Below are 57,671 nucleotides of genomic sequence, written 5' to 3'. Positions count from 1 at the left end.
CTTCATCCACGAGATCTACAGTACTCCTCAGCGTCGCCTGTGATGTTAACCTCGCTTCACTGATTTCCACTAGATACAGGGTCCCAGTATCCACAACAAATTGGACTTCCTGTACCTCTCTCGTGTGAGACTCCAAATAACCGCAAGCGTCCTGCAAAAGACCATACAGTTCAGACTCTTCACTCCGCAGTTGATCCAGTCCTTCATTCGAAGGCCGAGAAGCAGCAATTGAAACGTAATCCCCTGTCATACCTCGTTCCCCTGTACCTGGATGACGAGAATATACCGTTCCGAACCCGCTGCGGTCACCACGCTCGCCATTGACCATCACCTGTATAAGAACAGCTGCTCCTTGAGTTTCATCGGAGAAAAGAGAAGGATTACGAAGAAGTTCTTGTTGGGAGTTGGACCGTATAACATGCTGTGAATCAGAAACTGCACGCATCACTTCTTTTAGCTGTAACTGAACATCTTGAGGGAAAGGATGACGTCCTTTCTCTTCTATTAAGCGTTTATATTCCGCGATGGCGAATGCTAACTTCGCTTCATCGAGTATAGAGATGTCTCCCCATTTTTCTTCAAATAGGGCATACGGAATGTCGTGCACCAGTTGACCATATTCCTGCAATAAAATTCGATAACAATTAAGGGCATACGGACGATCATTCGTTTGCCTTGCGAAACCCTCCACGGTCACATCATTCAGTCCTACATGAAGCAAAGCATGGGATGCTGTACCACGGGGACACGTTTCACTTGACCGGACGGCAAGCAGCAGCGGTGCTGAGGAATCACCGAAGATTTTGCCAGAATGCTTCTCAAGATGCTGAATTGCGCTGCCAATCTCTTGGGCTCCTTCAGCTGAAAGATGTGCAAGACGGGTACAGAACGTGCGACAGCCTTCCTTTGTTACAATGAATCCGGCCGGAACGGGCCAACCTGCCTGGAGCAACGCCGCAAGTCCAGCCCCTTTACTACCCATCAGCCCTTTCATCTCTGCCGTACCTTCTTCCAATAGAACTACCCGTTTTGTCATTACAGCGCTCCCATCTGCCATTACATGGCTGTGCTTAAAAGGCAATTCAGTCACTCGAATTGTCCTTTATCTAATGGTATGTGGCAATACGGCAGTCAAGGACATTTGCTTCCTCTTTTTGTGCTTGAATTGAAGTTGTATGTTGGGCGCTCGTATATGGTAATATAAAGCTTGACTCAATCTAAAAAAGCTACATTCAAACGCATACCTGCTTCAACGATGATCAACTACGTATATAAGGAGTGTAAATCAATGTTTACTCAAGTCGGGCAAATTATGTTGTATGTAAATGATCAGGATAAGGCTCTTCAATTTTGGACGGAAAAAGCAGGTTTCCATATCGTTAACGAAGTTAATGGGAATGGCATGCGTTGGATCGAGATTGCTCCTGTGAAAGATGCTCAAACTACCATTATCCTGCACGACAAAGAATTCGTGGCCAAAATGTCCCCAGAATTAAACCTTGGCACACCATCTCTTATGCTTTTCACAGATAACCTGGATCAACTTTACACTCACTTATCCAATAAACAAGTTACGGTTGGCGAGATTGTAACGATGCCTGGCGGAAGAGTATTCAACTTTGCAGATGACGAAAACAATTACTTTGCTGTTATGGAGAAAAATTAAATCTCCTGGATCACCTGAGTAATACCACATCAAAAAGCCCGTTCAGTAGTGAACAGGCTTTTTTTCTATATATTTTGCTCATATGCAAACCTGCCTGCATACGTTGCTGTTTTCCTATGTTGTTGTGCATAAACTCCACGTGATTTATTGCATATTTAATTTTAATTGGTTATGCAACTCCACATATTACCCGTTTCTAACGTTAAAGATTTGAGTTAAATTACATACTATAGCGTTTTAAAGGAGGCTTCGATATGTGCGGAAGATTCACGATTACAGATCCAATCGAAGAAATTATGGACAGGTACTATGCTTCTATTGCTGAAGGATATGAGTACAAACCTAATTACAACGCTGCACCTATGCAATTCATCCCGACAATTATCGGTAGCAAAGACGGTAATCGATTGGGGGCGCTCCGATGGGGTTTAGTTCCTAATTGGGCCAAGGATGAAAAAATAGGAAATAAAATGATTAACGCCCGTGCAGAGACCCTCACAGAGAAACCTGCCTTTAAGCGCCTGATCAGTTCCAAGCGTTGTATTATCCCATGCTCGGGATTTTATGAATGGAAAAAGGATGGATCCGTAAAGCAACCCATGCGGATTTTAATGAAAGATGACTCCATCTTCTCGCTTGCTGGCCTATACGATACTTGGATTGATCCAGAAGGTAACAAGCTTTCAACTTGCACTATCATTACTACGGAACCTAACAGTCTTATGGCGGACATCCACGATCGTATGCCAGTCATTCTCCGGCCGCAAGATGAAGCGGATTGGCTAAACAAGGAATCGGACAAGGAAAGCGTTCTGAGGCTTCTCAGCCCGCATGAGGCCGATGAAATGATAGCTTACAAGGTGGATTCTGCAGTAGGTAATGTGCGAAATAATAACGAGGAATTGATCAGAGAGGTCAGTTAAGAATAAAAAGGAGCAGCGAGGTTATCCCCTCTGCTCCTTTATGTAATGAATTAATAGAGATATATCATTAAGCTCTAATGATTCCATATTCTCAGCCATGTCAACGATTGTATCCGATTATTCAAGTATAATTCAATTGTGAGATTTAGCAGAGAATGTGATTTTCCTCGTGATTTTTTAAATTAATTTAGTCCTCCCGTGTTGCCTAATTCATCCCAAATACTGCAGTATATCGTCGATTTTCTTTCCGTGGGAGATGACACCATAATTCATCCAGGTCATAAAATCCACCTCATATACGTGACCGCTTTTCACTGCAGGCAGCCGTTTCCACTCATCTCTTTCCAGGAGCTTCCGCTCCTCTCCGGGATAGGCAGAATCCATATTGTCAAATGTAATAAAGAGATGATCTGCCTCAAGCTGACATAGCTGCTCAAGCCCAATACCAACTCTTCTACTTTGACTCGCCCATTGCTGAACACGAACATGCGGGGTTAATCCGAGATCCTGATACAGCACAGGCCCTACGTAACCGTACTGATCCCCATAGAGTGTGATTTCCGATGCAGAAATACGCAAAAAAGCGACGGTTTGGCCACGCATATGACGTGTCAATTGTTCCTTGGCCTCAACGGCTTTATCCTCATAGGCACCTATTACATCCTGAACTCGATTCACCTTCCCTAATACATCTGCTGTCGATTTCAAAATGGAACGCCAGTCCTCACCCTCGTGCTCCATATAAAATGTCGGGGCTACTTGCTCAAAGCGATCCAGATTCCAGCGTTTATACCCGTCGTTCAACATAATAAATTCAGGCACATTCGTTTCATTAAAACCTGCATCCATCCGAGTAACATCAAATTCAGGAACATCTTCCAACCCTAAATATTGCTGTCTTCCCCAAGAACGATGGGAAGTTTGCAGTATCGGTTTTATTCCAAGGGCAAGAACAAAGTCCTCCAGATACGGTGCAAACACACGCACCTCTTGACGGTGATGTCGCCGATACAATCCTGGTGAAACACCTGTATATTGCTTGAATCGGCGACCAAAATAATATTCGTTATTAAATCCCACATTCTGTGCAATATCATGCAAGCGATCATCGGTCATCTGTAACAGCAGTTTGGAATGCTCCAATCGTACAGCATTTACATAATCAAGCGGAAGCTTGCCTGTGATCTCCTTGAATTGTCGGGTATAACTGGATCTGGTAAGCCGGATCTCTGCTGCCAGATCGTCAACCGTTATGGGCTGATCATAGTGTTCCCGAATATAACGAATCGAGCTTTGAAGCCGGGCACGGTCATCCGGCGATTCAATCTCGGGATCATTTTGCCGAAGCAGCACTCGGAACCACTCCTGGAAACGAAGTTGTATCTCCCATTGGTCCAACCAATCATGAGCAGTCAGCCCACGCGATATCTGTTCTAACGATTTCAGACAGGAACTCCATGGACTATAATTCAGCTCAATAAGAGGCAACCGATCTGGATCTGAAATCAAGACTGGAAGCCCTTTTTGCACCGTTTCGTCTCTTATATTCAACCTACTGGCCTTGTCTTCTTTTACTTCAGCTACCATCAGTTCAAGTCTGTAATATTGCAACTCACTGGAGCCTTCAATCACAATGGTACGTCCAGCTGGAACAAACATAATCATCCCTTTTTCCAGACGAGTGTCCATATTGTCCAAAGTGTCTATAGAGCCATGCCCATCCGTCACTACGAAAAGAGTGTGTGATGATGTCATGTTATATGTCTGCCTGTTGGTGTTATCGACTTGGCTATAATCCGTGTATTTCATATGTTGAAGCAAGCATAACCAGGGCTTAGGAATTAGTTGTACAATCGTGGGACACATATTCATCTTCCTTAATTGAGAATTGTTATCATTTACAATAGTGTAAACGAAAAAAGAAAGCTCTTCAACCCTGAGGGAAGAACTTTCTTATGGAAAAGGGCTTATGGCGTCATTTTTTGCAAGAGATCATCAATCTTCATTGTGTTTGCGGTAATCGCACCTGATTGCCAATACGATCTTTCCATCATGTACACATGGTTGTTTTTGACTGCCGGAAGAGATTTCCACAACTTGCTATCGAGCACCTTCAAAGCTTCCTTGTTCTCTGGAGATGACCACTCTCCATTGGATGGAAATACAATAATATGATCCGCATCAAGCTCTGGAAAAGCCTCTTCGGACAGAATTTCCTGATATTCTTCCATGTTGGCGACCAGTGGATGAGGTGTTAGACCAAGCTCCGAATAAAGAAATCCCGTAAATCGATTTTTCACACCGAACAATGCCAATGTATTGTTGCTGATATTCAATCGGACAACCGCTACGGTTTCATCCCCAACGGCTTCCTGAAGTTTCGCCTTAGCATCTGCAATCTTAGCCTCAAATGTCGCAACAACTTCTTTACCCTTGTCCGGTTTACCGACAACATCTGCAATAGTCGTCAAGATTTGATTGGAATCCTGCAAAATATCTTCAGGCAGACGATACGTCGGTGCCACCTTTGAATACATCTCATATTTCTCCATGTCCGCTCCGCCATCCACAATGATGAGATCCGGATCATACTCCAACAAAGCCTCAATGCTACCTGTAGTATCGAATTGAGGCACATCCAGATCCAGATATTCCTGCACACCCCACATCGGATTATACCACTGTACTACAGGTGTGATATCGAGAGCCTTGAGATAATCTTCCACATAGATACCAGCAATCCGCTGCGGATGCACCGGAATCGTCACATCACCAAATTCATCCTGAACGACACGTGTCTCTGCTTCTTTTTCTGTTGTTTCAGATGTACTGCCATCCGATACCGTGGACTCAGATGCAGGAGCCTCTTCTGCTTTTGACTCAGAATTTGCACTACAGCCCGATATAACTACAACCATGAGTAGCAGTATGATCGTCCGCCCTTTGAAGCCTTTACTGAACCTTACCATGATACCCTTCACCCCTATGTAATCTGTTGTTGTATCGGTGAGAATATGTTCCATGAATAATGATTATCATTCTCACTCAATGCTTAGATGAATTGTACCTTATGCTGTGCAAAACTCACAATACACATTCGAAGCTATTTTTTTATACAAACGAAAAGAATATACAACCGTCACCCCCGCTTAACGCAGGGGCAATGTACCTTGTTGATAACGTTCAAGTAAATGTATAACAAATAAATCCTTCATTTCGTCCTGTAATAGAGCAGCACCAATCAACCCAATATCATCACTGACATATCCCGCCAGTTCAGGATCGCCCGCAAGAGCAATCGTTCGTTTGAAAGCCAGTTCCCTGCATGCACGAAGCACCTCTTCTTCCACGACGTCAGACTGAGCAAACCGTTCAAATGCCTGCATCCACTCATCGGCAAATTCGGAAGCATCCCGTTGATCCAGATAGGCTTCCACATCCAGTCCTTCGAATGTCTGCTGACTAAGAATCCGCCCTTCATTCATATCAGCCAGCAATTTATCCGCATCCACTCTACTCATCTGGCTTCCCTCCTCCGATCGGTGCTGTTAAATACATCTCGGGAATCACAAAACGCTTCATCTCACGTTCCCTATCCGCAGTAAAATGTTCCAATGCAAGATCCTGATATTCGTTCAGGACATGTTCAAATATACGAGCAATCACACCACAATCGGCCAAGGCATTGTGCCTGTGAATTCCGTCTGTATTCAGGTCATAATACTGGATCAGGAAATCGGTAGAGATGACCTCGGAGATTTCAGGATGAATATATGTAAACATCGCTTTTGTATCCAACACCGGATTGGTAAACATCGGTAGCCCATTCATATCACAATGTCGTTTCAAAATGGGTAAATCATACTCATACCCCGCTTGCGTGACTAATACCTTATCCCCGATGAATGCCAGGAAAGCGTGGTATGCTTCTGCGAACGAAGGAGCCTGGATCATATCCTCATTTGAAATGCCCGTTAACTTCGCGACCGCTTCTGGAATCGGTTTAGACGCAAGTACAAGTGAAGTAAACGATGAATCTAATGATTCTCCTTTTTTGTAATACATCGCACCAAATTGAGTCACACTCTCCTCAGCCGGATCGATCCCTGTGCCCTCTAGATCAAATATGCAGTACGTTCGATCGTGCAATTCAGGGACTTTCAGCTCTTCAACAGTGTACGTATTAGGCATAAACGTAATTTTCATTCGACTCTCCCCTTTTTCATCTAATCCAGCCGCGTAATTCGCGTCATTTGCTGTGTTGGTGTGATCCAGGTTCGACATACAAAGTACTGGGGAAGTTGATCTACGAATGACTCTATGAAAGGAACACTCGGCGCATAGAAGAAGGAACCTCCTGGTTTTAGCGCTCTTAACAGCTCCATATATTTCTGAGCGTATGCTTCTGGTTCGCCATCTGCCTTGAGATGATGATGTGTAAAATGGTTGGAAAATGCCAAATGGGATATTATTGTCCCCCACTGTTCTTGTTCAAATGAAGATTCTATCCAGCCCATACGTCGCAAAAACGGCCGATCTTCCGATTCCTCCACCTGTCTGTCCATCCCATAAGCTTCTATCTTTTTTCTACGTAAAAAATGGACCAAATTGGCTTGCGGACCGCAGCCAAGATCAAGCACCGGTGGATGCAGGCGCTTTATATCCAAGCCGAGCCAGGATACCTGCAGAGCTGCCGAATACTCCTCGCAAGGCACCCAGAACAGATGTGGATCCATCGTATATTTTTTAAACAATTCCTCGCCGTTGGTCTGTATTAGAAATGTTCTTAACTGTTGATAATGCTTCTGGAAAAATTGCTGCACTACCTCTTCCCCTGCCTCCTCGTTCTGCAAAAGAGACCAGATCCGCATAAATTGATCCTTATAAAATTCTGCCAATTGCAACTTGTCTTTGCTCGTAAACTGCATAAACTGATTCACCTGGATAAACTGGCGAATTCCTCGCTCTGCTAGTTTAATTGTAAAATGATTCAATAAACGATCTTTAAAAATATGTTCTAATGCTTTTGACACTTGAGCGCGATATTCCAATAGCCAGCACAACGTTCGCGGAGATGGCCCTAATGCAGACTTGCCCCGATTATAAAATAAACTTTTATTGTCATTAAAACGGATTTGTTGCTCCATAAAGGACTCTACCAACTTGAGGTTCAGTATCATCGCCTCCTAGCGTCGTTAGAACGTGTTACCTAGAGAACCTAAACCTGTTCTTCCCACAATCGTGTTACCTGAACCAGCCTACTATCACGATCGAACTCAAGCTTGTAGATGTCCGGCATCGTTGTGTTTGCCCAGAAGTCATAACCATAAGATGGATCATAATAATTGAAAATCAACGTCATGATATCCCCATGAATGCCAATCACTATTTTTTGTCCCGCATGCCTATCCAGAATTCGCTGGATAACAGCAATTGCCCGTGCCCCAGCGACTTCGCCGGATTCACCGCCTGGATAAGCAAATGCAGGATCATCATAGAGCCTTTGTTTGGCTTCCCGAAAATGTTCATGCTTCACTTCAGGACCTGACAGCCCACGCTCACGTAAATCCTCTTCGGTGACCACAATGCCACCTGACACTTCGGCCAACCCCTGAATCGTATCCACGGCCCGTCTATACGGACTGGAATAAAACAACTGGATCTGCTCCCGATGGAGCAAACCCGCAACACTAGCCGCGTCTCTCTTCCCTTGTTCCGTTAGACCTCGCTCGCGTTCCTGCCCTTCGATATATTCAGATTCCGCATGCCTTACAAAATATAAAGCCGTGTTGGCTTCATTCGTCATCTGTCCGCCATTCCTTTCTTCTTTTCAATCACAATCAGGCAGGTGCTGTCTGGCAAAGGTGTAGGTTGACCCTGTTCATCCATAAATAGTATTCGTTCTCCAAGCGCCTCTGTATATCCTTCTTGAAGGAAGTGCCGGAATGTAATAATCTCGGCTTGCTCACCGAGCGCTTCGCGAATACAGTGCTCATATGCCGATGGGGTAAATATGCCGAATTGCTCCTGAATCTCATGAACATATGCTTCTTCGCCCCATGTATAGGTGTACAGAAATTCCATCGCATCGTTGATATCCAGCAGCGCCTCATTCTCGGAGATCCGCTCAAATTCAATGCTGCGTCCCTGGAAATCCTGCGCGTACCGCTCCAGCCATCGCATCCCATCGGGTTCAAGGAAACGAATCCGTCGCTTCTGTGCTTCGGGTTCAGTCATGATACCATCCCTGATCAGAATCCGGCCCCCGGGTGACAACACATTAAACGAACTTCCTAGCGCAGCAACGACTGTATCGCTGTTGAATCTGCGTCCGTCACGTTCAATATACGAATACAGTTCATGCAGAATAGATGAAAAAATAACCGTATCTACAGTACCTGGCTGCACGTATTGATCCAGTTGGAGAGCATCCCCCTTCAATACTTGCCAGCGATGTGCCTCCCGCTGCTTCTTGCGCTCCAACGCCTCAATGACATTCGCTGAAATATCAATGCCGATTGGTTCCATCTCAGGTCGCTCCTGCTCAATCAGATCGAGCAAGATTCCACCACCGGGACCGATATCGAGCACTCGTTTGCCAACCATATAATCCAACAGTACTTTCTTGTAATCACCTGAGCTGTTCATGTCGGCCAGATACGTCTCTTCATTATGGAATCGATCATACGCATCCCGACGCAATCCGAACAGGTCAAATAACAACAGCACAGCCTTCTCGTATAACGGGGACTTTTCTGCCTCAATACAGAATGCAATCAGCTTCTCAGCCGCCAGGGAAAATTCAAATGTCACAAACACCGTATCCCGCAAATCCGGGTGCCGTTCAATCCGATGTGTCAAATGAGGGTAAGTAATCGTCTCACCTGCTTCAATCTGCTCCCACGAATATTGCTCCAAATACTTTTCAATCATTCGTTTCTTGTAAATATTCAGTTTCTTGACACCTTTGTAGTCGTAATACATCGTGTTCATTAATGGTTCGAAGCTGATATGCCTTACCACATCCAATTGTTGCTCCTGCGAAGTCGAATTCAAGCCCACCGCTTCTTCTTCGGTTAATCTGCCTGTGCCTGTGCTGTTCTTCATCAAGTCATCCCCAGATACCACCATAGCTTCACTGCGCAGCGTCAAAAGGAAAATCTTAACCATCTCCTGCAACGAAAAATCGTGCATCGCTGACTCCACATACCATAAGGTCCGATGAGCCAAAGGAGCAAGAATTTTCTCTATCTCAAGCTGGACTTGAAGTTTGGCATATGCTTCATCCATCGCTTCTCCCTGACGGATAGACGAGCTCCGCAAGCGTGACAGCCGCTCCTTCACATTCCAGTCTGTATGATCCGGCTCTGTAATGATCCAACCTACGATACGCTGCACTTCAGCCTGAACTTGATTCCACAACGCTGGATCAACGCCAGCAATGATGCATTCATTTAATGCGATCAGGATGGCCTGCAATTCATCTGCGGTGATCCAGCCTTGCGTTATGAACGAGTGCAGCGGGGCATTTTCGGCAAATGGGATTTCTCCTCTTATGTACTGACCAATAAGTCCGTGTGTGGCAATAAGGGTACGAATGATCTCATACCGAGGTGGGAGTGAACCATAAGCTGTTTGCACAATTTGTGTACTACCGCTTGGATCATCATTTGATAAATCACGCGAGGATTCTGATCGAGATGAATGTTCCTCCTCACGATGGCCTTGCTTGCCATGCAAATTTCCAACACTTCCATACATGTCATATAGCTGTGCTGAACCCACATTGTGCACGAACAGGTTAATCCCCTGTTTCTGCCATTTTCGCCGCTGTTTCGGTGATCCTGCCTTTGCCGTTTCCGACCAGACCAGCACATCCTCCAGAATTTCTCGCATCCAAAAAGAAACTTGAAGCTGCTCCAGCACCTGGAGTGTGCGTTCTACGTAATCCAGTACCGGATTTGTACCTTCCAGCTCAGCTATGGAATGAATGCGTTCCAGGTTAATATTCGGCTGCTCTGCCGCTGCCAGCAGCTGCAACCAAAGAGGCTGCTCTGCCTCCGGGAGATGGCCTGACTTGTAAGATTGTATGACCTTTAATGCGTTCAGCATTGCTTTCTTCACCTCGTTATCCTTGTTAGTTAATCTATATAGGTCATTTCAGCAGACGAATACGATCCTGCACAAGCTTAATTAACTGATCCTCTTCCACTGCAGGTAACCTTTCGTCTAGACGTGCAGCCGCGACAGGCAAAATCCAAGCTTCAAACTCCTGGCGGGATATCCCGGAAATCTGGATGTAATGTTGGATATAGTGATTAAGCATTACATTGCGAGCCAATTCAAATCCTTTATGAACAGCCGGGTCTGTATCCTCCGGCAACGTGCCGCTCATTAATATTACCCAGCTTCGTGCCACATCACCCGCCGGATCACCCGACATGCCTGTCATCCAATCTATAACCCAATATCGATCTTTCGTTTCATTCAACATGACATTATCGGGATGAAAGTCGCCATGACAAATTTGCTTTCGCTCTGGAAGAGCGGACATATAATTGATAACCTGCGTCTTATCCTCTTCCGACAACAGAGAGGTATTTCGAATGGCTCCAGTAAGAATCTGCTTTTGTGTGGGAAGTATTCCTTCATCGTCCTGCTGAACGTGAAGGCTATGATGACAGACTGCCATTTGACGCGATAGTTCTTCGATCAGAGCGGGTTTTTGAATCATGAGGGATAACATCGTATTGCCTTCGATCCGTTCAAATATAATCCCTTTACGCGATACATCATCCTTAAACAATCTTGCCTGTGGCACAGGTAAGCCCTTTTGGAATACTGCCTCGGTAATTCGAAACTCATTCTGGACAGCTTCGGTTGGAAAATCCGCATGGTATAATTTCATAATCTGATTTGATGGGTACTCATAGATCTCAGCCGTTCGTCCTTGCCCAATCCGTCTCATTTTCTTCACTCTCCCTGACATAAGTAGTTTGCCTATTGCTGCAGCTTCCCTGTTGAAATGCTAGCAGTTCAGCGGTGTTTATCGGTCTTGAGGTTCACCCACGGCTGCCATCAATTCATTCATAATCCGCTGTCTACCCAACGGAGTCCAGCTCATCACAAACCAATTGGGAATACGCTTAACTTTTCCATCCTTCACCGCCGGAATCTGGGGCCATACGGGCGTTCTGGTTAACTCATCATACATTTTGTCACTACCTGCTAGAATATGATGATGATGAATTAACAAATGTTCCGTCTCCAATACAGGCATGGCCTCCGGTTGCAGCTCCATACGCCACAGTTCTGCTGGAGCCTGATTACATGGGCGCAGGCCCAGCTCGCCGTATACCAATTCATTGAGCGGATGATTCACCCTGCCCTGAATGCCAATCGTCCTGTGGCTCACTTGCATGATGGTCATCCGTTCCTGGCCCAGTATCCGGCGCAATGTCTGGCCTGTTGTCTCAGTCTGCACATCCAGACGTGTCAGCATCTCCACAGCTTCGCGTTCCCGGTTCACCAACTCGGCAATTTTCTCAAAGTTTCCTTTCCAGTCCCACACAGAGAAATCCAGAAATACAGGCGCAGCGGTTTGTTTAAACTGCTCTCTGAACTCTGTATGATAATGATCGGCAATGATCATATCTGGATTGGACTGCTCCAATTCCAGCAGTTGTCTGTGCAATTGTTCCGCATACTGTTCATTGCTCTGACCTGGATACTGGAATAAATCCACCACACAGACCGGCTCAATTCCAACTGATTTCAGATGGTCGTCGAATCCGAGCGAGGATGCTACAGCCACCTTTAACTTGCCTCGCTTCATATATAATGTAGGAGATACACCCACCATGCGCTGAAACATGCGACTAAAGTAAAATTCACTTCGAAAACCAACCGCAGCTGCGACTTCTTTCACTCGACTATTCTTCGTATTCAGCATCTGCTTGGCCCGGGTCATGCGCACGTTGCTTAGGTACTCGACTGGAGGCAGACCTGTTTCGCTTCGGAACAAACGTGAAAAAGCAACCGGCGGCATGCCACCTGCTGCTTCAGCCAGCTGTTCAATGCTTACTTTGTCCGTATAGTGCTGCTCCATATAAAGGATGCTCCGTTCAACCCGTTCATCCATTACGGTACTCTGCTGTTCCGGTTCATTCTTCATAATATCTTGGATCAATTGCTCTAACTGAATTCTCAACTTCAATGAATCCCGATTTCGTTCCTGCCCACTGTGATGATACAACTGCACGATCTGTTGGAGGATCTGTTGTGGATGATGCACGGGAATATGCCCTGGTGAGAGTGCACCAGATAAGGACAAGGAAGGCAATGCTTCATATCTACCTCTGGTTTTGGTTAACCTAATCGGTTCAAACCATATACCATAATATTCAAACGTACTACCTTGTTCCGGGAATTCCACAATCATGCCGGGTACAAGCAAATATAACTGGAGAGGACGAACCTTCTGGAGCGCACCATCCAGCACAACAACTCCTTCGCCCTCTGTAATAAAGCATAATATGTATACAGGAACCCGAACATGCTTGGCTTGTCGGGTCATGGGAAACTTTCGTTTACGTACTGAAGATAAAAGATAGATTAGATTGGCTTCGTTCACATATGATGGCATGAAAAAATGCACCAGCCTTTCTTGCATTCTGAATCCTTTACTTCATTATATCCCTCTGCGTCGTAACAGCAAATACATCATATATGGAGCCCCGATAATCGCCGTAATTAATCCAGCTGGAATCTCATACGGAGCGAACCATGTACGTCCGGCGAGATCTGCGAGCATGACGATCAGTCCTCCAAGCAACGCCGCAATCGGCAAACGAATCAGACTCCGGCTGCCCGCTAGATGTCTTGCCATGTGAGGAGCCATTAAGCCAACAAAGCCAATCGTTCCTGCCATCGACACCGCAGACCCGGCGAGCCCTACACTCATCAGAAGGAACAACACCCGCATGCTCTCCACCCGCAGACCCAATCCAGCAGCCGACTGGACATCCAGCAGAAACATATCCAGCCATCTGGCCATCCATATTAATAGAAGAAACAGGATGAGCAGCCACGGTAATAAAGGCCAAAAGTGTTCCCACGTTCTTCCGTATAGACTGCCTGCCATCCACACGGAAGCCTGGGAGACCCGGAATATTTTGCCCACCGTCAGTAAATACGTGATTAATGCGCCAGCCATTGCAGATATGCCCACACCAATCAGCAGCATGCGAACTGTGGAACTTGACTCTCCTTTTCTCCATGACAATCCATAGATTACCGTGGCCGCGAGAAAGGCTCCAATGAATGCAATCCACGGCATATGCCGCATTGGAAAAGTAGGAACCAGCACCATGACAGCAACCACCGCCGCAGCCGCACCCGAATTCAGCCCAATTACGCCAGGTGATGCCAGAGGATTCCTCGTAATGACCTGTAGGATTGTACCCGCCAATGCTAGACCGCATCCAACCAGAAAACCGATCAGTACCCGGGGCAGCCTTAACTGATGAATGGTGAAGTGATATTCCTGATCTCCCCTGCCCATCAGGCTGCGCAATACTTCTCCCGGAGGGATGGAGCGATCTCCCAACATCACATTAAGCACAAGCACCCCCACATTCAACAACAAGAGAATCAGAATAATGGTGAGTGCACGTCTCTTTATAATAGAAGAAATCATATCGATCTCTCCTTTCTTTGCGCCAGATAGATAAGGAAAGGAGCACCGAAGAAAGCTGTGACCACCCCAACAGGAATTTCCTGCCCTGGCAACACAAATCTCGCGCCAATATCTGCTGTGAGCAGCAGTAGTGCCCCTAGAACAGCAGCGTACGGCACTACCCAGCGATAGTCACTGCCTGTTATCGATCTTGCAATATGCGGAACGGCTAACCCGATAAATCCGATAGGTCCGGCAAGTGCGACAGCACTGCCAGCCAGCAGCACAATGGCGATAATACAGATGATCCTAATCATCTTCATTCGCTGTCCTAATCCTTGAGCCACTTCATCTCCTAAGCCAAAAATGTTCAATTGACTGCTTAATGCAAACGAACCGACGATGCCAGGGATCAGATAAGGCAGAATTTGAATAAAGAGATCGAGATCTCTGCCTGTCAATGAACCCGCTAACCAGAAGCGCATCGTATCCAGGGACTGCTCATTCAGGATGAGAATGCCTTGTGTCAATGAAGCAAATAACAAATTTAATGTAGCCCCTGCCAGAACTAGTTTGACGGAAGATAAGGGTTGTCTGCCCGTGGAACTAAGAAGGAAAACCAGCACACCTGCAACCGCCGCCCCCAACAGCGCAGACCATGCAAATAATTGCAGAGACGTCGTCCCCAGCCAAAAGGAAGCAAGCACCGCGGTAAGTGCCGCGCCATAATTAATGCCGAACAATTCAGGGCCTGCCAGAGCATTGCGGCTAATCGCCTGCATTAGGCACCCGGCCACAGCCAGTGAGCTGCCAACCACGGCGGCAATAACCGCTCTTGGCAGCCTAACGGTTTGAATGATCAGGTGTTCACGCGATCCGTCAAAGGCATAGAACGCAGCCACAACGGAACGCAATGGAATCTGTACGATGCCATACATGATGCTGAATAGAAATGCAAGAAGTGTCAACACGATGATGGTTGCTAAACCAGTGATTTTAAACCTGGTATTTGTGTTCATTTTTAAGCCTCCGACCTGCATGCTGCTTGATTTATGTACTTTAATAAGTTGTATAAATCATTTTAAAAAAACGGATTGTCAACATTTTTACTTCTATTATATAAGATCAAATATAGAGCACGAATATAACGTGGCACGAGCCTTATGCAGAAACATCAGAAAAATTGGATCGTCACATTCGACGACCCAATTTTACAGTTAAGCTATGACCACTTGGAAGCATAATTGCGAATGATAGTGCTGATTTCCCAATCCCCTATCTCTGGAAAAGGTGCAGCATATTTTGCGTTTAGTTGGCTACATAGGTGTTCAAGTCATCCACAACCTTGTTTACAGCCTGAATGCCCAGACCACTCATCCAGTACTCCCAATCAACCGGATGCACAGCTTGGTTTTGAACTCCTTTCAACGTCGCCCACAATTTACTTTTCTCCAGTTTGGCGAACGCATCCGGCTCACGGTTAAACCAGAAGATTACGTCACCATCGAGATCAGCAATCTGTTCTTCCGTAATATCCTTGGAGAAGCCTGCATCCTGCTGTGCTGCGGGACGAATAATTCCGGCATCTTCCATAATCGTACCTGCAAAGGTTTCTTTCAGATAGACCTGAATTTTGTCTTCACGGGGACGGAACAGCGATACTTCCTTGGCATCTTTGCCTGCAAGCGTGGATTTCAATTCCTCAATGCGCTGCTGATATGTATCCAACAGCTTCTTGCCATCTTCCAGCTTGTTTACAGCATTGGCATGAAGCTGCAGATTTTCTTTCCAGGTAACCCCGAGTGTTTCTACAAACACCGTAGGCGCGATTTGTTTTAACTGATCATGGATAGCATCATGTGTATCTTTATTACCAATGATCAAGTCCGGCTTCAGTGCATCGATAGCCTCCAGGCTTGGTTCATTCACCGATCCGATATTCTCAATGCCTTCTGTGCCTTTCAGATAGGCCGGGTATGGATCGCCTGCTGCGAGGATGGAAGGTGCGCCCACAGGTGTAATGCCTAACTCGAGCAAATTATCCAAGGCCCCAATGTCCAGTACCACAATTCGACTTGCATTGGTTGGAACCTGTACCTCACCATAAGCATCTTTGACGGTACGTGTATCTCCAGTATTGGCTACGGTTTCTTCTTGCTTTGGTTCGGTTGGAGCGGTTTCCGCTGCAGTACCATTAGCGGCACCCGATCCCGAATTTCCACAACCCGCGAGCACCAGCATCAGTACGGCCAACATCGCAAAATGTATCCATGATTTCATTCCAATTCTCTTTCTCTCTACTTGCATTCGATCCAACCCCCTGATCCTATTTAATAACCTAATCAATAATGATTATCATTATTAAAACAATATCCCACAATTCCAGTTTCTGTCCATGCAATATTCTTTTGATCTCATATACTATTTTTTATTCCATCGTCATTCAACCCATATTTATCCATAATCGAGTGCGCCAGTGGATTTGGAACCTGATGAATACGCAATTCATCATCTGGAAACAAACGCCGCTTCGTCAATTGCTCCACTCCAATCTCAGGATCAAACAAGGAATACAATTCGTAACGTTCATGAAATTCAGGAAAACGCTGTTGATAGTCGATAATGATCTTACGAGCTTTGTTCCAGAAGGTCTGCTCTCTGACCTCGTAATGCTCCTGTATGAACAAAGCCAGTTCTCCAAGATTGATAAAGAAAAAGGCATCGTGTATGAAATCCCGAACTTCTGTCGGTTCGTCCGTCTCCAGGAATGAATTGCGGTTCACACGGCGGTGATATTCCGGTACCTCGACAAGCGCTGGACAGAGCTTTGGATCGGCAAGGGCCTCTCTTGTAAATCGTATTCCATCGTGAAAATCCTTCAGCGCAATGCGTGAGGGCCTGCCTTCCCGGTGAATGAGCAGCATATTCTGTGCATGAGACTCCAGCGCAATCCCATGAGCGAACAACCAGTGAATGAGCGGTCGTACCGCAGTCAGCAGCAGCTCGGAAAGCCATTCATCAGAACCCAGCTTTTTCACCCAAGGATCAATTATCGGGCGCCCTGCATAGTCCAGTGTAGCTAATGCATTAAACGGAATCGCTGATTCACCCGGTTCCAGCCGGGAATGTACACTTTCCCTCCAAATGCAAGACATCACACCATACGAGAGGGGCTTCAAAGCATCCGGTGTCTGATGATTATCATATGCAACGCCAGCAATCTCCCCCAGAAGAATGACTCGCAGCTCATCTCTCAAATAGGGATCTTGCATGCTAATCCCCTGCAGCCAGTCGGTAATGAGAGGTGCATTCTCCACCGTATGTGGGGCGATCACCCTGCCTGTTGATGTGTTGATCATACTGAGCGACAGCTTTAGGTACGGTAAATTGGGACGTGATCGGTTAGCTAGCGTGCGGATCGACTGTTGAGCAGTGTACCGATCTTCGCTGCTGCCAAGCGGTACGATGCTTCCGTTACGAATATCTTCGGCAAGAACGGAACTGATCGTTGTTCGCCATTGCCACGGATGGACTGGCATCAGCACATATTCTGCCGGATCAGTACCCATTTCCTGTAGTGACGTGAGGAAGCGTTCCAGCACTTGTTCGCCAAGTTGATCCTGAAGCCATTCCCTTGCAGCCGGTCCATGTTCATTCGTACCATGACTTATCCGTGCGTTTTGTTTATGAATTCCGACCCATATCGGTTTAAAGCATCCGCCGAACTCGGGTCCATATTCAAGCTGATCTTCGATTCGGAAGCCGATACGGGATTTATAACTTGGATGATATGGATGGCCCTCGATAATTCCACTTTCCCAGTCTTCATCGGGAAGAGCATGTAAATCATTCTGCCGCTCAGCCCGTACATATCGCGCCAGCGTGTCATTGATCAGCGTCTGCTCCAGTTCTTTAACAAAATGTAGCAGCTTCCCTTCATCCGCGCCTATCGCTGGTCCGACTTCCAGCAAAAATAGAGAAATCGACTCCGCTTCTTGCCCAACTGCAGCTACAGCCTGAATAGGTTCTCCCTTTTGAATGCTGCTACTTCCCGAAACCCAAGCCGGAATCTCATCCACATAGACACGTCTTGTAATCGGTTCATGGTTCAACCGCAAACGACCAAAGGTCAGATGCCTCGTTCCCCTACATGCGTAGATAACCCGTTCGCCGTTCAAACCAATGCCTTCCATTTCCCAAACGTCGAACCCCTGCTCCTTCCGTGAGCTATATGCAATAACACCTTCGTACATCAAGGATTCAACCAACTGCCTGAATATGCGTCTACGTGCCTCCGTAAAGTGCTGTGAAGACAGCGCTGCGGTGTACAGTTTTCTTTGCTGATCTAGCCAATGCTCCTTCTCCACTCCAAGTCTAGAACTTGCAACACCATTTTCTAACTGGCTGGTGGAGTCCTCTGTGCAAAACGGTTGTCTATCCTGATCCTCATCATGGCTCCGATATTCAGATATTCTCTTACTTTCCATGCGTATGCTCTCCTCCCCTCCTGATTAGTGCTGTCGCACTGGCCTGTAGACATGCAGTGGATTATTTACCCGATGCACACAATCCCCCGGCCCTTCATGAATTCGCCGTCTGGTCAACTGTTCCACTTCGATCTCGGATGCAAAAACATCAAACTGTTCAAATCGCGCCTGTAACTCCGGGAACCGCTCCTGGTAATTCAAAATGACTTCGGCAGCCATGCGCCACCATTGCTTTTCACTCAAACCAAAATGCTTCTCCAGAAAAAATGCCACTTCGGTCAGGTTGATAAAAAGCAACGCGTCCAACATAAAGTCCTTCACCTCGGAAGGATCTTCCTTCTCCACAAACGAATTGCGATTCACCCGCTGATGGTTTGCAGGCGGATATTCAATATCCGGGTATCCAAACGGGTGAGGAATGGATGGGCAGTAACGGATACCGTCATGGAAATCCTTAAGCGCAATCCGGCTGGGCCATCCCTGTTTCAGCACGATGATCATATTTTGCGCATGCGATTCAAGCGCAGCTCCGTGCGCGTACAGCAGATGTATCAGCGGTACCACTGCCACATTCAGCAATTGCCGGGCCCAGCGATCCAGTCCATATTCGTTTATCCATGGTTTAATGACCGGAGTGCCATGCTGATCGAGATGACACAGCGCATTAAATGGCAAAGCCTCTTCTCCTGCCATTAAGTGCGGGTGCAGACTTTCCCGCCAGATAGCCCCGAGTGATCCGTATATTTTTTGCTCCAGCAGATTGGGCAGTTTCTGGTGATGGTACGATACCCCCGCAATCTCCTTCAGCACAATCAGACCAAGCTCATCCTGTAAAAACGTATCCTCTGCCACCACACGACCAAGCCAGTCCGAGATACGGGCTGCATTCATGATCGTGTGCTGTGCGAGAATTCGGCCGGATGACGTATTCACCATATTCAGCGGCAGTTTGACATATGGTTTATCGCGATGACTCACATTCGTCAATGTGCGAATGGATTGTTGAGGACGGTACGTGTCACCTGCTTGACCCAGATATATAATCTCCCCTGTTCTGAGTTGCTCCGCACATGCCACCGATATGATTCGCTCCCACTGCCAGGGATGCACAGGAACGAATACATATTCATCCACACGTACAGCCCCATCCGTACTCACCTTCTCCTCAACATCCGCATCGGCATCTGCATTGTCATTGGCATTGGAACTCAATTTCAAATCCGCACTTGAGATAACTTCCTGCAAAATCAACTTGAATGCCTGTAGTTCCTGCCCCAGCTCGTTATGAATAAACTCAGCATATGTGTCCAGTGAAGACGAAATGGATATTTGGGCCGCATCCTGTTTCATCGCAATCCAGACCAACTTGAATTCCGGCCCGAACTCCGGTCCATAGGCTTCATTGTCAGAAAGCGTAAATCCAACTCTGGATTTGTAACAAGGATGATACGGATGCCCTTCAATCAGGGCAGATTCCCACTCGTCATAATCCGATACCTGAGGTTCGGGCTGACCAGCACGCCATCGCACGGACAGCGTGTCCTTCAGATGGGTTTGTTGAAGTTCATCCATGAATTGCGCCAGCTGAGCTTCGGATGTGGGAATATGCGCAGCTATCTCCAGTAAAAAACGAGGAATGGAATCCGCTTCAGCTCGATCTATCGATGTTATCCGCATAATCGGTTTATCTGACAGCCGAATGCGATCAAAGCTCTCTTTTCGAACAGCCCAAAAGGTGTATTCCACCTGCTCTCCTGTCTCCGCCTCCCCTCGCAGGGTATACTCTGCCTCCGCATGAGGCCCGATCACCGATTCACTCAAGATTTTCTCATACAAAAATGACTCCACTAATTGCCTGAAGATACGTCGTCGCACCATTATCCACTCTTCGGACCTGACCAATGCTGCTGTTAGACCGTTCATATGGCACCTCCCATGATTTCACTGCCTCAAACCGTTCATGTGTTACTGCAAATAAATGTGCTGCGGATGCGGATGACTCAAAAAGTCATGATGCGAGATCGCCCACCCGTAAGCGCCCGCGAAGTGGAACAGCAAAATGTCTCCTGCCCGAACTCTGCCTGATGTAACATCACTCGCCAAAATATCCTTCGGTGTACATAGCTGGCCTGCCACTGTAAAAGCGGCTTCCTTCACCTCGGGTCTATAGTACGGATGCGTCCAGTTCTCCACCTCAATCACCTCGAACGGATGACTGTGCTGCCAAGAAACGGGCAGGCGAAAGTGATGTGTACCGCCACGCACGATGACATATGTTTTGCCGTGGTTGACTTTAACGTCCAGCACCTCGGTTGCATAATACCCACTCGATGCCGTAATGTAACGCCCACATTCGAACAACAAAGTCGTTTCCGAAGGCAGTTCCTTTTGCAATACCGGTGCAATCCCATTCACAAATGTGTTCCAGTCGAACTGTTGCTCCAGATGGGCATAGTTCACACCAATTCCACCCCCGGCATTCAAATACCGAAATGTGAAACCATATTGCCTCGCCCAATCCCGCGCGATGGTGCAGTAATACTCAACCAGTTTCACATGCTGCTCCGCATCCAGGTTGTTCGAAAGGGAGTGAAAATGAAAGCCTTCCACCTGAATATGTGGCAAATGCCGGAACTGGTTCATGACTTGTGGCAGCATGACCTCGTCGATTCCGAACTGGGTCGGACGACCGCCCATCGCCAGTGTCGCCTGCGGCAGTGGACCTTTCAGGTTAATCCGCAGCAAAACGGATACCCGGACGTCATTTTGACGGGCAATCTCGTTCAGCTTGTTCAACTCGTGCATACTCTCCACATGGATAAGCTGCACCTTATGCTCTATCGCACCACGCAGTTCGGCTTCCGTCTTGCCTGGTCCACCAAACAGAATCGGAATATCGGCAGAGACTTGTCTCACCTTCATGATCTCGCCCAAAGATGCCACTTCAAAGCCATGTACTACAGGGGCCAGCGCTCGAAGCACCTCTTCTTCCGAGTTGGCTTTGATGGCATAGAACAGCTGACTAGATTCCGGCATGGATTGTACACGTTGACGCACATGAGCGACGAGTGCTGTTACATCCCGGATGTAGGCACATACCGGTTCGTTCTGCTGTTCTTTCAGTGCCAATAGATGCTCACGAACTCTCTCAACCTGAGGCATACGCCATGTATTCAACTCTACAACCATAAACGTGTGCCCTTTCCTTGTTCAACTGCTCTTGCGTACATCTCTGCCGCACTGGAAATATCCTCAATCGCCATCCCCATCGGGTTCAGCACTATAATCTCCTCCTCATGTTCGCGTCCTGGCTTTTCCCCTATCAGGATCTCGCCGAGTTCAGCGTGAAGCTGCTCACGGGAGAATTTGCCTTCCAGCACCAGCTGATTAATAATCTTTTTCTCCCGGTTGGACTGATCCCAGTCGTCCACGACCACTTTGTCTGCCTGCGTAAATACATCCTTGTGCAAATCCATAATCGAGATGTTGCTGACAAATGTACCTTTGGCAATCCATTCAAACGGAATATGCGGCGATGAGGCTACCGTAGCTGTTACGAGTACTTCCGCTTGTCGTACCGCTTGTTCTGACGAATCTTCCACCAGCACTTCAACCTGATCAAAACGCAAACCAATTTCATCGGCAAGCTGGCGGGCCGTATCGGCATTCAGGTCATGCAGATAGATGGTCCGAATGGAGTCAAATTGTTCGAGGAGCGAGGTGATCTGCATTCTGGCGATCACCCCGCAGCCAATCACGCTCACTGTGCGAAAGCTTTCTCTGGCTAAATACCTTGCCCCGATGGCTGTAACTGCCGCCGTACGCATCCCGCTGATCACGCTGCCTTCCATCACCGCCACCGGATAGTTGCTTTCCGGATCATTAAGGATAATAAGGGCGCTTGCACGTTCCTTGTGACGCTTGGCCGGATTATCATGTTTGCTCCCAATCCACTTGAGACCACTAATTGCTACATCGCCACCTACATACGCAGGCATCGCAATAATGCGATCGGCAATATGACCGCTCTCCTCGTTAACCCGCAGATAAGGCTTCAACGGCTGCACGATATCCCGCTTGGCATGAAGCTCCAATGCACGGGTTACTGCTTTGACATATGGCTCTGAATACAGCCCTCCCAGATCTATAATATCCTGTTTACTCATATACAAAAGGCTATGATCCTGAACGGTACTCATATCTGATCTCTCCTCCGAGATAAATTTTTATAGACTCTTGATCGTTTGGCTTGGCGGTAATTGATTAACCCATTGCTCGTCATACACACTGTCCAGATAACGTTCTCCACGATCTGCGAAGACAGTAACCACCTTTGCTGAAGGCCGCAGGGTTGGAACCAGTTTCTCCAATGCAGCAACCAGTGATCCGGATGAACCTCCTGCAAAAATGCCTTCCCGTTCCAGCAGCTTCTGGCAGCCCAGCACGGATTCCCGATCATCCACATGAATAACTTGGTCAATCTCGTTCGGGCTGAATAACTCAGGGACCCGGTTGGCGCCGATACCCGGCAATTCACGCTGACGGGATGGTGTACCAAAAATGATCGATCCGACTGCATCAACGGCTACAATCCGTGCATGCGGATTTGCCTCTTTCACACGTCGGGATATGCCCAGAATGCTCCCAGTCGTACTCACTGCACACACCAGTACGTCTATCTGCCCATCCATCTGCTCCACAATCTCCTGACCTGCACCATGATAGTGAGCTTGCCAGTTCAAAGGATTGGCATACTGGTTGATCCAGTAACCTGCGGGGTCCTGACTGGCTAATTCCTTAACTCTGCGAATGCGGGATTGCAAATAACTTCCGTGTTCGTCCGGTTCAGTCACCATGTCAACCTGTGCCCCGAGGTAGGTTATCATTCTCAGATTCGTCGATGTGATTTTGGGATCAACCACACACGTGAATTTCAGTCCATATCGTTTGGCGGTTAATGCGAGACCAATTCCCAGATTTCCTGAAGTGCTCTCGATGAGATGTGTATCCGGTTTGATCGTTCCGTCTCGCAGACCTTGCTCGATAATGTATCGTGCAGGTCGGTCTTTCATGCTGCCGCCGGGGTTCATCATTTCCAGCTTGGCATACACCGACGCTCCTGAAGATCCGAACAGAGAATTCAAGCGAACCAGTGGTGTTTGACCGATACAATCGATAATGGAATCCGCAACTTTTAACGATCGATCCTTGATTTGCAAGGTACTTTGTTCCATGTGTTTACACCAGCTTTCTGGGCCTATTGTTGTCCAAAATCACTTTATTGATAATGATTATCATTTTCAAAATTGGACACAGGGCCTATTATGCATATCCTTTTTTTTCCTGTCAACACTAAAATTTTTGGAAAGTTTTTGAAAAATTTAAGATTGACATTGAGAATCATTCTTGATAATCTGATCAGCAATTGGTTTCAAATTGCCAAAATCAAGGTGGTGTAGCAGACATATGCTGTCTCAAATGGCATGGAAACAGAGCGTCCGCATTTTGTGGGGTGGACGCTTTCTTTCCAGTGCCGGGCTGACTGGAATCAGCCCTTTTATCCCGTACTACATGGAGCATCTGAACGCGGGAACGCCGGAAGAAGTGCTGATGTGGACAGGTCTGTCCGTATCTGCACCTGCTCTATCCTACGCACTTCTGACCCCTCTTTGGGGTAAGATCGGAGATCGTTGGAGTCGAAAATGGATGGTTGTCAGAGCGCTGGTCGGACTGGCCCTTAGCATGTTTCTGATGGGCATTGCCCAGACGCCCTTTCAATTCTTTTTGTTCCGACTCTGCCAGGGGGCTTTCGGTGGCATATCTGATGCGAGCAGTGCGTTTGTGGGAACCCATGCCCCTGACCAAAAGCAGGGCTCTGCGCTCGGACAGTTGGAGCGGGCATCAGCAGCAGGCCTGCTCGTTGGACCACTGCTTGGAAGCATATGTGTAAACACATGGGGAAGTCGTCCGCTATTGTTCATTACGGCCTCGTTGACATTGAGCTTTGCTGTGCTTGCCGCAATCGTATTAACGGGGGCGACGACACATGGGACTCGTACGGCCAAGAACGATACTCAAGTATCTCCTGTGGAACAGCACCAGCCTTCGGTCGCTTTGTTGAACAATCATGGCAAAAACAGAAACAAAAGCGGAATTATCCATGCCTTTGTTTCTCTAGTTACACATCCGATTGCCCGAAGACTCGTTATCGCAGGCATCATTTTCAAGCTTGCAGATTTCGCAACGTTTACGATGTTTACCCCGTTTATTCGTGAAATCGTGCCTTCCTCGGGTGCAGCTGCGCTTACGGTCGGAGTTCTGCTCGCGATGTCATCGGTTGGCGAACTGGTTGGCGCATCGTGGTGGGGCAAGCGAAACGATCGTTACTTACCCGAACGCAATCTCCGGCTGGCTGGTTTGTTATGCGGCTTGTGCCTGCTTGCACATACACTTCCATTCGGGGTGGCCTGGCTGCTGGTTGTACGTTTTCTGCAAGGATTCTTCTACAGCGCCCTATTGCAGACGGTCATGCTCAACGTGCTGAAATCCTCCACCGATCAGGATCGGGGCGTGCGCATCGGAGCTACCAACAGCATGTTAATGGCTGGTCAGATTGCCGGTCCGTCCATTGGGGTTCTAATCGGAGGTGTCTGGGGAATTCCAGCTGTATTTCTCGTCATGGGGACAGTCATGCTCGCCGCTTCGCTTGCTGTACGCCGCCCGGCGGTTCATGAGCCAAAAGCTCCCGTACAACTGCCGCTCCAATAATTTGTGAAAGGATGATAATCAATCATGACCAAGGATAACGTCACCATCGACACATTCCAGCAGACAGTTCATCCCTCTTCAGTATCCCCAAGTGGACTTGCCCGTCAGGAGATGCTAAGCCGGATATTGAACGCCTATCTTCGAGAAACCGAACAGCATGATCCTTATGTTCGAATTGCCACGCGGCCAGACCTTTCGCTTGTTATTGAGCTTCCGCGTACTGGTCAGAAGATATATGGAAATCTGCTTCATCGTTCCGCCGCCGGACATCATGTCTATGGCGACACGTTTCACATTGCAGAATCAGACGAGGCACAGCCCGATGGTTGGAGAGAGGTTTCTTTTGAACAAATAACGACGCTGTTGCTTGATGAAATATCATCTGTAGAACCCAATCCTGAAGCCCGAATGTTGAAACGGGCCGAGCTGGAGCAGATGGTTTACAACAGTTTGGAGCATATGACCTCTTATCTGGAGCACGCATTGAATGCAGAGTCTCCTGTAACATTGGATTTTCGCTATCTGGAACAGGCGCTGCTATGTGGTCATCCATTTCATCCAACGCCGAAAAGTCTGGAGGGCTTCAGTTCTTCGGATTCGCGTGCCTATTCGCCTGAATTTGGCGTTAGCTTCCCTCTCAGCTGTTTTGCGGTGGCACCTGAACTTGTGTTGGAGGATTGGCTGGATATCGTGGACTATGGCAGTGAAGCACCCTGGGTTCCTGCGGAAATGGCCGAGGCTGCTTGGAAGCTCCTCCCTCTGGAAAGTAAACACTATGTCCTGCTCCCTTGTCATCCTTGGCAGGCTTCCTATTTGCGGACACTTGAACCTGTAAAGTCCTTATTGCAGCAAGGTACTTTGATTGATCTGGGCACTACCGGGCCTTCCGTGTATCCTACCTCATCGGTGCGCACGGTCTGGAATCCGAAGGAAGGTTGTTTCTACAAGCTGTCTCTTCATATTCGAATTACAAATTTTATTCGCGAGAACAATGAAGAGCAGTTGCTGCGCACACTGGATGCATCCAGGATTGTAAAACAGATTCAGGATCACTGGACGTCAGAGAAATTTCAAATTTTGCTGGAAAAAGGCTACCGTAGCTTGAAGCTACCGGAGATACCTTCGTTCACTCAGGAGGCGTTGATCTCAGGCTTTTCCATGATCCTGCGCGAAGCACCAGAGTCTTGCAGCTCTGCTACAGGGGCCCCTTATGTTGTGGCCTCTCTCATGGAGGTGCTTCCCGGAGAAACTGAACCTTTGTTGTTCCGGGCTGTCCGGGAAAGTCTTCAATCATCTTCGTCGCCGGATCGTGTAAATGATATGAGAGTGCAGACAGACTGGTATGAATGGCTTCGTCAATATCTGGAGTTGTCCATGGTTCCACTTGTGGAACTGTATGCCGAGACAGGCATTAGTCTGGAAGCTCATGTACAGAATTCCATGCTGCGTCTTGAAGATGGCATGCCTGCCACTTTTGTGGTTAGGGACCTGGAGGGCATCAGTGTCAATCGTGCCTTAGCGGAACAGCAAGGTTGGATCGATCAGGTAGTCAATGCCAACAGTCCTGTCTTATATACCGAAGAAGAATCACGTCATCGATTGAAATATTATTTCTTTGTCAATCACCTCAGTCATTTGGTGCAGCGCCTGGCATACTATACTGGTCAACTAGAGCAGCCATACTGGAGGGTGGTGAGAAATACATTGGAGGACCTTCGGAAAAAGACAGCCGAGTCCTCGCACATCAACGACGTTATTCGTGATCTGTTGACCACCGAGACCTTACCGGCCAAAGCCAATTTGCTCAGTCGGTTCCACCAGCGTGGCGAGACACCGCTATACGTCAACATTCCCAATCCAATAAGGTAAGGAGATTCCTCTTATCTGCTCCAGTTCATTCAACAGGTCATTTAGCAGTCCATTAAGCATTACACCCAACCTCCAATATTTGCATACCAAAAAACGGCCCTGGATAACAACACAACGTGTTCTTCCAGGAACCGTTTCTTTCTTTCAAATCATTTTCCGATTCATTCCTTATCTCAGCTCAAACTATTCTATTAAAACTCATCGCCTCTTACCTTGGCAAACACCATCATATCTACTAACGTACCTGTACTGTCACGCCGTATCTTGCGCAATACACCTTCAAGCGTATAGCCTGCGCGCTCAGCCACTTTGGCACTTCGCACATTGCGGGCATCACAGCGGATTTCCAGCCGGTTCGCCTCCAGATAGGTTATTGCGAACTGCTCAATGCCTCTGACCGCTTCTGTCATGAGACCCTCACCGGCACGAGAAGTTCTGATCCAGTAACCGATCTCGAAACAGCGTGCATTCCAGTCGATTCGATGCAGTCCGCTGCTGCCCACGAATTCATCCGTAAATCTGTCACGTAAATGAAGCATCATGTCGGTACGCTCCAGAAATTGCAGCCTGGCTTTGCGGGCATTCGCTTCCGATTCCTCCAATGAAGGTGTGCTCTCGGCAAAAGGCAGCCACAAACGTAATTGCTCCGCACTTTCACGAATTGCCTCATTCACTGCGGCTCCATCTCCCCACCTCGGGGCACGAATAGTCAAACGCGGTGTATCAAAACTTTCGGGAAATGACAGCATTAACGGATTCATTGAAGAGGAATTGGTCATGAACGCTACTCCTCTACCTGGAATATCGAGTCAATAATCAGTGGCAAGTTATCCCTCACGGATACAGCACCCAATACGGAACGGGCGTGCACGCCCTGTTCTCCGAACACATCCAGCATCAGATCCGAGAACCCGTTTAACACTTTATGGTGCTCCTCGTACGAGGCGGTAGCATTGATGAACCCCTGCACTTTAACCACCCGCTTCACCCGATCCAGCGAACCAAGCACTTCCTGAACGACAGCCAACACCTCGATGGCAGCATTTCGAGCAAATTCATATCCCTGCTCCGTCGTAAACTGCTCCCCCAGTTTGCCACGCTCTTGCGTATCCGGCCCTTTACCGGACACATACATGATTCCATTTACAATCACCGCATTGGTGTACTTTGCTGCCGGCGTACTTGCTTGGGGCAATACAATGCCCAATTCGTCCAATCTGGTCTGTATCATCGGCTTCTCCTTTATGTACAAGATGTCCTTACAAGCTATCAATCTTTCAATTTATTCCTAATTTAGTTAAATCTCAATATACGCCGGTTGCTCTTGAACCGCAAGATGTAAAATGAGCTGAAGGGATATTTTCCTTCTATTATAAGTCATTAATTACAGGGTGCTCGAAGAGTACAACAAAATATGGTCTCTCCGCTGCCACCCCTGGCTCGCCCAAAAACGATTACCGATTTCATTATCATCTAGCACCATCAAATGACATTTCATAATGCCGGCATGTCTCAATTGCTCCAGACTAAACCGAATGAGCGTTTTGGCAATGGAGCGCCCCCTATGAGCAGGATCTACGGCTACATGGTACATAAATCCTCTTCTGCCGTCATTTCCACTTAATACAGTACCAATAAGATTCTTATTCTCATCAAGACATACATAACTTAGCCCCGGGTTGCGCTGCAAATATGCCGAAATAGCTTTCCTTGAATCAACTTCTTCACTAAGTCCCATTCCTGGCGTTCGTTCCCACAACATAATGGCCTGATCATAATGCTCAATTGTCATTTCCTTATATGTATACATCGTTCCTACTCCCATCTTATCAGGAATTACTTGCAGTATTTTTCCACATTCTATCATATTTTCGTTACACTAAAAGGAAAGATAGAAGCAATAACTCTCAAAATCTATGGAATTGAATATAAGGAGGAATTATCATGAGTGCACCATTGTTTCGTGATCCCATCTTTGATGGAGCTGCTGATCCGGTCGTTGTGTGGAATCGTTCCGAGCGAACCTGGTGGATGATTTATACAAATCGCAGAGCCACAGCCGGAGGGCCAAAGTTCGCCTGGGTGCATGGTACCGATCTGGGCGTCGCTTCTTCGGCTAATAATCAAAGTGCAATAGCCAATAATTAAATTCTCCTAAAGGACTTGAGCATATCCCTGTTCCACAGGGCCTGTCAGGTCCTTCTTCTATTCATTAAATCAACCTTTTCGTATCTATACTGTATCTATATCGCAGTCCACCCTATTTCAGCACTCTCATCGAACCAGCTTCTCTATACTCCTGACGATATGTCCTTGGTGACACCTGAACCGTTCGCTTGAACATCTTCCCGAAATGTGAAAAATTGCTGAATCCCGCTCGCAGAGCGATCTCCGTTATGGAATCCTCGCTTTCACGCAGCAAGCGCTGCGCCTCCTTCACACGAAGCAAATTGAGATAATCGCTGAACGTGAAACCTGTGGTCTGTTTGAACAAACGGCTGAGATAATGGGGACTAATTCGAAATAATGCAGCAACCTCCGGCAGCGCTAAATCCTGCTGATAGTTATCGTTGAGATAACGCACCACTGCCTGTGCCTTGGGATGCAGAACCGGCTCACTGTCGGCCGAGTGCACGGTGCTCAAATGTTTGTTACGGTAAGCAAACAACAGCAGTTCAACGGATCGGTGACGAAGCAGCAGACTGCTTCCAGCTCTGGTATGGACCATCTCATCAATCATTTCACTGACCATTCGCTCCGCTGTTTCACTTACCTGTGAAGGAAGCCTCAGAATGGGAATATTCCAGCCGAATGGCTCCTTCAGCCCCTCTGCCAGCTCAGGTAAAATGGCCAATTCGGTGAACAGCTCTGGCTTGATATACAGAACAATTCGATCATGGTCTGGCCTTCCACTCTCCATCGTTTTATGAACGGTATTCCGGTTAATGAATACGAAATCTCCGGCTTGGACCCGGTAAGTTCGATCCTTGATGAAGTATATGCGCTCACCCGATAGCAGGTAGTACAGCTCATAATGGTCATGCAGATGGTCATCCGTCATGGAAAAATATCCAATGCGACGATCATATTCGATATTCAAATATCCGGTGGGATCATGGTAATCCGCTCGAAATGTCTGTATCATGCAGCTGCCCCCTTTAGTTGAATTATAGCAAAATAAGCGGCATTTGAAAGCGATTACGCACAAAAAGCGGCGAAAGAAGTGCTTCCTTGTTATAGTCTAGAGCTATATTCAAGGAGGCGATAGACATGAGTAACAAAAAACGCTATGTATTGGTCGGAACAGGCGGCCGTGCTGAATTCTTCTATGGAGCATTAGCCCAAAATTTCAGGGAAACATCCGAACTTGCAGCTTTTTGCGATATTAACCAGATACGCATGAATTACGCCAATCAGTTGCTGAGGGAAAAATATAAATACAATGAGGTGCCAACCTATCCTGCAGATCAGTTCGATCAGATGATTGAGAACGAGAAGCCGGACTTCGTCATTGTAACCAGTATCGACCGCACCCACCACAAATACATCATTCGGGCAATGGAGCTTGGCTGTGATGTTGTGACCGAGAAGCCCATGACCATCGATGAACACAAATGTCAGGATATTCTTGATGCCGTCAAGCGGACCGGACAAAATATACGCGTCACCTTTAACTACCGCTATGCGCCGCACCATACCAAGATACGGGAACTGATTCAGAATGACACAATCGGAAAAGTGACTTCGGTCCACTTCGAATGGCTGCTGAATACGCGCCATGGCGCAGATTACTTCCGCCGTTGGCACCGGGACAAGCGTAATAGTGGCGGACTGCTCGTTCACAAATCCACGCATCACTTCGACTTGGTCAATTTCTGGATCGGTTCGCAGCCTGAGACCGTCTTCGCATTCGGCGATCTCATGTATTATGGTAGAGAGAACGCAGAGGAACGAGGCGTGACCCAGTTTTACACTCGTGCAACAGGCAACCCGATTGCGCAAGAAGATCCTTTTGCCCTGCACCTGGATTCGGATGCACATCTCAAAGCCATGTATCTGGATGCTGAACCGGAAGACGGCTACCAGCGGGATCAAAGCGTATTTGGAGATGGCATCAACATCGAGGATACGATGGGCGTTCTTGTCCAGTATCAGAACAAAGCCATTTTGACCTATTCACTGGTTGCATATCAGCCGTGGGAAGGCTACCGCATTGCCATTAATGGCACCAAAGGCCGGATCGAAATGAATATTGTTGAACAATCCTATGTTAACTCGCTGGGTGACAAAAATCTTGAAGGTGCATTGATTGGCAAAACACTGCGTGTCCTTCCCATGTTTGATGCCCCATACGAGGTTCAGGTCGAGGAAAAAGAAGGCGGCCATGGCGGAGGTGACCCTGTACTTCTGAATGATCTGTTTGGAGAGCCAGCGGAAGATCCCTACCACCGCGCTGCCAACCAATTCGACGGAGCAAGATCCATCCTCACCGGAATTGCAGCCAATCGCGCTATCGCAACTGGTTTACCTGTTCGCATCAACAATCTGGTACGTTTCTAGGAACGCAAGGCCGCTCCAACCCCATTTAATTCAAAGACTGCGTATAATACGCAGTCTTTTTCCCATTTTGACGATGGTCTTGAAGTCTATTCGCTTAAGGAGGAATCCATGTTTTTCTCATTAAAAAGCCGCCTGATCGCCTTTATCGTTGTGCTCTTCGTTCTCTGTTTTGGTACACTCTCCTTCCTACTCTTTAAGGAATCACGTACTGTGATTCGCTCTTACATTGAATCCTCTGCTCTTGAGAAGATGGAGGAATACGGCTCCTATGTCGATATGGTTCAGATGCAAATCTATGATGCAGCCTCTCTTGTTTTCAACAGCGATACCGCCAAGAACTGGGATAACGCGATGAGTGACCCCAACCTTCCTGAAGGGGAAAAGATGCTTGTCAATCTGGCGATGAGCCGTTTTCTGACCCAGGCTACGAACAGCTACACCAGTATCTCCGATGTATCCATCTATCGACGAAACGGGCTGAGGATTGGCAGTGAAAATCAAGTAACGACCGACCCTCTCTTCTTGCAAGAATTATGGTACAAAAATTTCTTTTTATCTCAGGGAATCACTGGCTGCCTGCACATACCGATCAACATGAAAACATAAGAGATCACGGCAACCCTGTAATTAGCCTGCTGATGCCCATTGGGACCTTTCACCATGCTACAGCCCAAAATGTGATGAAAATTAACGTCAACGAATCTTACTTTCTGGAACCGCTTAACCGAATCCATCTGGCCGAAAGCAGCACTATTTTTCTGCTGGGCGAACAAGGAAGCCCTATTCTTTCCCAACAGGCCAATCAGCTTGGTGCCGAAGCTTTAGCAGAAATCGATCAGATTCGGAACAACTCGCTCAAATCGGGTGTGGTGTACCTGAACAATGATGAAGGACAGCGTGACATTCTGGTATACAAAAAGCTGGGGCGTACGGGTTGGATGCTGGCGGGTCTGGCACCGGAAAAAGAGCTATACTCTTCTCTTCACAAACTTCAGAGTACCATTCTGGTGGTCACCATTGTTCTCATTCTCGTCTCTTTGTTTGCCGCTGCCTGGCTCTCTTATGGCGTCACCAAACCTTTAACACGACTGGTATTGGCCATGAGACAGGTACAGCGCGGCGCATTCGATCAAGCAGAGTCCCTTCTGCCTCCGGACAAAAATGTAAAAAGCGAAGTCAGTTATGTCATCTCCACTTTCCGCTACATGATCAGCCGATTGCGACAGCACATCCAGAACGAATTCGAGCTGAAGCTGCTCCGCCAGCAAGCTGAGTATAAAGCGCTGCTCATGCAGATGAATCCCCATTTTATGTTTAACACGCTGGAACTGGTGAGCAGTCTCGCCATGCAGCGCCGAACGGATGATACAGTTCGGGTCATAGAGGATCTAGGCAAAATGATGCGATTCTCCATCAATACAAGTGACGACAGGGTACAGCTTGCAGAGGAACTGGCTTATATCCGCCACTATATCTCCATTCTGCAAACTCGTTTCGGTCATAAGCTGGACATTACTCTGACACAGGAAGGCAGGCTGAATTCTCTGGTCATCATCAAATTTATTCTTCAGCCGCTTATTGAGAATGCCGTCAAATACAGCTTCCAGCATCAGACGACGGCAGAGGTACACATCCGGATCTCCAGACGGAATAACCACCTGCATTTCAACATTTCAGACAATGGGCCCGGGCTTCCAGCCGAAATCATTCAGAAAATTCATGATCCTGTTGAAGCATCTCAGCTGGAACCCCTATTGCGAAGCCAAAGCTGGCACATTGGGCTCGGTAATGTAGTTGCACGCTGCCGCTTGCATTACGGAAGTCTGTTTAACATTCAGATCGAGAACGGAGAGCATAACGGCACGTCTATTGAACTGATTCTACCCTCACAGGAGGAATATGATGTACAACGTATTGATCGCAGATGACGAGATCGAGGTTCGCGAAGGACTAAAATTGAAAGTGAACTGGCAAGACTTGGGTTTTGTCATTTCAGGTGAAGCGGCAAACGGCATCGAAGCGGAAGAGCTTCTGAAAGCTGAACATTTTAACTTGTTAATTACAGACATGAACATGCCTGTCATGGATGGCGTCCAATTACTGGACGTTTGCCGAAGCCTTAATCCTTCCATTCAAATTATGATCATCACTGGATATGAAGATTTCCACTATGCCAGAGCAGGTGTGCGCAGCCAGGCCATGGACTATTTGCTGAAGCCTGTAACCCGGGATGAACTGAAAACCACTTTAAATAAAATCAAAGATGAGTTGGATAAAAAGAAACAGCTGCATGGCGATTCCGAAATGATGCAATGGCGTCTCTCCCAGTATTACAAAGAAATGAAGCAACGTTTCCTGCTTGATCTTGTTAGGGGTCATCGCCTCTCACCTTCTTCACTGCCAGAGCGGATGCGGCTGTTTCATCTGGAATCCTGGCAGGATCACAGCGTCTGTTTCATCACCGCTGGCATGCGAAACTCCGGTATGCAGACTGCCTCAGGGGAACGTATTCCCGAAACGCTTCACCTTCCCTTTGAGCTGCTTTGTCACGAAATAGCCCAGTCTTATCCAGATAATGTACAAGTGTTCCATGACGGAGCCCACCCCGGTATTATGCATTTCATTACATTGGAAGGTATTCAGCACGAATTTGCTCAGCAGATCACAGCACAGACCCGCTCTGTCTTAACGATGGATGTACAAGTTGGATTGGGATTGTCCGTGTCTGGGTTTGAGCGCTGGAAAGAAGGCTATATTCATTCCCTATTGGCATGGAACTCTGCTGGACGCAAAGGTGCACAGGACCGTGTACCCGAAGTAGATCATAGTCCATTACTTCCTGAGGAAACCAGTCGCATGCTGCATCGTTGCCTCATTCGTGGAGAGCTGGATACCTTCCGCAGCGTGATTCGAAAGGAGCTTGCTGACTCATTTCGGATATCCACTTCCCATATGATCCGAAGCCTTTTTCAAATTTCATTATTGTTCGAACAGGAATCCTCGTGGATTTCCCCGGAATGGGTGCTTTGGCTAAAAACTCCAGACCAGGCAGAACTGCTGCTGATGCATTGGGCGGAAGATTTTGTGAATCAACAGCAGCCATCCGAGGTTGGAGAAGATACGGTCATTGAATCGGCCAAACGATATATCGAGGAAAATTACATGCTGGAACTGACATTAACTTCGTTAGCTGAGCAATATAACTACAACTCTACCTATTTTTCAGAGATATTCAAAGAAGCTGCCGGCATCTCTTTTATTCAATATGTAACCGAGGTGCGAATGAAACATGCCATACGTTTACTGAGGGAAACCCAACTAACCGTCTGGGATGTTACAGAGCTGACAGGCTTCCGTTCTCCAAGCTATTTCAGTTCAAAATTCAAAAAAAAGTTCAACATAAGTCCTTCAGATTATCGTTTGATGCACTCCGAAAAAATTGATAATCATGATCCGAAGAAATGAGATTCCGGCTTCTCCTCCTCCCCGGTATGATGAATTTACCAAGAGAATCACTGCAAACATTGTAAGCGGATTCAACAGCGGTGATCACGAATTCACATCCAACCCTGAAGGGAGGCCTATGATGAGAAAGCTGTCCAAGCCGTTATACGGCCAGCAGAATATGACTGCCTATTTGTTTCTGCTGCCCTGGCTCATCGGACTTTTCTGTCTGACACTCGGACCGATGGTTGCGTCGCTCTACCTGTCCATGACGAAATTTAATTTGTTATCATCACCCACGTGGACGGGGCTCAGCAACTATGTCCAGATTTTTACCGAAGACGATACCTTTCGCAGATCTTTGGGGCTAACGTTTTATTATGTATTTCTATCCGTTCCACTAAGGCTTGCCTTCGCCCTGCTTGTAGCGATGGCACTGAACAAAGGGATTCGGGGTCTCGGCTTATACCGAACCGTGTATTACATCCCTTCCCTATTGGGAGGCAGCGTCGCTATTGCGATCGTCTGGCGTCAGATTTTCGAAGGAAATGGTTTGGTCAATCAGTTTCTGAGTTGGTTCGGAATCACCGGACCCGCCTGGATTGCCCATCCCGATTATGTGGTCTATACGATCGTCACACTCTCTGTATGGCAGTTCGGTTCGGCCATGGTTATTTTCCTGGCTGGCCTAAAGCAAATTCCAGCCGATTTATATGAAGCTTCGGACGTCGACGGGGCCGGAAAGGTACGCCAATTCTTCGGCATCACACTTCCGATGCTCTCGCCTGTTATTTTTTTCAACCTGATCATGAGCATGATCCATTCGTTTCAAGCCTTTACACCCGCTTATGTGATCGGGGATGGACGCGGAGGCCCGCTCGACGCCACAATGTTCTATACCTTGTACCTGTATCTGAAAGGCTTCTCGTTCTTTGATATGGGTTATGCTTCGGCCCTGGCGTGGATCATGCTGGTCATTATCGGGGTATTCACCGCAATCGTCTTTCTCACCTCGAAGTTCTGGGTGTTCTATGGCGATAATCAGGAAGGGAGATAGTCACATGCCACTAAAGCGACGTTTGGTTCAAGCCGGGAGGCATGCCGCCATTATCCTCTTCGGTCTGCTGATGTTGTATCCGGTGTTATGGTTAATTCTCAGTTCATTTAAACCGAATCATCTCATCTTCACGAGTAGCAGCCTGATTCCAACCAGCTTTACTCTCGATCATTTTGTGAATGGCTGGAAAGGATTGCAAGGGGTGTCGTTTGGCCGTTTCTTCGGCAACTCGGCGCTGATCTCGGTCATGAGTGTGCTGGGAAATGTGATTTCTTGTTCCCTTGCAGCCTACGCCTTTTCCAGATTGAAGTTCAAGTTCAAAGGCCTGTGGTTCAGCATTATGCTGGTCACAATCATGCTTCCTTACCATGTAACCCTGGTACCTCAGTACATTCTGTATAACGAGCTGCATTGGATTAATACGTATTTCCCGCTCATTCTGCCCAAGTGGCTGGCACAGGATTCCTTCTTCATTCTGCTCATGGTTCAATTCATCCGTGGTATCCCACGGGAGCTGGATGAGAGTGCAACTATTGATGGTTGCGGGCAATCGCAGATTTTTTTCAGAATCGTGGTGCCGCTTCTCGTTCCTGCCCTGATCACAACAGCGATCTTCACCTTCATCTGGAGCTGGGATGATTTCTTTAGTCAGATGATCTACCTGAGCAAAATTGATCTGTTTACCGTACAGCTTGGGATTCGGTCGTTATTCGATCCATCGGGACAATCGGATTGGGGCGCACTGCTCGCCATGTCCACGCTGTCTCTGCTGCCTGTGACCATTATCTTTCTGGTATTTCAGCGTTATTTTCTAGAGGGGATTGCAACGACTGGGCTGAAGTGATTACGAAATTACGAAAATACCTGTCCAGACGCAATACGTGTACAACAGATATTATGTTTTTCATTATCCATCGTCAGGGGGATTTCTCATGTTCAAACGATTAATGATCACTGTTATAGCTTCGCTCCTGTTATTGGTAACTGCCTGCTCTGGAACGGATCATACCGGCGCTGATGAGCAGACAGAAACGAAGACAGCTGAAGACGGGCAAGTCGAATTGCGCATGATGTGGTGGGGCGATCAAAAACGGGCAGATATTACGAATGAAGCCCTGAAGGTTTTTCAGGAGAAACATCCGAATATTAAAATTGTAGGTGAATTTGCGCCTTCCTCCGGATATTTCGACAAGTTGAATACTCAGTTGGCATCAGGCACAGCACCGGATATTTTCTTCCTTGGAGGTAATGTGGTTGACTATGCCAAGAAGGATGTGCTTTTGAACCTGGACCCTTATGTCGGTAGTGAACTGAATCTGGATGGCATGGATGCCAGCATGGTTGACTACGGGCGTCTTGATGGGAAGTTGCAGCATATTTCCGCGGGTGCGAATGCACGGGGCATTGTCGTCAATCAGGCGCTGTTCGATCAAGCGGGAATCCCTTTGCCAGCTTCGGATTGGACTTGGGAAGATTATGCTGCAATCAGCAAGGAGCTGTCCGACAAGCTCGGCAAGGGCTTTTATGGAACCTATAATTTCACGGTTGATGGTATGGACATCTTTTTGAAACAACGCGGCAAACAGCTATATGATATGAAGAACGGCACGCTCGGATTTGCAAAAGAAGACATTTTGGAATGGTTCATTTACTGGGAGCAGGCTTCCAAATCCGGAGGTGTGGTCACGTCTGAATTGCAGGTTTCCAATCCACCGGATGATACGAGTAAATCCTTGCTTATTACGGGCAAGGCGGCGATGAGCCTGCTTCCTTCGAATCAACTGGCTGCTTTCCAGAGCCTCACGGAAGATAAGTTAATTCTTTTGCCTGTACCACGGGGGCCAAAAGGAACTGGGGTTGTATTTGAATCCAGTCAGGGGTTGTCCGGTTATGCAAATACCAAACATGCAAAAGAAGTCGCCATCCTGATGGATTTCTGGATTAATGATCCGGACGCAGCCAAAATTCTCGGCAACGACCGCGGCGTGCCCGTTACGGAAGCCAACCGCAATCTGCTTCAGCAAGAAGCGGGACCTGTTGAAGAGATTGTATATAATTACACCAGCTTTGTATCTGAAGCTACGAAAACGGAGCCTTTTGACGTGAGTTATAATCCTCCGGGATTCGCTGAATTCTCCAAGCTGGCCCAGACAACCAACCAGGAAATCGGCTTCGGCCGAAAAAGTGTGGAGCAAGCCGTGACTGACTTTTATAATGGCACCGTAAGAATTTTTGAATCCAATCAGTAATTAACCGCTTCAAGGAGGTCAACATGACAGAAGCCCTGCTAAACAAGCTGCGGCAGATCTCGATCCACGATCATGTGCAGCCAGGTAAACCGGAAGATCAAAAGTTAATACAGGAATGGCAGGCGTCGGGTGTTCGATTCGCGGCATCCGGCGGACGATTGGAAGCGACTTATTATTCCGCTTTGGAGAAGTTACTGACTTGCATTGTGCCCTTGAACGGCAGTGAGCCAATTCTTCAGGAAGGTGGCATCTATCTGGGTTGCTGGCTGGAGAGTACGGGCACCATTAATGCGGAGCTGCTGTCACGTCTGATTCCTTCTGTATCGGAAACGACCTATCTTGCTTTTGCCCGACACCAAAGAGAAGACGGATTGCTGCCTTATAAGCTAACGGAGAACGGCCCATCCTTTCGCCAGATTCAGCTCGTTACACCCTTGGCGCGAAGCGTATGGAACCACTACCAGCTTCATGGAAAGAACCGATCCTTCCTGAAGACCATGTACAAGGCCATGGTACAATACGACGAATGGATTGCAACGTATCGCGATACCCGAGGGACCGGCTGTGTGGAGGCATTTAGCACCTTTGATACCGGGCATGATCTGTCCCCGCGGTTCTGGCACGTTCCGGATACACCATATATGAATGATGCTGCGTCCTACCATCCGGACTCTCCAGTCCTGCCTTTTTTGGCACCAGACTTGACCGCCAATATATATTGTCAGCGCATGTATTTATCCCGAATGGCTGAGGAACTTGGAGAGTCTGGTGGTGAATGGAAAGAAAAAGCTGAAGCCAGTCTCGAAAGTCTCTTCCGCTACTGTTACGACGAAGAGGATATGTTCTTCTACGACCGGGATCGCAATGACGAATGGGTCAGAGTACAGTCCGATGTGCTGCTGCGTGTGATGGCCTGCGAGGTGGGCGACCGTGAATTATTTGATAACATGCTGCGCCGGTATTTGCTGAACACAAGCAAGTTTTTTGCCAAATACCCGTTTACCTCCATGTCGATGGATGATCCACGGTTCGATCCGTTCTCCTCTTATAACAGCTGGGGTGGAGCATCCAACTTCCTGAGTCTGATCCGTTCACCCCATGCATTTGAATATCACCATCGCTATGTGGAATTGACCTGGGTGCTGCAACCCATCCTGTCGTCCCTCTCCAAAGCAACTCGCTTTGCGCAGGCTTTAAGCCCATGGACCGGGGAGGAGGGTTTTACCGAAACCTACTCCCCCTCCATTCTTTGCCTGCTTGATTATGTGGAACGGTTATGCGGCATTATGCCGGTTGGATCGGACCAACTGTGGTTTACCGGTCTTCTCCCCATCGACATGGATCATGGCGAAGAAGTCGCTGGTCATACAGCGTATAGCCGCACGGTGAATGGACTGCATTTTGAATTGGTGAACACACCAGAACGAGTAACGGTATATCAGGATGGTAAGGCTCTTATGGAAGGGCCAGCAGGAATTCGATTCATTACGGATCGTAGTGGACATTTGGAAGGTGTCATCGGTATGAGCGTGCGCACGATTGAAGGTGAACTGATCTATCGAGGAAAATGCATTCCGTTTCGAATCAAAGGAAATGAACTCCAGCGATATATTGAGGGAAACTTGAAAACAGAACGGGATATCGGCATCATCTTTCCTTCTTATTGCTAGTGCGTTGAAGTAAGTAGTGTGCTCTCCACAGAAACATTAACAAAGCCATTCCCGATGAATAGTTGCAACACCAAAAGCGCAAGTGGCAAGGGTAGCTCCCCTGTACTTGCGCTTTTCCGATTTGATATCCTGATGAACTATCCACGAAAATAAATTTTCCGTTTATGCTTTCCGCTCCCACGCAGGGTGGCGATAGAACTCAATCGTATCTATATAGTTCACCGTGTACTTCTGTTCAACATCCGACAGCTCCAGCAGCTTTCTGTCCATTTGTTTCAAACCCATGACCACATCATGTCGGAGGAGGTCCATTGCGATTTTGCCTACAAAGCCGCCTTCCATCTCTTTATGTTTATTCCGAAATTCTTCATTATAGATCAGTTCCGGTGTAAACGATGCTTCAACAAATGCGTTAACAAGCGTAAGTTCATTACCCTCCATCTGTACCGCGATATAATAGTTGCCACGTTCATCGCGAATGAGGTCTTTATACATTTCCACGTCCATCTGAATCACTCCCTATATCTTAAGTTGTACCTTATCATGAGTAACATGGGCGCCATTTCGCTCACCTCTTGCCCTCGTCCATTCATATAGTAGGTATAAATGGCGAACGGAGGATTGCTTATGAATTGGCACCAACTTCATACAGGAAAAACACTTCAGCAGCGTCTGGCCGAGTTCCAGGGACATCTGGCAGAACTGAATGCTCCATTGTCCGGTCTGGAACCTGGAATAATTAGAAAAGTATATCCGCGCAATTTCATCAAAGTCAATCGGCAGTTATTTATTCCACTCAGCTTGTTTTCCATTCGTGTATTTGATGTACCACGAGCACGGCGAGGCATACGGGTAGGCATCCGCACGGTATTTCCATCCCGGAATGCATTTAACAATATCCGACTTGTTGGTGTTGGACTGGATTACATTGAGCTGCAGGGAAAGGGTAAATTCTCCTCACGTATTCTCTTTCCGCTAACTCAGGTCGAATCGATCTATCGCCCAACGAATAAAAAGAAGAAATAATGAGGCCAGACTTCGCTGAATTCATATCTGTCTGTACTTGCAATCTTGATTAGAAGAACGATCCATACCCTGGATCTATCCCATGTCATGATATGCATATTTCTCTTCCCTAGTATAACTCATAGGTGCATTAGTCTGCTCGGATATTGTGCCATAGCAAAAAGCGGTGAGCACAGGACCCTTCTGTGTCTCACCGCGTAGATGCCTATCAATGATTGAAATCAGGAACGTATCACTCAGATACCTGTCCACACATCTTTGGCATAACGACCTTCCTGCTGCAAACGTTCTAACCACGCATCGGCTTGCTCCGTGGAGTTGCCGCTGACATCAGCGTACGCTTTCTTGAGTGTTGCTTCAACATCAGGTGCCATCTTGCTGCCATCGCCGCAAACATACAGATGTCCACCCTGTTCGAGCAGCGGAATCAGCTTGTGGGCATCATCTCTCATTAGATGCTGCACGTAACATTTCTCTTCCCCGTCCACACGGGAGAATGCGGTATGAAGCTGGACAAGACCCTCTTGCTCGGCTGTTTCGAGTTCATTTTTATACAAATAGTCATGTTCAGGGTTGCGACATCCAAAATACAGATGGGCCTCACCCACCTGCTGACCTTGTTCCTTCAATACACGTCTTGCCTGCAGGAAACCGCGGAATGGAGCCACACCCGTCCCCGGACCAACCATAATGATTGGGGCCTCTGCATTTTCCGGCAGTTCGAACCCGGACTCGGGCGTGCGTATGAACATGACTACCTCTTCACCCGGCTTCAGGTTCGCCAAATAGTTGGACGCTATGCCTTTATATTCTCCCTGACCGCTCCACGCCGGAGCACGAACTACGCTGACGGTTATGCTGGCCTGCTCAGGCTGCACTCGTGGTGAACTGGAGATTGAATAATATCGGGCTTTCAGGGAAGGCAGCAGTTCCAAAAACCGTTCAAAAGGCAGTTCACATGCTTCGTATTTTACCAAATAATCCAGCATGGATATCCGTTTCTTACGTACTTCTTCCATGTATACAGACTCATCAAGAAGTGCTTCGAGCTCCTTCTTATGCGGTGGACATACCGTGTACGCCGCGAGTTCCCTCAGTTGGGCCCGAGTTGCCGCTTCCTGAAGTTCCACACTGTGACTGAGCAGATCGACCAAATTAACCGGTTGGTGCAATGGCAGATGAGCGGCGCTGCGACCGGAGGCATCCAGAACCAGATGTTCCGTGCCTGTGAATCCATATCGTTTCAGTACTCGTTCTACGAGCTCAGGCGGGTTTTGCGGTAAAATGCCCAGGTGATCGCCTTCCTTATACGTTGCGCCTTCAGGCAGTTTAATCTCCAGATGACGTGTGCTTCGTTCACTGCCCGCATCGTGAAGTTCCCGATTCTCAAGGAGTTCAGCAACATGTGCATCATACGTATCCGCGAGCGGCGTTACTGCCAGTCCGCTGACAAACTGTACAGACAAGGAGCTGCGCTCACTACCTGAGCTAGTGTTCAACTTGAGGCCCAGAGTTCGTGCCAGATCCGGCCATAGTTGCTCGGTCCAGTCTCCAACCTGTTTCTCAAAGTCCCCGCTGGCATCACTTTCTCCGATCGGTGATAACCGTTCTGCTCCTTTGGAAGATAACTGCTCATCAATCAATCGCGGGATACGCTGGTACGTGCTGGCCCAGTTGTGATCCCCACATCCGAGAACAGAGAATCGAACCCCTTGGAATTCCCCTGCATCCGCATGTTCAATCCACTCGACGAAGTCTTTGGCATTGCTTGGTGGCTGACCATTGTAGGATGCACTCACAATGATGACGACGCCTTCCTTGGGCAGTTTGCCAACACGATCATCCAGAGTAGCAACCTCGCTGCGGAAACCTTGGTATCTTGCGGTATCTGCGATTTCACGCGCAATGCCTTCCGCGGTCCCGAGATTGGAGCCATACAGGACGAGCATTGGGGTATGATGGGCATTTGCCGTATCCGGCTCTTGTCGTTTGGCCACCGGAGTTGGTTCCTCCACGGCAACACCCGGAACAGCCATGACTGGTTGACCCCCGCGTGCACGAACACGGATCGTGAAGTTATCGGGTTTGAGCGTCAGCGTTTCTTTCACTTTCAACTGATAGTCTGCATGATCGATGAAATCAAAATGCTTCAAAACCATGCCCAGCACAAGTGTTGCTTCCTGAAGGGCAAACTGCTGACCAATGCAGGCCCGCTGACCATTACCAAAAGGTTTATAGGCATCATGTGGCACCTTGCTCGGATCTTCAAACCGTTCCGGACGGAATGCCTCCACATCGTCACCCCACGCATCGCGGTCCCGGTGCAGCTTGGGAATGAGCACACTGACACTATCCCCTTTTTGCAAAGGATATTTACCGTCCAGAACGATATCTTTCTTCGCGTATAAGGAGAATGCCGGAGCCGTAGGCCACAACCGCAATGCTTCATTCAAAACCATGCGAACATATTTCAGATTGCGAACCTGATTGTATGTCGGGACCGGATCTTTCAGAATCTGATCTGCTTCAGCTTGAGCCTTGGCGAGTGTATCTGGATTTTTCATTAAATAATAGATGGCAAAGGACAACAAGCCACTCGTCGTCTCATGTCCAGCAATCAGGAAGGTGATGATCTGGTAACGGATATTTTCATCGTCCAGCGTTTCCCCGGTTTCCGGGTCTTTCCCGCTAAGCATATGGGATAACAGATCGTCTGCCCCTTCCTGGGGCTGCTCCTTGCGCTCCGCAATAATATGATCCACCAGAGAGAACATCGAACGAATATCCTGCTCAAACTGTTTCTTCTTGGTGATCATCAGCTTGTCTTGTAGACGCAAACGCTGCAAAGAACTCATCGATTCGTCCAATGCCCGCACCATGCTGGTAATGAAAGGATGGGGCTCTTCCCGATAAAAGCTGTTAAATCGATAGTTGAACCCACACAGTCCAATCGTATCCAGGGTGAGACGAGTCATATCATCGGGTACGTTAACCGTCTCGTCCGGGTTCAATCTGGACCACTTCTGCACGAGCTGTACAGCGAGATCGATCATTTTATTGTGATACCCCTGCATCGCACGCTGGCTGAAGCTAGGCAGCAGCACATTGTGAGCTTTTTTCCAATTAGGTTCTTGTGTCCAGCTCGTAAACAGGCCATCCCCGGCAAATGCACGAACCTTCTCCAGCGGTGCCCATACACGTTTATCGAATTTGGATTCGTCGCTTACCTCGGCTACCAGTTCGTGACCTGATATATACAACTCACTTCGTCCAGGATACTCCATTCTAAAAATGGGTCCATACTCTTCAGCGAGTTTCACCAGGGATTGTACAGGCTCATCGGTATTTAACTGTGGTAAGTTTCCTAAAGGGCCAAAAGTTTTAGGTTGGGGAACTGAAATTTGCGCCATAATACTCACTCCTCTTCCAAGTAATACGTTCAACTAAATAATACCTTCGTTCAATTAAGACTTCAGATCAACAGACATGCCTTCATTTTCTGCAAATTTTCATATTTCATCCAGATAACCTAAAAATCATTCCGGAACCAATTGACCGAAATAGTATATTGGTCATTTTAGAATAAAAAAAATGGGTTCCTTCGTTATCTCTCTTTTACCCTAACATTTCCAGTCCTAATCTTCAACAGTCTCAAAGTCGTAGGACCAATGGGTATCCATCCGAATTGGCATGAGTAAAATTCCCTTTGGTCCATTAATATAAAAAATATTTAGCTCTGAACGAACACTAGAATTTTGAAGATACACAGTTCGCTCAAACTCAAACTAGGCCTGTCTCAGCAAATCCCGAATCGCGGACTCCATCGCTATCGGTGCAACTGTAGTCTCATAGCGGACACTCACTTCCCCGGTTCGATCAATCAGAAATTTGGTGAAATTCCATTTGATCCCGTCTCCCCGGTATAAATCGGGATGTTTCTCCTTGACGAATTGATCCATCCACCGACCTTCTTCCGACTCCATATCATAACCTTCAAATGGGGCAGCTTCGACCAGATCGCGAAACACAGGGTGTATGGATTGTCCGGTAACCTCGATCTTCTCAAAAATCGGAAAGGATATATGAAAATGATTCCTGCAATACTGAGCTATCTCATCACTGCTGCCCGGCTCCTTGTGATTAAATTGATCACAGGGAAACGCCAGGATCTCCAGCCCTTGATCACGATACTGCTCATACAGGTGCTGAAGCTCCGTAAATTGTCGAGAGTAACTGCACTTGCTGGCTGTATTCACAATAAGCAGCACCTTCCCCTCATAAACAGATAAATCACCCGCGTGTCCATCCATAAATGGAACCTGATAAGAAAATATGCTCATTCATAACGCCTCCTTGGTCGGGTCTCACATGAACCCTCTCTTGAAATGGATTATACGCCGCTTCTCTTGATAGGTTAAATATATAATAATTATAATATTAATAGCCTTTATCTATAAAATATCTTATCTGCTGCCATATGATTAGATGGCTCATTATCCTTTTCATATTGGACATACTAGACATAGAAAAAACTGCCCTTCGCAGACAAAAAGGCTGCTTTTGGACAGTCATTCGTGAGGTGAAGCATTTCGAATGGTGTTACCCCATAATAAGACCATAGACAATCCCCGGTCCATGTACCCCAATCGTCAAATCATTTTCAATATCGGAAGAACGACTGGGACCGGATATAAAATGAATGCCTGCGGGAAGATTCTCTCTTCCCGCTTCATCGAAGCGATCAAGCGTTTCACCGAGCCTGGTGTAGAGCCGTTCAATCGGAATAATAATGATGAGTACGGTGGGCAATAGACTCACTGAGCGTCCCTTTTCTGGCGAAGAAAGCACCGTGACGGAACCCGTATATGCTGTTGCATAATCCGCCATGACTACACCGATATCTGCCTCGGCTGCCCGTGCCTTCCAGTTCTCCTCTGCTTGGCTGTTCCATACAGAAATCTGCACATCGGGGAGTTGCTCTTCCAATCCAAGTTCGGTCAGCGCCTGTTCATTCTGACGTATGATATATTTCGCGCTTAATTCATGAGATTTGTTAGCGATGAAATCCGAGGCTTCGCCAATGTCTCTTACCCGCGCAATATGAGCACCTACACTCACAAAATTATCGGTAAATGCCTGTATGCGCTTATCTATGTCCCAATCCAGATCCGTCCAGAATGCGGGTGCACCGCGAAAAGGTTGAGTCGGAGCATGTGTCTGCCGTGGTCTTCTCAATTTGGACGCAATATCATTCATAAAGTGTTCCTGCTTCGCACGGGACTTCTTCTCCAATTGCTCCAGCCATTCCTGATGTTCAGTGTTCATGTTGACCACCGCCCCCCTCGCGCTCACGCAGAATCTGTTCCATTCGGTCCCGAACGGAAGAATCCATCTCTTTCTTCTCCTGATTCAGCTCCTGATCCAGCTTGTTCCACTGCTGCCGGAAGGAACGCTTCGCGAGGCTTGGCGCAACCCGATAGCTGTTCCAGCCCTTGAGGGGCCCAAGTTTAAGTGAAATTCCGTTATTACGCACAACGGCTTTCTGACCAATCTGTCCGAGACGTATAGCCGCTCCGAATCGTTTGGAATTGGATACAACCGCTGCAAAACCTTTCATGCCAACACTCTCAAGTTTGTTGCCATGACCCTCTTCCACCTTGCGTCTGCGTAAATATACGAGCATATCATGCAGCGGAATTTTGACCGGACAGGCTTCATAACAGGCTCCGCACAGACTGGAAGCACCCGCAATGTCGTTCCATTCATCAATATTGCCATTGAGTGCAGGTGTCAGCACCGCTCCGATCGGTCCGCTGTAGGTTCCACCATAGGCATGCCCGCCGATATGACGATATACCGGACAAGCGTTCAGACAGGCCCCGCAGCGAATACAGTTCAACAGCTCCTGGAATTCGGGATCACCCAACTGGAGTGAACGTCCATTATCCACGATAATAATGTGCATTTCATCTGGTCCGTCCCCATCTTCTGTTCGACGAGGACCGGTTATGCCTGACATATACATCGTCAATTTTTGACCTGTCGCGGAGCGTGGCAGAAGGGTCGCCATCACCTCGAGATCCGTCCAGGATGGAATGATACGCTCCATGCCCATTAAGGTAATCTGTGTTTTTGGCACGGTGGATACCATGCGGGCATTGCCTTCATTTTCAAATAGGACCATGGAACCTGTCTCCGCAATGGCAAAATTGCAGCCAGTCATGCCAATATCGGCTTCAAGAAATTTCTCCCGCAGCTTTTTGCGTACAAATCCGGCAAGTACGGTGGTGTCCGGTTCCAGAATTTCTCCCGCTTCCTTGGATAACAGGTCCGCAATCTGGTAACGGTTTTTGTGAATAGCCGGAATGACGATATGAGATGGAGCTTCACCCGCTAATTGAATGATGTATTCACCCAGATCGGTCTCTATCGCTTCAATACCTGCGGACTCCAAAACATGATTGAGATGCACTTCTTCGGACACCATCGACTTGGATTTCACCACGGTGGAAGCCTGCTTGTGGGCCGCAATATCCAGTGCAATCGCCGCTGCCTCTGCCGAAGTATCGGCAAAATGAATATGAACCCCATTGGCGCGTGCATTATTGACGAATTCATTAAGGTAATAATCCAGATGTGCGATCGTATGCAGACGAATCTGACGTCCACGTTCACGCCATTCTTCCCAGTTGCCATGTTCTTCCGATGCAGACTTCTTGCCATTACGCAATCGCTCTGTCGTAAACTTGACGGCTTTCCGCAGGAAATCATCATTCAAAGCCAGTTCTGCACGTTCTTTGACGGTAACATCCATTACGCCGGGTTGACTCATCCTGTTTGCACCCCCTCGTACAGCAGTTCGGCCAAATGCATCACACGTACTGGTTCATTCCGATACCGCAGATTACCTGCGATATTCATCAGACAGGCCATATCCAGTCCTACCAATACTTCGGCTTCCGTCTCTTTGATGTGATCTACCTTTTCTGTGACCATGGCACCAGATATATCCGGCATTTTGATGGCAAAGGTACCACCAAAGCCGCAGCAGTCCTCTCCGTAAGGAAGGGGGACAAATTCCAAACCTTTTACTGCCGAAAGTAATGCCATAGGCTCATCCTTTACGCCTAACAAACGGCTGCCATGACAGGAGGGATGATATGTAACCTTGTGCGGAAAATGTGCACCCAAATCGGTGATGCCAAGCACCTGAACGAGAAACTGTGTGAATTCGTAGGCTTTGGCTTCCAAACGTTTAGCCTTCTCCAGCCATACAGGTTCATCGACAAACAGCTCTGGATAATGATGAATCATGTACGTACAGGAGCCCGAAGGACAGACGACAAAATCACTGTCATCAAAGGCTTCCATAATCGTTTTGGCGGCTACCCGTGTCTCATCCCAATACCCGCTGTTGTAGGAAGGCTGACCGCAGCAGGTCTGCACGGGCGGGAAATCCAACCGAACGCCGTGAGCGGCGAGCAATCTCACCATCGCCTCCCCCACACGGGGATATATGGCATCGCTGAGGCAGGTAATGAATAAGGAGACCTTCATAATTACACGCTCCTATAACTGATGAATTGTTGTTATAACGCATATACGTATCGAATATCGTATTGTTTTATACCGTTGTGATTGAGATATCATAGCTGTTCAGTCGTTCTATCACATCTTCATCAAGCGACTGATCCGTGATCACCGCATGAACCGCATTTAACCCGGTTACCCGGGCAAATGCACGAACCCCAAACTTGCTCGTATCTGCAAGCAAAATGACCTGGTCGGATATACCGACCATTTTCTGCTTCAACCGTGCCTGAAGCTCATTGGATTCACTGATTCCGCCGCCTTCCAGATGCACACCTTTACAAGACAGAAACAATTTATCGACATGATATGTCTCCAGAGAACGTTCGGCGAGCGGTCCAACAAAAGACAGAGATCGTTGGGCCAACTGGCCTCCCGTCGAGATGACTTCAATCTTGTCCCTGCTGCTCAGTTCGGTGGCTACCTGTATGGAGTTGGTCAATACGGTCAGTGGCATATCCGGCATATTGGCCGCCATATACCCTGCTGTTGTGCTGGCATCCAGTAGAATTCGATCACCCGGACGAATCATGGATAGAGCCGACTGGGCAATTCTTTTCTTTTCCTCAGCATGTGTTGTTTCCCTTACCCGGTAAGGGATCTCCGGCTGCTCTTCCTTCACGCTAACAGCTCCGCCATGGGAACGACGCAGTCGCCCTGCTTGCTCCAGCCGGTCCAGATCTCGCCGAATGGTCTCTTCTGTTACCCGGCAGTGCTCACTAAGCTCGGAGACACGCATGCTGCCCTTAACATTAACCATCTCCACAATCCGGTCATAGCGCTCTGCTGCCAGCATGTTACACCTCGCTCCCAGCTTGTGATTTGGGCGAAGCCGTCAACCTTAGGAATCTACCGTAGGCCTCTTCCCAGATTGGTCTGTCCTTTGGCTCATAATCGGAAACTGGGAATGAATCGCGAATGACCTTGCGGGCTTCCCATATATCTTTAAAGGCTCCACTTGCGATCCACTGTACAGCCATGTTCCCGATCGCACTACCTTCTGCTGGCCCCGCCCATACCGGTTTGCCAATGGAATTGGCTGTCCACTGACATAACAGGCGATTCTGAATGCCACCACCGACCATATGCAATCCATTAAAAGACTGTCTGGACAGTTGTTCTGTCCATTCCAGCACTCTCCGATACTTCAGTGCAAGGCTCTCCAGAATGGAACGGGCAATAGCCCCCTGATCTTGCGGCTCAGCCTGCCCTGTATCACGGCAATATTGTTGTATACGAGAGGTCATATCCCCTGCCGGCATAAACCGATCATCATCGGGATCAAACAGACTCGCAAATGGAGGAGCAAGTTCCGCCCTGCTCAGTAACTCCGCATAGCTGATCCCCTGCCCCTTCCGTTCCCATTCACGCATGCATTCCTGCAAAATCCACAGGCCCATGATGTTCTTGAGCAAACGGAACGTGCCACCTGCCCCACCCTCGTTCGTAAAGTTGAGTGCCAAACTCTCGGAACTGATGGCGGGGTGATCAATCTCCGTACCCATAAGTGACCAGGTTCCGCAGCTCAGGTAGGCAAATGAACGCTCTGTTGCCGGAACTGCCACGACGGCCGAACCTGTGTCATGCTCTGCAACTGCAATAACCGGAATGGCAGATAGGCCAAGATCACTGCAAATGCTGCTGCGCAGCTGCCCCACTCGAGTACCTGGCATGACCACTTCGCCAAACAGCGTCTCCGAAATACCGATATGTGCAAGCAGCTCACTGTCCCAATGCCCTGTAGTTGGATTGTATAGCTGTGTTGTGGTAGCGTTGGTAAACTCATTCACCGCTTCACCGGTCAGAAAGTAACGAAGCAGATCGGGGATCATGAGGAAACGCTCCGCTTCGTTAAGCAGTGGGGAGCCTTTTCGCTTAAGTGTTGCCAACTGATACAGTGTGTTAAAGCTAAGAAACTGGATGCCTGTGCGTTCGAAAATTCGCTGAGAGGTCAATTCCTTACGCACCTGATCCATCATGCCGTTAAATTGTGTATCACGGTAATGATAAGGATTACCCAACAACTCACCATGACTTCCAAGCAGTCCAAAATCAACCGCCCAGGAATCAATCCCCAGACTTTCAGGCTGCTCTCCCTTTTGTTTAACAAGGTTCAGCCCTTCCAGCAATTCATGGTGCAGCCTCAATATATCCCAGTGCAGCCGCTCACCCACTTTTACCGGTTCATTCTTGAACCGATGGATCTCCATCGTTTCCATTCCCCGATCATTCAGATGACCCAGCAATGCTCTCCCGCTTCCAGCACCCAAATCATATGCCAGCACACTCACCGCTCTTCACCAACCCTTCATCCCACCTGTATTTCGTCCTTTTTATTAATTTCATTCCTAGCTGCTCTGTACTTTATTCTTTATTTTGTTGTTTGTTTATTTTTGTTTTATACTGTTTAGCTTTATTTTACGAGTATATCATCATTGTAAGCGTTTGAATACCCTGTGATTGGTTTCTTTTACCCATACCAAAAACGACTCTCTCCACTCGGGAGGAGCCGTCTCAATGTTATTTCACGTATAAAAGCTGTTTTTACTAACACCGGACTGAGGCTGCACATCTCTTTCAAAATGCTTAAACCTTGTCCCCTGATACGTCAGCATGCCTCGGTCATTTTCTACAAACATCCCGTAATTACTGCCGCCAACATTTAATTCCACACGATCTCCATTATCAAATTCAAACGTGGCGTAATACCAGGTAGATGCACTGCTGTCCCCGCTCCCACCTGTGACTTCTGTTCGTTTGGCCACAATTGTTGAATGCAAAGTTAACAGCGCTGATGCATTGTTTGATGACCATGTGCGTACCCCGGAAATAATGGCATAAACAATAACACCCGCAATGATGAGAAATATGCCGCCGATAAAGATTGATCCAAACGCACTCATTGCTCCAAACTCATTGAAACCAGCAAAAAAACCACCCTGATTGCCCTCAAATCCCGGAACATCATTCATGTCATCAAAAATACCGAAGCCATCCATGCTTAACCAGCCCAGTGATGAAGATATGCTCAATGACGTCATTCATCATCGTTCCCTTCTCCCTGCAAATTAAGATGCACCGTCCCCTGCCAAGGAGACGGTGCACGCAGACAACCCTACAAGCCTTGTCCGTATACTATATGAACCTGATTACGAATACAGACGTTCAAGTTCATCGACCAGACTGCCAACATAGGCCACGGCACTACGAATCGGCTCAGGCCCGGACATGTCCACACCTGCAAGCTTCATCAGCTCTTGCGGATCAAGGCTTCCTCCCGCTTTCAAGGCGTCAAGCCAGCGATCTACGGCAGGCTCCCCCTCTTCCCGAATCAGCTGTGCAGCAGCGGTAGATGCCGTCAGACCTGCTGCATAGGTATATGGATACAATCCCATATAATAATGAGGCTGTCTCATCCAGGTCAGTTTGGCCCCTTCGTCAATCACCAGTTCAGGCCCCCAGAACTCGGAGAGGATGTTTCCTTTCAGCTGACTTAACGTCTTCGCTGTGATCGGTTCATCCTTGGTGGCGAGTGCATACACCCGACGCTGCAATTCACCTTCAAGCAGATGCGTAACAAAGTTATGGTAATACGTATTGAGCAATTGCAAAATGACCCAACGACGCATTCTCGGATGATCAGAACGTTTCAACAGATGATCTGCCAGCAGCATTTCATTCATCGTTGAAGGCGCCTCGATGAAATAGAGGGACGGTCGTGTATTCGTGAGGCGTTGGTAATGCCCGGCAAGCATGAAATGTCCGGCATGTCCGACTTCATGGGCAAGTGTAAATGCTCCGCGCATATTATTTGCCCATGAGATGAGGATATAGGAATGAGAACCATATATGGACGAACAAAAAGCTCCTGTCGACTTGCCCGCATTATCCGCGTAATCTACCCAACGCTCACTAAAGGCACGTTCCACAATGTCGCCATATTCCGGTCCCAGCACGGCAAGAGCCTCCCGAATGAGCGTGCATGCTTCCTCATATGTAATAGCAGGACTGAATTCAGGGTCCAATGGTGCTTTCAGATCACAGAACATCAGCTTGTCCAGACCTAGCTCACGTTTCTTAAGAGCTGCCAGTCTGCGCATGTGAGGTGCGAGTTCCTGCTGGATGATATCCAGGACATTGTTATACATCTCTTTGCTTACCTGTTGCGGGCTAAGCAGCATATCCGTAACATCATCATATCCACGAAGTCTGGACAGGACGACCTGCTTCTTCACTTCGGTGGCGTATCCTTCAGCAAACGTATTTTTGTAATCGTTCAGCTTGGAACTGAATGCGGCATACGCAGAGCGTCGCAGCTTTGTGTCCGATGACATTTCATAATTGTTCTCATAAAATGACCAGGACAGCGGGCGGTTATGGTCATCGCCGTCAAGTGCATCGTCAAACGTCATGTCTGCCAATTTACCGCGCAGATAGATCCGGTATGGCGAATCCAGCACTTCCCCAAGGGAAGCGAGTACCTTCTCCGTTTCGGGCGAAAGACGATGTTCTTTTTCCTGAATTAGACGCTCCAGACTGCGGGCATACGGCTGCAAACCCGGAAGTTCTTCAATATAACGTTTAACCGTTCCATCGGGAAGATTCACGATCTCGGAATTCACAAAAGACAAGGACGACGACAAATTCGATAAGATGTCTCCCGCCTTGGCTGAATTTTCAATATTCACGGGGTTGGTACTGTCCTCCGACTGTTTCAGCCTGGCATATGAAGCCGTTCTGCTAATGCGTTCCTGCAAAGCTTCGCGTGCATCCAAACAGGCCAGCAGCTGCTCAGCGCCTTCGCCCAGATGTCCTTTGAATGTTTCAATATGCGCAGCAGCTTCAGGCAGTGATCTAAGCTCCTGCTCCCACTCTTCGTCAGTCGCAAACAAGTCTCGCAAATCCCAGGTCGTCTCTTGGCTTACTTCATCGCGTGTACGTATTTTTTCCATCGTTATATGTCATCCTCCTTGCATTTCCAATATCTCTCATCGTATCATATTCGGAGCATTTATACCTTACATATCCTAAAATGAGGCTTTGGGTTCAATGGATTCACACCCAAGTTGAAAAATGTAGTTTGCTCGCGTCAATCCGCCGGCAGAATAACCTTCCGATCGCTGTTATCCCCAGATTTTTTGATCCCTTTTTTAAAGGGGAAATCCGGGGATAAGCATATGCTTCCGATGTAGCTTTCCTTCAGAAAGCTTTTAGCTCTACTTCTTGAAGATATTTCTGCCCACTGCGTTTGGAGTAAACTGTTGATCCACTGACCAAAATATAAAAAACCGTCGGGTGATGGAAGTAACCATTTACCCGGCGGTTCGTTCTGACTTTAACTTATTCTGATTTCCAAATTACATTTTCACCATAGTTCTTGCCCCAGTTATACATCGCATGTAGCACAGGCATCAGGCTGTGGCCGTGATCCGTCAACGTATATTCAACACGAGGAGGTACTTCTGCATACACTTTGCGCTCAATTAGTTTGTCTTCCTCCAGTTCGCGCAACTGGTTGGTCAGCATCTTTTGGGTAATATGAGGAATCAATCGCTTCAATTCACTGAAACGCTTAGTGCCTTCAAGACCCAGATGCCATAGAATAATCAGTTTCCATTTGCCTCCGATCACCGCAAGGGTCAATTCTTTCTCACAGTTAATCTCTTTCAAGTTGATCCGTTCCTTAACTTCGGACGCCATGGCACCGAGCCCCCTTCTCTTCCATTCGATCTTATATCGCTAAAATGCAATTCGCATATCACAAGAACACTCCGCAACAGGAGAACTTGCCGCTCCCTTGTATCATATAACGGGTTCATTGGTTCGATACAGCTTGTATACATTTTACTATAGCATGACTCCAATGTTAAGCAAACCCCGAATCAGACCACAAACAACGATAACAGAAAAGACCGGAACTCCCTCTTTTCAAGGAAATTCCGGTCTTCCATCTATATAAGTTGAACTAATGAATATTTACACTAGCCACTCCGATGACAGAACAATCTTCCGATCACTGTTTTGCCCAATTTTTTCATCCTATTTATCAAAAGTGAAAATCTGGTCATAAAGGCGAACGCTCCGCTTCTCCAGCTTATTTCTGTCCTCTACGTTATTTTGTAAATGTTTAGTTCAACTTATCTATTCTACTTTATAAAGTTTATGACACATGGACTATTCCAAGTTCGCATGACGCCCAAACATGTCTGCTCCAGTCATACTCTTCATTTCCATCATGGTGAGCACCAGTGCATCCATGCTCAGCAGCAGCCCCTGTTCAAACAGTGAGCCCATCGGCTGAATGGTCACGGCTGCTCCGGCGGTCGCTGTATCCTCTTTGGCGGAGGCCGGAAGACGAACCACGGTATCTGACAACTGCCCAATGGTGGACTCTGGTTTAATTGTGATCAGACCCACAGGAGCCCCTGCTTTACTGGCCTTCTGAGCCATCGCCGCCAAACTGCCTGTCTCCCCTGAGCCTGAGCATAACAAGAGGAAGTCTTTCGGGCTGATCCCTGGCGTAACGGTCTCCCCAACTACATATACCCGAAGCCCCATCTGCATCAATCTCATGGCAAAAGCCTTGCCCATCAGACCGGATCGGCCTGCTCCTGCCACAAAAACCTGTTCGGCAGCCAGAATATGTTCCGCCATGGCCTGCATCTCCGAGTCGTCGATCTGGCTTAGCGTACGTTCCAGCTCTTTCAAGATGTCCACTGCGTATTGCTCTGTGCTCATCTGTCTTACCCTTGTTGAACCAGACGTTGCATCTCAGCTGCTACTTTGGCTTTGTCAGCTTGGCCCGTAATACCGCCACCCACAATTACCAGATCGGGTTGTGCTTTAATCACTTCAGGCAATGTTTCCAGCTTGATGCCACCAGCTACAGCTGTTTTTGCATTTTTTACGGCTTGTTTGATCGTTTGCAGATCTTCGAACGGGCTTTGTCCTTCAGCTTGCAGGTCATAACCTGTGTGTACACAGATGTAATCTACGCCAAGCGAATCAACTTCACGAGCACGCTGTTCAAGGTTAGGCACGTTGATCATGTCCACAAGAACTTGTTTGTTTTGTTTCTTCGCTTCTGCTACTGCACCTTTGATCGTACTATCATTGGTTGCCCCAAGCACAGTGATCAGATCCGCACCAGCCTCAGCTGCTTTCATGATTTCATAACCACCCGCGTCCATAATTTTCAGATCGGCGAGTACTTGCAGATTAGGAAAGGCTTCTTTCATCGCTTTAACCGCATGCAGTCCTTCATTAATAACGATTGGCGTACCAATCTCAACGATATCAATATATTGTTCAACTTCTTTAACAAGTGCAATACCTTCAGGGATGTTTACCAAGTCCAGCGCCAATTGCAATTTCACGATTCATTTCTCCTTTGTTGTTCAAATATGAGTATGTCCTGTAAAGGATGTTAAATATTTAGCCTGCACCGTTCACCCAGTTCAGATGCATGCAATGTTTGTCATGGCTACTTATTCATTGTAGAACCTGACTATCGATTAAGGAAGTACGCACTTTGAAGTCAGGTAGTTACTTGCACGATACTATTGAATAAAAGCAGTTGTTATATGAATTCAAAACCATCTCGAAACGGCTTCCCATTTCAGTAAGCGACCACAGGTCGGTTACCCTGATACACCAAACTTGCAAGGGCTAAGGAATCTACCGAACGCTAAATGACAGATTCGAAAGGGTTGCAAATTGTAACGAACTTCAGTGATGTTATTTCGGTGAAAAAACGGCTTCCAAGCCTCAAAAACGACGTAATCGATGAAATAACGTCTATGAGATTCGTTACATCTCAGAACGGTGCAGATGGGGGCAAATAATGTGTGCCAGGTTCGTTAGCCCTTTTTACATCTCAGCATAAAGACCCTGCCACAAAATACAAGGCAGGGTCTTTTTCCATTTTTCAATTCAGCAAGATGGTCCATATCAATCCTGAACTCAATGTGAGTCCCAAGCTAATATATCGCAAATCCAGGGTTTACAGATAAACAGGTTTCACGCATACCGGCTTGGATACACCTGTGCTGTGACCTGTGTATTTCAAACGTCCGCTCTCCTGATCTACTGTAAAGGAAACGATATTGTTGGTATCACGGTTAGCTGCAATCAACAGTTTGCCATTCGGAGTCAAAGCAAAGTGACGTGGGTGTTCACCCTCAGCAGATACATGCTCAACCAGTTTCAAATGTCCTGTTTCGGCGTCTACTGCGAATACCACGATGCTGTCATGCCCGCGGTTCGAACCGTATACGAAACGACCATCGTTGGATACGGCGATTTCAGCTGTTGTGTTCTCACTGCCGTCATAGCCGTCAGGCAATGTGGACACGGTGGAAACCTCTGTCAACGTGCCTGCTGCTGCATCATAACGGAAAGTCGTAATAGAAGAATCCACTTCGTTAATAACATAGGCGAATTGACCGTTCGGATGGAATGCCAAGTGACGAGGTCCTGCACCCGGATGTGTTTTGGTTTCACTGTGCAGTACGAGTTCGTTCTTGTCTGCATCAATGGAGTAGATTGCGATTTTATCCGCACCCAAATCCTGTACCATCATGTATTTGCCATCCGGGCTGAAGAACGCGGAATGCACATGCGGCTTGTCCTGACGCTCAGGATGCGCACCTTTACCTTCATGTTTCTTCTCATCCAGAAGCACGC

The 57,671-nt window shown here is 47.6% G+C and carries 48 protein-coding genes and 1 pseudogene (2 of these 49 running past the window's edge); 13 read left to right on the top strand and 36 right to left on the bottom strand.

All coding sequences use genetic code 11. The features are described 5' to 3' along the window. Positions 1-1,036 carry the start of a putative PEP-binding protein gene (locus tag BMY78_RS08510; RefSeq protein ID WP_256222009.1) on the bottom strand. Its footprint begins 1,235 nt before the window's first position, so only the first 1,036 of its 2,271 coding nucleotides appear in the window; the start codon lies at positions 1,034-1,036; its stop codon lies off the left edge, out of view. A 252-nt stretch (positions 1,037-1,288) separates the two neighbouring features. On the opposite strand from BMY78_RS08510, the gene BMY78_RS08505 reads away from it, so the two are divergent. Together BMY78_RS08505 and BMY78_RS08500 are read left to right on the top strand one after the other, a co-directional pair. Beyond that, positions 1,289-1,666 (top strand): VOC family protein, encoded by a 378-nt coding sequence (locus BMY78_RS08505; protein ID WP_053779906.1) that lies wholly within the window; start codon positions 1,289-1,291, stop codon positions 1,664-1,666. Between the two features lie 254 nt (positions 1,667-1,920). Further along, positions 1,921-2,589, top strand: a complete 669-nt coding sequence (locus tag BMY78_RS08500) for an SOS response-associated peptidase (RefSeq protein ID WP_090896700.1) — start codon at positions 1,921-1,923, stop codon at positions 2,587-2,589. Positions 2,590-2,799: 210 nt separating this feature from the next. Here BMY78_RS08500 and BMY78_RS08495 read toward each other — a convergent pair whose 3' ends face one another. The 17 genes from BMY78_RS08495 to sbnA all read right to left on the bottom strand — a co-directional run bounded on the left by BMY78_RS08495 (position 2,800) and on the right by sbnA (position 23,987). Next, positions 2,800-4,344, bottom strand: a complete 1,545-nt coding sequence (locus BMY78_RS08495; protein ID WP_256222008.1) for an AraC family transcriptional regulator — start codon at positions 4,342-4,344, stop codon at positions 2,800-2,802. Between the two features lie 212 nt (positions 4,345-4,556). Next, a complete protein-coding gene (locus BMY78_RS08490; protein ID WP_090896697.1) occupies positions 4,557-5,558 on the bottom strand; it encodes an ABC transporter substrate-binding protein in 1,002 nt (333 codons plus the stop codon). 180 nt (positions 5,559-5,738) lie between these two features. Next, positions 5,739-6,110: a hypothetical protein gene (locus tag BMY78_RS08485; RefSeq protein WP_090896693.1), complete on the bottom strand. Its 372-nt coding sequence runs from the start codon at positions 6,108-6,110 to the stop codon at positions 5,739-5,741. Beyond that, entirely contained in the window at positions 6,103-6,795 is a 693-nt protein-coding gene (locus BMY78_RS08480; protein ID WP_177185681.1) for a 3'-5' exonuclease, read from the bottom strand. The genes BMY78_RS08485 and BMY78_RS08480 overlap by 8 nt, the downstream gene beginning before the upstream one ends. Positions 6,796-6,815: 20 nt before the next feature. Next, positions 6,816-7,769: a class I SAM-dependent methyltransferase gene (locus BMY78_RS08475; RefSeq protein WP_090896687.1), complete on the bottom strand. Its 954-nt coding sequence runs from the start codon at positions 7,767-7,769 to the stop codon at positions 6,816-6,818. A gap of 38 nt (positions 7,770-7,807) precedes the next feature. Further along, entirely contained in the window at positions 7,808-8,395 is a 588-nt protein-coding gene (locus BMY78_RS08470) for a histidine phosphatase family protein (protein WP_090896682.1), read from the bottom strand. After that, entirely contained in the window at positions 8,392-10,701 is a 2,310-nt protein-coding gene (locus BMY78_RS08465; protein WP_090896678.1) for a class I SAM-dependent methyltransferase, read from the bottom strand. Before BMY78_RS08465 ends, BMY78_RS08470 begins: the two co-directional genes overlap by 4 nt. Before the next feature lie 43 nt (positions 10,702-10,744). Next, complete coding sequence (locus BMY78_RS08460) at positions 10,745-11,557, bottom strand: phosphotransferase family protein (RefSeq protein WP_177185680.1); 813 nt, start codon at positions 11,555-11,557, stop codon at positions 10,745-10,747. A gap of 78 nt (positions 11,558-11,635) precedes the next feature. Then, a complete protein-coding gene (locus BMY78_RS08455) occupies positions 11,636-13,234 on the bottom strand; it encodes a helix-turn-helix domain-containing protein (RefSeq protein ID WP_177185679.1) in 1,599 nt (532 codons plus the stop codon). Between the two features lie 45 nt (positions 13,235-13,279). After that, positions 13,280-14,287 carry a FecCD family ABC transporter permease gene (locus BMY78_RS08450; protein ID WP_090896664.1) on the bottom strand — a complete coding sequence of 336 codons (1,008 nt, stop codon included), beginning with the start codon at positions 14,285-14,287 and terminating at the stop codon, positions 13,280-13,282. Then, on the bottom strand, positions 14,284-15,285 hold the full coding sequence (locus BMY78_RS08445; protein WP_090896661.1) for a FecCD family ABC transporter permease: 1,002 nt from the start codon (positions 15,283-15,285) through the stop codon (positions 14,284-14,286). The genes BMY78_RS08450 and BMY78_RS08445 overlap by 4 nt, the downstream gene beginning before the upstream one ends. A gap of 289 nt (positions 15,286-15,574) precedes the next feature. Next, complete coding sequence (locus BMY78_RS08440; RefSeq protein ID WP_177185678.1) at positions 15,575-16,546, bottom strand: ABC transporter substrate-binding protein; 972 nt, start codon at positions 16,544-16,546, stop codon at positions 15,575-15,577. 134 nt (positions 16,547-16,680) lie between these two features. Further along, a complete protein-coding gene (locus BMY78_RS08435; protein WP_090896657.1) occupies positions 16,681-18,753 on the bottom strand; it encodes an IucA/IucC family protein in 2,073 nt (690 codons plus the stop codon). A gap of 24 nt (positions 18,754-18,777) precedes the next feature. Beyond that, on the bottom strand, positions 18,778-20,676 hold the full coding sequence (locus BMY78_RS08430; protein WP_090896652.1) for an IucA/IucC family protein: 1,899 nt from the start codon (positions 20,674-20,676) through the stop codon (positions 18,778-18,780). 42 nt (positions 20,677-20,718) lie between these two features. Continuing rightward, the gene (locus BMY78_RS08425; protein WP_256222006.1) at positions 20,719-21,942 is read right to left on the bottom strand and encodes a type III PLP-dependent enzyme; all 1,224 of its coding nucleotides are present in this window, start codon (positions 21,940-21,942) and stop codon (positions 20,719-20,721) included. Next, the gene (gene sbnB, locus BMY78_RS08420) at positions 21,933-22,952 is read right to left on the bottom strand and encodes a 2,3-diaminopropionate biosynthesis protein SbnB (protein ID WP_090896648.1); all 1,020 of its coding nucleotides are present in this window, start codon (positions 22,950-22,952) and stop codon (positions 21,933-21,935) included. Before sbnB ends, BMY78_RS08425 begins: the two co-directional genes overlap by 10 nt. Positions 22,953-22,979: 27 nt before the next feature. Continuing rightward, positions 22,980-23,987 carry a 2,3-diaminopropionate biosynthesis protein SbnA gene (gene sbnA / locus BMY78_RS08415; RefSeq protein ID WP_090896644.1) on the bottom strand — a complete coding sequence of 336 codons (1,008 nt, stop codon included), beginning with the start codon at positions 23,985-23,987 and terminating at the stop codon, positions 22,980-22,982. A 232-nt stretch (positions 23,988-24,219) separates the two neighbouring features. On the opposite strand from sbnA, the gene BMY78_RS08410 reads away from it, so the two are divergent. Continuing rightward, entirely contained in the window at positions 24,220-25,521 is a 1,302-nt protein-coding gene (locus BMY78_RS08410; protein WP_090896640.1) for an MFS transporter, read from the top strand. 24 nt (positions 25,522-25,545) lie between these two features. Beyond that, a complete protein-coding gene (locus BMY78_RS08405; RefSeq protein WP_090896637.1) occupies positions 25,546-27,390 on the top strand; it encodes an IucA/IucC family protein in 1,845 nt (614 codons plus the stop codon). A 191-nt stretch (positions 27,391-27,581) separates the two neighbouring features. On the opposite strand, the gene BMY78_RS08400 is transcribed toward BMY78_RS08405, so the two are convergent. The 3 genes from BMY78_RS08400 to BMY78_RS08390 form a co-directional block, all read right to left on the bottom strand. Then, positions 27,582-28,169: a GNAT family N-acetyltransferase gene (locus BMY78_RS08400; RefSeq protein WP_371129125.1), complete on the bottom strand. Its 588-nt coding sequence runs from the start codon at positions 28,167-28,169 to the stop codon at positions 27,582-27,584. Between the two features lie 5 nt (positions 28,170-28,174). Then, the gene (locus tag BMY78_RS08395; RefSeq protein ID WP_090896634.1) at positions 28,175-28,621 is read right to left on the bottom strand and encodes a RidA family protein; all 447 of its coding nucleotides are present in this window, start codon (positions 28,619-28,621) and stop codon (positions 28,175-28,177) included. Between the two features lie 153 nt (positions 28,622-28,774). Beyond that, positions 28,775-29,200 carry a GNAT family N-acetyltransferase gene (locus tag BMY78_RS08390; protein WP_256222005.1) on the bottom strand — a complete coding sequence of 142 codons (426 nt, stop codon included), beginning with the start codon at positions 29,198-29,200 and terminating at the stop codon, positions 28,775-28,777. Between the two features lie 134 nt (positions 29,201-29,334). Here BMY78_RS08390 and BMY78_RS08385 point away from each other — a divergent pair, with 134 nt between their 5' ends. Continuing rightward, positions 29,335-29,538 (top strand): hypothetical protein, encoded by a 204-nt coding sequence (locus tag BMY78_RS08385; protein WP_256222004.1) that lies wholly within the window; start codon positions 29,335-29,337, stop codon positions 29,536-29,538. A 112-nt stretch (positions 29,539-29,650) separates the two neighbouring features. Here the strand turns inward: BMY78_RS08385 and BMY78_RS08380 are convergent, their stop codons facing one another. After that, positions 29,651-30,535: an AraC family transcriptional regulator gene (locus BMY78_RS08380; RefSeq protein WP_090896631.1), complete on the bottom strand. Its 885-nt coding sequence runs from the start codon at positions 30,533-30,535 to the stop codon at positions 29,651-29,653. 125 nt (positions 30,536-30,660) lie between these two features. Here BMY78_RS08380 and BMY78_RS08375 point away from each other — a divergent pair, with 125 nt between their 5' ends. From BMY78_RS08375 to BMY78_RS08345, 7 genes and pseudogenes are all read left to right on the top strand, one after another. Next, a complete protein-coding gene (locus BMY78_RS08375) occupies positions 30,661-31,950 on the top strand; it encodes a Gfo/Idh/MocA family oxidoreductase (RefSeq protein ID WP_090896628.1) in 1,290 nt (429 codons plus the stop codon). A gap of 108 nt (positions 31,951-32,058) precedes the next feature. After that, positions 32,059-33,878: pseudogene (locus tag BMY78_RS08370) on the top strand (sensor histidine kinase). After that, positions 33,850-35,415: a response regulator gene (locus tag BMY78_RS08365; protein WP_256222003.1), complete on the top strand. Its 1,566-nt coding sequence runs from the start codon at positions 33,850-33,852 to the stop codon at positions 35,413-35,415. Before BMY78_RS08370 ends, BMY78_RS08365 begins: the two are co-directional and overlap by 29 nt. A 121-nt stretch (positions 35,416-35,536) precedes the next feature. Then, positions 35,537-36,451, top strand: coding sequence for a carbohydrate ABC transporter permease (locus tag BMY78_RS08360; protein WP_090896620.1), 915 nt, complete (start codon positions 35,537-35,539; stop codon positions 36,449-36,451). Positions 36,452-36,455: 4 nt separating this feature from the next. Continuing rightward, positions 36,456-37,295, top strand: a complete 840-nt coding sequence (locus tag BMY78_RS08355; RefSeq protein WP_090896617.1) for a carbohydrate ABC transporter permease — start codon at positions 36,456-36,458, stop codon at positions 37,293-37,295. Between the two features lie 88 nt (positions 37,296-37,383). Then, positions 37,384-38,700: an ABC transporter substrate-binding protein gene (locus BMY78_RS08350; RefSeq protein ID WP_090896613.1), complete on the top strand. Its 1,317-nt coding sequence runs from the start codon at positions 37,384-37,386 to the stop codon at positions 38,698-38,700. Positions 38,701-38,723: 23 nt separating this feature from the next. Next, positions 38,724-40,370 (top strand): MGH1-like glycoside hydrolase domain-containing protein, encoded by a 1,647-nt coding sequence (locus tag BMY78_RS08345; RefSeq protein ID WP_090896610.1) that lies wholly within the window; start codon positions 38,724-38,726, stop codon positions 40,368-40,370. 162 nt (positions 40,371-40,532) lie between these two features. Here BMY78_RS08345 and BMY78_RS08340 read toward each other — a convergent pair whose 3' ends face one another. Beyond that, positions 40,533-40,877 (bottom strand): hypothetical protein, encoded by a 345-nt coding sequence (locus BMY78_RS08340; RefSeq protein WP_076289685.1) that lies wholly within the window; start codon positions 40,875-40,877, stop codon positions 40,533-40,535. 120 nt (positions 40,878-40,997) lie between these two features. On the opposite strand from BMY78_RS08340, the gene BMY78_RS08335 reads away from it, so the two are divergent. Beyond that, on the top strand, positions 40,998-41,396 hold the full coding sequence (locus tag BMY78_RS08335; protein WP_090896607.1) for a hypothetical protein: 399 nt from the start codon (positions 40,998-41,000) through the stop codon (positions 41,394-41,396). 236 nt (positions 41,397-41,632) lie between these two features. Here the strand turns inward: BMY78_RS08335 and BMY78_RS08330 are convergent, their stop codons facing one another. The 13 genes from BMY78_RS08330 to BMY78_RS08270 form a co-directional block, all read right to left on the bottom strand. Next, on the bottom strand, positions 41,633-44,806 hold the full coding sequence (locus BMY78_RS08330; RefSeq protein ID WP_090896604.1) for a bifunctional cytochrome P450/NADPH--P450 reductase: 3,174 nt from the start codon (positions 44,804-44,806) through the stop codon (positions 41,633-41,635). 375 nt (positions 44,807-45,181) lie between these two features. After that, positions 45,182-45,736: a glutathione peroxidase gene (locus BMY78_RS08325; protein ID WP_090896600.1), complete on the bottom strand. Its 555-nt coding sequence runs from the start codon at positions 45,734-45,736 to the stop codon at positions 45,182-45,184. Positions 45,737-45,995: 259 nt separating this feature from the next. Beyond that, the gene (locus BMY78_RS08320; RefSeq protein WP_090896596.1) at positions 45,996-46,721 is read right to left on the bottom strand and encodes a LutC/YkgG family protein; all 726 of its coding nucleotides are present in this window, start codon (positions 46,719-46,721) and stop codon (positions 45,996-45,998) included. Continuing rightward, complete coding sequence (locus tag BMY78_RS08315; RefSeq protein ID WP_090896592.1) at positions 46,711-48,228, bottom strand: LutB/LldF family L-lactate oxidation iron-sulfur protein; 1,518 nt, start codon at positions 48,226-48,228, stop codon at positions 46,711-46,713. The genes BMY78_RS08320 and BMY78_RS08315 overlap by 11 nt, the downstream gene beginning before the upstream one ends. Further along, the gene (locus BMY78_RS08310) at positions 48,225-48,953 is read right to left on the bottom strand and encodes a (Fe-S)-binding protein (RefSeq protein ID WP_090896589.1); all 729 of its coding nucleotides are present in this window, start codon (positions 48,951-48,953) and stop codon (positions 48,225-48,227) included. Before BMY78_RS08310 ends, BMY78_RS08315 begins: the two co-directional genes overlap by 4 nt. A 67-nt stretch (positions 48,954-49,020) precedes the next feature. After that, on the bottom strand, positions 49,021-49,782 hold the full coding sequence (locus BMY78_RS08305) for a DeoR/GlpR family DNA-binding transcription regulator (RefSeq protein ID WP_090896585.1): 762 nt from the start codon (positions 49,780-49,782) through the stop codon (positions 49,021-49,023). A 1-nt stretch (position 49,783) separates the two neighbouring features. Then, the gene (locus BMY78_RS08300) at positions 49,784-51,277 is read right to left on the bottom strand and encodes a rhamnulokinase (protein ID WP_090896582.1); all 1,494 of its coding nucleotides are present in this window, start codon (positions 51,275-51,277) and stop codon (positions 49,784-49,786) included. Between the two features lie 234 nt (positions 51,278-51,511). Next, positions 51,512-52,027: a DUF2500 domain-containing protein gene (locus tag BMY78_RS08295; protein ID WP_256222000.1), complete on the bottom strand. Its 516-nt coding sequence runs from the start codon at positions 52,025-52,027 to the stop codon at positions 51,512-51,514. A gap of 108 nt (positions 52,028-52,135) precedes the next feature. Then, on the bottom strand, positions 52,136-53,938 hold the full coding sequence (pepF, locus tag BMY78_RS08290; RefSeq protein WP_090896579.1) for an oligoendopeptidase F: 1,803 nt from the start codon (positions 53,936-53,938) through the stop codon (positions 52,136-52,138). A 388-nt stretch (positions 53,939-54,326) separates the two neighbouring features. Beyond that, positions 54,327-54,686, bottom strand: a complete 360-nt coding sequence (locus BMY78_RS08285; protein ID WP_090896576.1) for a winged helix-turn-helix transcriptional regulator — start codon at positions 54,684-54,686, stop codon at positions 54,327-54,329. A 474-nt stretch (positions 54,687-55,160) separates the two neighbouring features. Next, on the bottom strand, positions 55,161-55,724 hold the full coding sequence (gene hxlB, locus BMY78_RS08280) for a 6-phospho-3-hexuloisomerase (protein WP_090896572.1): 564 nt from the start codon (positions 55,722-55,724) through the stop codon (positions 55,161-55,163). A 5-nt stretch (positions 55,725-55,729) separates the two neighbouring features. After that, positions 55,730-56,362, bottom strand: coding sequence for a 3-hexulose-6-phosphate synthase (gene hxlA / locus BMY78_RS08275; RefSeq protein WP_063563327.1), 633 nt, complete (start codon positions 56,360-56,362; stop codon positions 55,730-55,732). Between the two features lie 626 nt (positions 56,363-56,988). Continuing rightward, a protein-coding gene (locus BMY78_RS08270) for a lactonase family protein (protein WP_090896569.1) crosses the window boundary here: on the bottom strand, positions 56,989-57,671 show its 3' portion. The gene runs 400 nt beyond the window's last position; only the last 683 of its 1,083 coding nucleotides appear in the window; its start codon lies off the right edge, out of view; it ends in the stop codon at positions 56,989-56,991.

Origin of the sequence: Paenibacillus sp. OK076 (assembly GCF_900110055.1) — a bacterium.
In the GTDB taxonomy this organism is placed as follows: domain Bacteria; phylum Bacillota; class Bacilli; order Paenibacillales; family Paenibacillaceae; genus Paenibacillus.
This window is presented reverse-complemented; position numbering and strand designations above follow the sequence as displayed.

Excerpts from the sequence above, each read along its gene's own strand:
- BMY78_RS08505 (WP_053779906.1), top strand. The coding sequence starts at position 1,289 with ATGTTTACTCAAGTCGGGCAAATTATGTTGTATGTAAATGATCAGGAT.
- BMY78_RS08500 (WP_090896700.1), top strand. The coding sequence starts at position 1,921 with ATGTGCGGAAGATTCACGATTACAGATCCAATCGAAGAAATTATGGAC.
- BMY78_RS08495 (WP_256222008.1), bottom strand. The coding sequence starts at position 4,344 with ATGACATCATCACACACTCTTTTCGTAGTGACGGATGGGCATGGCTCT.
- BMY78_RS08490 (WP_090896697.1), bottom strand. The coding sequence starts at position 5,558 with ATGGTAAGGTTCAGTAAAGGCTTCAAAGGGCGGACGATCATACTGCTA.
- BMY78_RS08485 (WP_090896693.1), bottom strand. The coding sequence starts at position 6,110 with ATGAGTAGAGTGGATGCGGATAAATTGCTGGCTGATATGAATGAAGGG.
- BMY78_RS08480 (WP_177185681.1), bottom strand. The coding sequence starts at position 6,795 with ATGAAAATTACGTTTATGCCTAATACGTACACTGTTGAAGAGCTGAAA.
- BMY78_RS08475 (WP_090896687.1), bottom strand. The coding sequence starts at position 7,769 with ATGATACTGAACCTCAAGTTGGTAGAGTCCTTTATGGAGCAACAAATC.
- BMY78_RS08470 (WP_090896682.1), bottom strand. The coding sequence starts at position 8,395 with ATGACGAATGAAGCCAACACGGCTTTATATTTTGTAAGGCATGCGGAA.
- BMY78_RS08465 (WP_090896678.1), bottom strand. The coding sequence starts at position 10,701 with ATGCTGAACGCATTAAAGGTCATACAATCTTACAAGTCAGGCCATCTC.
- BMY78_RS08460 (WP_177185680.1), bottom strand. The coding sequence starts at position 11,557 with ATGAGACGGATTGGGCAAGGACGAACGGCTGAGATCTATGAGTACCCA.
- BMY78_RS08455 (WP_177185679.1), bottom strand. The coding sequence starts at position 13,234 with ATGCCATCATATGTGAACGAAGCCAATCTAATCTATCTTTTATCTTCA.
- BMY78_RS08450 (WP_090896664.1), bottom strand. The coding sequence starts at position 14,287 with ATGATTTCTTCTATTATAAAGAGACGTGCACTCACCATTATTCTGATT.
- BMY78_RS08445 (WP_090896661.1), bottom strand. The coding sequence starts at position 15,285 with ATGAACACAAATACCAGGTTTAAAATCACTGGTTTAGCAACCATCATC.
- BMY78_RS08440 (WP_177185678.1), bottom strand. The coding sequence starts at position 16,546 with ATGAAATCATGGATACATTTTGCGATGTTGGCCGTACTGATGCTGGTG.
- BMY78_RS08435 (WP_090896657.1), bottom strand. The coding sequence starts at position 18,753 with ATGGAAAGTAAGAGAATATCTGAATATCGGAGCCATGATGAGGATCAG.
- BMY78_RS08430 (WP_090896652.1), bottom strand. The coding sequence starts at position 20,676 with ATGAACGGTCTAACAGCAGCATTGGTCAGGTCCGAAGAGTGGATAATG.
- BMY78_RS08425 (WP_256222006.1), bottom strand. The coding sequence starts at position 21,942 with ATGGTTGTAGAGTTGAATACATGGCGTATGCCTCAGGTTGAGAGAGTT.
- sbnB (WP_090896648.1), bottom strand. The coding sequence starts at position 22,952 with ATGAGTACCGTTCAGGATCATAGCCTTTTGTATATGAGTAAACAGGAT.
- sbnA (WP_090896644.1), bottom strand. The coding sequence starts at position 23,987 with ATGGAACAAAGTACCTTGCAAATCAAGGATCGATCGTTAAAAGTTGCG.
- BMY78_RS08410 (WP_090896640.1), top strand. The coding sequence starts at position 24,220 with ATGCTGTCTCAAATGGCATGGAAACAGAGCGTCCGCATTTTGTGGGGT.
- BMY78_RS08405 (WP_090896637.1), top strand. The coding sequence starts at position 25,546 with ATGACCAAGGATAACGTCACCATCGACACATTCCAGCAGACAGTTCAT.
- BMY78_RS08400 (WP_371129125.1), bottom strand. The coding sequence starts at position 28,169 with ATGACCAATTCCTCTTCAATGAATCCGTTAATGCTGTCATTTCCCGAA.
- BMY78_RS08395 (WP_090896634.1), bottom strand. The coding sequence starts at position 28,621 with ATGATACAGACCAGATTGGACGAATTGGGCATTGTATTGCCCCAAGCA.
- BMY78_RS08390 (WP_256222005.1), bottom strand. The coding sequence starts at position 29,200 with ATGTATACATATAAGGAAATGACAATTGAGCATTATGATCAGGCCATT.
- BMY78_RS08385 (WP_256222004.1), top strand. The coding sequence starts at position 29,335 with ATGAGTGCACCATTGTTTCGTGATCCCATCTTTGATGGAGCTGCTGAT.
- BMY78_RS08380 (WP_090896631.1), bottom strand. The coding sequence starts at position 30,535 with ATGATACAGACATTTCGAGCGGATTACCATGATCCCACCGGATATTTG.
- BMY78_RS08375 (WP_090896628.1), top strand. The coding sequence starts at position 30,661 with ATGAGTAACAAAAAACGCTATGTATTGGTCGGAACAGGCGGCCGTGCT.
- BMY78_RS08365 (WP_256222003.1), top strand. The coding sequence starts at position 33,850 with ATGATGTACAACGTATTGATCGCAGATGACGAGATCGAGGTTCGCGAA.
- BMY78_RS08360 (WP_090896620.1), top strand. The coding sequence starts at position 35,537 with ATGAGAAAGCTGTCCAAGCCGTTATACGGCCAGCAGAATATGACTGCC.
- BMY78_RS08355 (WP_090896617.1), top strand. The coding sequence starts at position 36,456 with ATGCCACTAAAGCGACGTTTGGTTCAAGCCGGGAGGCATGCCGCCATT.
- BMY78_RS08350 (WP_090896613.1), top strand. The coding sequence starts at position 37,384 with ATGTTCAAACGATTAATGATCACTGTTATAGCTTCGCTCCTGTTATTG.
- BMY78_RS08345 (WP_090896610.1), top strand. The coding sequence starts at position 38,724 with ATGACAGAAGCCCTGCTAAACAAGCTGCGGCAGATCTCGATCCACGAT.
- BMY78_RS08340 (WP_076289685.1), bottom strand. The coding sequence starts at position 40,877 with ATGGACGTGGAAATGTATAAAGACCTCATTCGCGATGAACGTGGCAAC.
- BMY78_RS08335 (WP_090896607.1), top strand. The coding sequence starts at position 40,998 with ATGAATTGGCACCAACTTCATACAGGAAAAACACTTCAGCAGCGTCTG.
- BMY78_RS08330 (WP_090896604.1), bottom strand. The coding sequence starts at position 44,806 with ATGGCGCAAATTTCAGTTCCCCAACCTAAAACTTTTGGCCCTTTAGGA.
- BMY78_RS08325 (WP_090896600.1), bottom strand. The coding sequence starts at position 45,736 with ATGAGCATATTTTCTTATCAGGTTCCATTTATGGATGGACACGCGGGT.
- BMY78_RS08320 (WP_090896596.1), bottom strand. The coding sequence starts at position 46,721 with ATGAACACTGAACATCAGGAATGGCTGGAGCAATTGGAGAAGAAGTCC.
- BMY78_RS08315 (WP_090896592.1), bottom strand. The coding sequence starts at position 48,228 with ATGAGTCAACCCGGCGTAATGGATGTTACCGTCAAAGAACGTGCAGAA.
- BMY78_RS08310 (WP_090896589.1), bottom strand. The coding sequence starts at position 48,953 with ATGAAGGTCTCCTTATTCATTACCTGCCTCAGCGATGCCATATATCCC.
- BMY78_RS08305 (WP_090896585.1), bottom strand. The coding sequence starts at position 49,782 with ATGCTGGCAGCAGAGCGCTATGACCGGATTGTGGAGATGGTTAATGTT.
- BMY78_RS08295 (WP_256222000.1), bottom strand. The coding sequence starts at position 52,027 with ATGACGTCATTGAGCATATCTTCATCACTGGGCTGGTTAAGCATGGAT.
- pepF (WP_090896579.1), bottom strand. The coding sequence starts at position 53,938 with ATGGAAAAAATACGTACACGCGATGAAGTAAGCCAAGAGACGACCTGG.
- BMY78_RS08285 (WP_090896576.1), bottom strand. The coding sequence starts at position 54,686 with ATGGCGTCCGAAGTTAAGGAACGGATCAACTTGAAAGAGATTAACTGT.
- hxlB (WP_090896572.1), bottom strand. The coding sequence starts at position 55,724 with ATGAGCACAGAGCAATACGCAGTGGACATCTTGAAAGAGCTGGAACGT.